The sequence below is a fragment of the Acinetobacter sp. A22 genome, from assembly GCF_030913345.1.
In the GTDB taxonomy this organism is placed as follows: domain Bacteria; phylum Pseudomonadota; class Gammaproteobacteria; order Pseudomonadales; family Moraxellaceae; genus Acinetobacter; species Acinetobacter junii.
In genome coordinates this window covers 2,882,554-2,940,224 of record NZ_CP133162.1, presented here as the reverse complement: position 1 = coordinate 2,940,224, position 57,671 = coordinate 2,882,554, and the positions used below count along the sequence as shown (strand labels likewise).

The window sequence follows — 57,671 nt, the reverse complement described above, 5'->3', positions numbered from 1 at the left end:
ATATATTTAGTTTTAATTTTTGACACAAAAAAACCACATTTCTCGTGTTATGGCATAAAGTGTCACTCCTAATATTTATAAATATTTTCTAGGGCATCCCACTCATATAGTTCTGAATCGGGGCAAGTACTTTTGCAGTTTTAGCAGCTCTTCCCATACATCTCACTTTCAAACAAGCAAAAATTGATCAAAATTTGATATAAAAATTTTTAGTGGGGATAAATCGAATTATTTGCTCATTTTTTCGCTTGTTTTTTTCTACGGATTATCTATAATTCTCGCCACGTTGCCGGCATAGCTCAGTTGGTAGAGCAACTGACTTGTAATCAGTAGGTCCACAGTTCGAATCCGTGTGCCGGCACCATTTTCTACTTTTTCTTCCTCATCATTTTCTCAAAATGCAAAAGCTCTGGATTTAACATATCCCACTGATTTGCATGACTCACAAAAATTTCTGCTTGCGGTTGATACAAATTTGGATCATCCAAAGTTCCTGCACGAATCGAAATCATATCTGGTACTATTTCTGGTAACCCAAACATTTGCGAGCCACATGTCGAGCAAAATGCACGTCGAATTGGCTTCCCAGATGCACCAAATGATTCAAAATAATGAAGTTCACCCTGAATATTGAGTTCTGATTGATGAAAAAATGCGATCGGCGCATATGCAGCACCTGTTGCTTTCTGACAATCTCGACAATGACAATTAAATTGATAATGTGGCTCTACACTAGCTTGATAACTGACCGCACCACATAAGCATGATCCTGAATATAAGACTGGCATATTATTTTCACTTTTTGACTGCACTCACCTGAATATACCGCACCAATCCATCATGGTAGAGCTTTGCACACAACTTGGCAGTCATTTCAATCTTAAGTTGAGCAAAATCAAACGGTTTTTTTATGCTGGTTTTATTTTTTATAAAATTTGAAAAACCGTTTAAAACGGGTTCTGAAAAATCTTGAATAATGATGTCATCTAGACCATTTTCTAGCAAGTTTAGAAGCAATTGTGACTCTGTTTGAAGGTTTAAATCATTAACATCCGCAGCCTTTAATAAATAACGGTATTGTTGCTTTTGGAGTTGAGAACAGTTTTGCCAACGGTCAGACCACATTAAATAATGAAAAGCAATTCGTCCTTTTGAATTTAAAACTGATGATGCTGATTGAAGAAATGAATTCAAATCACTGTGATAAGCAGCATCCAAACACAGCACCACATCAAATGAATTTAAAATAACGGGTTGCTGTAAATCTAAAAAGGATTGGCAATAAATTTCAACCTGCGGTAACTCATGTTGAATTCGTTTGACACATTCAGCTTGCAGCTCCACTGCACTGAGTTGACGAACATGATACTGCTCAATCCAATGCAATAAACTTGCACCTTGCCCACATCCGAGATCTAAAACACGATCGGAACCTTTAAGCTGAACTGCCTCAGCGATTTGATCTGCTAACGTTTGACATGCTAAGGGATAATCCTGTAGCTGTTGCCAATATCCTAAATTACTCCAAGCAAGCCTAGATTCATCACCAAGTCGTTTTGCATCTATGGCATATTTATGCCCGATCAGGCTTTCAATCCATGCTTGCTTGAAGCGCTTCATATTTAGTAACCGAGTTCAGGTGCAACTTTAACTTGTGGTTTAAGTCCAACAAATGGAACTGGGGCACCTAAAATTTCTGCAATATGCATCGCAGAAGTCACTGCTGATTCTAAAATTGGCAAGCCATCACATGACCAAGAACCACAATAAAATACCTTGCGATTCTGTTGTAGATGACGTTGTTGAATCTCTTTATTCAAAGCAACAGTTTCTAAATCAACCACTGCTCGTGTCAATTTAACCTTAGAAATAATTTTCTTTGGATCGATGTCAATGACTGGACACCAAGTTTGGAACACTGCATTTTTTCCCACTAAAGATGGTTCAACTGCATTAATCCAAACTGTAAATTGTTGGCGGGTAAATTTACGATCCATCATATAGCTCAATACAGCCCAATCTTTACGACGTGCTGGCATGACGACAGGATCGGTATGAATCACCAAATCACCATCTTCAAATCTGAACTTTTTCAATATGTCGATGTCATTAGCAAATTGAGGCTGCTTTAAGAAATTCTCAATCACAGGTGTCGGCGTTGCAATCACAACACGGTCAAAAGCTTTGCTTTCACCTTGTCCATTGTCGACCAATACTTTATCGCCGTGCTCTTCAACCTTCTGAACGGGCGCACCACTATGAATTTCAATCCCTTCGATTAAACGATTCACCAAAGCAGGTGTTCCACCTTTCATTCGTAGTAGTGCTTCGCCTTCCGTCAATTGACGTACAAATTCAAGTAATGGTTTAGCTGGCCATTCACCAATGGTTTTAGGATGGCATGTACAAATGGTGTACAGCACTGGCATCACCGTACCATGCCAAAATACTTCTTCAATATGATATTGATTCATGAATTCAGCTAAGGTGATGTCTTGATTATCTGATTTGAAAAATTGATTAACAGCAGTTTTGAGTTGCAACATCCCTTTTACGAGACGCCAGCCATATTGCTGAATGCCTTTGCGGTTATTAATAATCGGAAAGTTACCAATTCGACTGCGCGAAGTGGTCAACCATGTGTCTGTTTTGTCTTCAAACAACCAACTACACGCCATAAACGTGCGCACTGGAAACGTTTCTATTCCTAAGTGACTGGCTAAACTTAAGGTATTCTTCCAAAGTTTAGGATTCATCACGCGTAAGGGTGCATCAATAATACCACCATCGAATTCGATACTGTGGCTATCCATACCTCGTCCAGCGAGTGCTTCGAATATGGTTACTTTGTGCCCTGCATCATGTAGGATTCTGGCGGCAGCGAGTCCTGCCATTCCACTGCCAATAATTGCAATATCCAAAATTTTTGTCCCATCAGTTGATGATTTTTCTTGATTATGACTGATAGTTAACCCAAATGCCGTATTAAAAAATACCAGATTCAGCATTTAAGCCATACTTTTGTCGTAATAATGTCTTCATGTATTGTTACATTTAGCACAGCTGATTTTTAATCGTAAGCTTATGAATAAATTAATTTTATTATTAAATGAATAATAAAAATATACAGATCGTTCTTTATTTTTCCATTTTTCACGCTGATCCCCCTTTGCAAGTCACAAAAATGGGGCTATTCTGATTACACAACAATGAAAACTGAGTCACATAATAAACTGCATAATCATAAGTGACATAACATTAAAATAATCAATAGAGGAACCTTATAGCCGAAAGCCCATAGCTTCAAAGGGGTTATGGGCTTTCTTATATGAATCCATGTTTGGTTAAACTTAATTCATTATTCCAAACTTACCACGATTAAAATCATTAATTGCATCAACGATTTCCGCCTTGTTGTTCATTACAAATGGACCATACCCTTCGATTGGTTCATTCAATGGTTGACCAGTTAAGATCAAGAATTTACTGTTCTGAGTTGCTTGAACAGCAAAATTAATCTCTTCACGGCTTAATACGACTAAACTTGGAGAATCAATGGTTTGATTACTCAATACAACCTGACCTGACAACAGCACAAATAATGTGGTGTGTCCTTCAGGTACATAGAATGTATGGCTTTGACCTTCGATCAATTGACCATCCCAAACATTGACTGGACTAAATGTTGTTGCTGCACCTGCAAGGTCTTGGTATTCGCCCGCAATCACACGTAACTCGCTGCCCACATCATCTAATGCGATTTTCTGAATCTTGCTAGATTCAATCGCTTGATACTTTGCAGGTGTCATTTTTGAGTGTGCAGGTAAATTGACCCATAGTTGCACCATTTCAAACAAACCACCTTGCTGAGCAAACTCAGGAGAATGAAACTCTTGATGCAGAATTCCACCGCCAGCAGTCATCCACTGTACATCACCAGTTTTGATCGTACCGCCGCCACCTGCTGAGTCTTTGTGTGTCACTTCACCCTGATAAGCGATTGTTACAGTTTCGAATCCACGGTGTGGATGTGTACCCACGCCATGCTGAGCTGTAGTTGGTTCAAAGCGATAAGGTGCTGCGTAGTCCAACAGTAAAAAAGGACTGATTGTTTGCCCTAAGCGATCATAAGAAAATAAGTTGTACACTGGGAAACCATCACCCACCCAATGCATATGTTTATTTTGATAAATACCTGTAATCGTTTTCATCTTTTTACTCCTAAAGTGTAGAAGTTGCGATCTTGATGATTATTCTACGCCTCACAGAGACAGACTTATAGGCACAGGACAGCAACACATTATTTCATAAATAGGACAAATAACTTGGTCACAGGGTATAAATCAGGATGAGACTTAAATAATCCTATTTATAGTATTGTTTGTCTCATTTTTCAGACTTCTGAACCTAGAAAATTTCCAATAGCATAATTTTAATTTCAAGCTTCAATCGAAGCCTTTATTTCAAAATCAACCTAAAACAACTTGAGGATAAAATCATGAGCAAAGACTATATTCGTTTAGATAAGAATAATGTGGCTGTGTTATTGGTCGATCATCAAACAGGCTTATTGTCATTAGTCCGCGATATCGATCCTGACAAATTTAAAAATAATGTGTTGGCACTTGCAGATGCTGCGAAATATTTTAATTTACCGACAATCCTAACAACAAGTTTTGAAAATGGTCCAAATGGTCCCCTCGTTCCTGAACTTAAAGAAATGTTCCCCGATGCGCCTTATATTGCACGTCCAGGTCAGATTAATGCATGGGACAATGAAGATTTCGTTAAAGCGGTTAAAGCAACTGGCAAAAAACAATTGATTATTGCGGGTGTTGTGACTGAAGTTTGTGTGGCTTTCCCAACACTATCAGCACTTGCTGAAGAATTTGAAGTTTTTGTAATTACCGATGCCTCAGGTACATTTAATGAGTTGACTCGTGATGCAGCATGGGATCGTATGTCTAAAGCGGGTGCTCAATTAATGACATGGTTTGGTATGGCGTGTGAGTTACATCGTGACTGGCGTAATGATATTGAAGGATTGGGAACATTATTCTCAAACCACATTCCAGATTATCGCAATTTGATCAACAGCTATAATCAAAACACTAATCAAAAATAATTGACCTACTCCATCAGTTGAGAATAGTTCATGCTATTCTCAACTGAATAGTTATAGGATTTGATCTGCCTTGATGAACTCATTTGATGATTATTATTATTTCTATCTGGTGGTAAAACATGGTGGGTTTAGTGCTGCAAGTGAAGCGGAAAATATCAGTAAATCAAAGCTCAGCCGTCGTATTATTGACCTAGAAAATAAATTTAATGTCAGCCTCATTCAGCGTACAACTCGACATTTTAAAGTGACCGAATTAGGCCAAGAATTTTATGAAGAGTGCTGTAAAGTCATCACTCAAGTTGAGTGTGCGGAAAATGTCTTACTCAAACAAAAAAGCGAGCCACAAGGCTTAGTTAAAATTAGCTGTCCGCCGTTAATGATGCATTTTCAAATTCGCAAAATCCTCAATCAATTTTTAAAAACCTATCCTAAAGTAGAAATATCACTTGAGCTCACCAGTCGAAGAGTGGATATTTTACATGATGATATTGATCTCGCGATTCGAACCAATTTTGAACCAAATGAAGATTCTAATTTAATTGTTCGAGATGTCATTAAAACTGATCATTGTCTAGTTGCCTCCCCTGAGTTACTCCAAGGTCGCAGCATCAACCATTTTTCTGATCTTAAAGATTATCCAAGCATTAGCTTAGGCACCCAAAAAGCAAATTATATTTGGCATTTTTGCAATACTCGCACAGGGGAAACGATGGATGTTCCCTATCAACCGCGAATCAAAAGTAATGATTTGGCTGGTGTGTATTATGCAGTAGCAGATGGTTTAGGTATCGCTGACCTACCATTCTTAACTGTGGAATCTGACATTCGCAAAGGTAAACTGATTCATTTGATGCCTGAATGGAAATCTAATATTGGGACCTTGCAATTGGTTTATGTATCTCGAAAAGGGCAACGCCTTGTCGTCGAACGCCTGATCGAAACCTTGATTGAACATTTAAGACGTTTGTCTGAGAGCCACAAAGGTTATCTTTCGGCTTAATAAAAAAAACGGTCATGAATGGGCATGACCGTTTTTATCGAACACATTTGAGTGTTCAGTTATCCAAGATTTACTCAGATAAATCCACACAGAGGTATTTCATTTCGAGATATTCCTCAATGCCGAATTTTGAACCTTCACGACCTAAGCCTGATTGTTTAACTCCACCAAATGGCGCAACTTCATTTGAAATTGCTCCTGTGTTAATTCCAACCATGCCATATTCAAGTGCCTCACCAACACGCCATTGACGAGCTGCGCTTTGAGTAAACACATATGCGGCCAAACCAAATTCCGTATCATTTGCCATGGCTACGGCTTCGTCTTCAGTTTTGAAACGGAATAACGGCGCCAGTGGACCAAAGGTCTCTTCTTTAGATACTTTCATATCTTGAGTGACGTTGGTTAGTACCGTTGGTTCAAAGAAAGTGCCACCAAGTGCTGAACGCTGACCACCAATACGTATTGTCGCACCTTTTGCAGTCGCATCAGCAATATGTGACTGGACTTTGGCAATCGCATCTTCATCAATCAATGGACCTTGCGTTGATGTTTCCTGACGACCATCACCGACCTGCAGCTTAGCCACAGCTTCGACTAACCGATCTGCCAAAGCATCGTAGATACCATCTTGTACATAAATTCGATTCGCACATACGCAAGTCTGACCACTATTGCGATATTTACTCGCCATAATGCCCTGAACGGCTTGATCGAGATTGGCATCATCAAACACCAACACAGGTGCATTACCACCCAATTCGAGCGATAACTTCTTAATCGTCGGCGCACATTGCTGCATTAAAATGCGCCCCACTTGGGTTGAACCTGTAAAGCTCAACTTACGTACAATATCGCTCTCGCACAGTGTTTTGCCAACTTCAATCGCATCACCACTGATATTTAATAAGATATCGGCAGGCAAACCTGCTTTGAGAGCTAACACTTCCAGTGCATATGCAGTCAAAGGTGTTTGTTCAGCAGGTTTGACCAACATCGAACAACCCGCCGCAATTGCTGGTGCAGCTTTACGTGTGATCATCGCCGCAGGGAAATTCCACGGCGTTATCGCAGCAGTCACCCCGATAGCTTGTTTAATGACAAGTAAACGTTGATTTGGCAATGTTGGCGTTAACACGTCACCATCAATACGACGAGCTTGCTCAGCAAACCAACGGATGAATGAAGCGGCATAACCAATTTCACCACGAGCTTCAGCCAACGGTTTACCTTGTTCGGCAGTTAAAATCTGTGCAAGATTTTCTTTATGCTCAAGCATCAACTGATACCATGCCAAAAGCACATCGGCACGAACTAAAGCAGTTTGCTTTTTCCATGCAGCTTGGGCTTGGGCTGAACGCTGAATCGCGGCTTCAACACCAGCACGGTCATAACTTTTCACCCATGCCAGTGTTTCACCTGTCGCAGCATCTTTCACTTCGATATCGTTATGAGCCGCAGGTGTAGCTAATGAAATATCGGGGTGCTGTAATAAATACTGCAAATTGTTTTGAATCATGCAGATTGCTCCACTGCTTGTGCACTGTCTGCTGTTAATGCTGCAAAACCTTGTTTTAAAATATCGAGACCTTGACGGAATTGCTCAGCAGGAATGGTTAACGGATATAGGAAACGAATGACATTACCGTATTTACCACAAGTGAGAATCAATAAACCATGTTCCATTGCATAACTTTGTACTGCTTTTGCTTGTTCAGCTGTTTCTAGCTCGGCAGCGACCATTGAACCCAAAGCACGAATTTGTGTAACAACATCGCCTGAAGTTTCTTGAATTTCTTTTAAAACAGTAACCAACTCTGTACCTAGCTCATTGGCACGATCACATAAGTTTTCTTCTTCGATTGCATCAATCACCGCATGAGCAGCAGCAACTGCAATTGGGCTACCTGCATAGGTGCCACCCAAACCGCCTGGGTTTGGTGCATCCATCACTTCTGCACGTCCCACTACACCTGAGATTGGGAAACCACCACCCAAGCTTTTCGCCATCGTGATCAAATCTGCTTTGGTTTCATAATGATTCATGGCAAATAATTTGCCTGTGCGCGCAAAACCAGATTGCACTTCATCAGCGACCAATAAAATACCGTGCTTATCACACAAAGCACGTAAGCGTTTTAAGAATTCGGCAGGTACAACGTTGAAGCCGCCTTCACCTTGCACAGGTTCAAGCACAATTGCCGCGACGTCATGTGGGGCAATATCTTCGCTAAAAATATCTTCAACACTTTCAATCGCTGCTGCAACTGAAATACCTTTTTCTGGCACAGGATAACGCGCATGGAATACACCTGCTGGCATCACACCAAAGTCACGTTTATAAGGTGCTGTTTTACCTGTCATTGCCATAGTCATAAATGAGCGACCATGAAAACCATTACCAAAAGTAATGATGCCGTGACGACCTGTATATGAACGTGCAATCTTAACTGCATTTTCAACTGCTTCTGCGCCTGTAGTGAAAAATGCTGTTTTCGCTGCACCTGCGATCGGCGCACGCTGATTAATGCGTTCAGCTAAAGCAACATAACTTTCATAAGGTGTCACTTGATAAGCCGTATGGGTAAATTTGGTCAATTGCTCTGTGACAGCCGCGATCACTTTCGGATGACGATGGCCTGTATTGAGTACTGCAATACCACCTGCAAAATCGATATATTGCTTGCCTTCCTTGTCCCAAATGGTTGCATTTTCAGCTTTTTCTGCATACCACTGACACATCACACCGACGCCACGAGGCGTTGCTTGCTGTTTGCGTGTATTCAGTGCAGAATGTTGAGTATCCATTTTATTCCCTCATATCTCATCATCAGTTACAGCTTTGGTCGTACATCCTAGGGGTCGATTTTTAGGATGCGATACAATGACTGCCTATAGCTGTAATTTCGCTCGTCTCAAGGCAAGAGACGAGAGCCATTTTTAAACTGTAGGAGAGAGCCAATTGCGTAGTTTACTTGGAGATCATTTGCTGCAAAGGCTCCAACAAGACACGGAGGGAAAACTACATCAACGCCTTTTTCGATGTCTACGTGGTGCAATCATAGAAGGCGTCATTCAACCGATGACGCGCTTACCTGCATCACGTGATTTAGCCAGTGAAATTCATGTCTCTCGAAACACTGTGCTGAGTGCTTATGAGCAGTTACAAGCAGAAGGATATTTAGAAGCACGTACAGGACATGGAACTTGGGTCGCAGAAAAACTCCCTGAAAGTTTCTTAAACACTAAAAATAAAAAGAAAAAACCTGAACTCCCTAATATCCAAAGTTCATATGTACTATCACAACGTGGCTCAAACTTATTGGGCTATGCTGCTGCATCACCACATCAATGGGGAGCTTTTGTACCTGGGGCACCTGATGTCACTGAGTTTCCACATCATATTTTTAGTCGGATTCAAGCACGTTTAAGTCGTGAACCTGATGTGAATCGCCTGATTTATAGCAATGCTGGGGGATGTATTGAACTTCGGAGTGCTTTGGCAGATTACTTAAAAGTCGCCCGCTCCGTGCAATGTGATGCAGATCAAATCATTATCACCGAAGGCATTCATCAAGCGATTGACTTAGTTTCTCGTGCGCTGAGTGACATTGGTGATCGTGTTTGGATTGAAGATCCCGCATATTGGGGAATGCGTAACACACTCAGGATCAATGGCTTGGATATTCAACCTATGCCCGTCGATGCAGAAGGTATTATTCCTGAAAATAATCCAACTCAACCGCCTAAACTGATCTTTGTTACCCCTTCTCATCAATACCCTTTAGGCTCTCATCTCAGTGTAAATCGACGTAAAGAATTGATTCAAATTGCTCGTCAACACAACAGTTGGATCGTAGAAGATGATTATGACAGTGAGTTTAGATTCTCAGGACAACCTTATCCCTCTTTGCAGGGTTTAGAAAATAATACCCCTGTGCTCTACATGGGTACCTTTAGTAAAACCATTTATCCATCACTCAGAATTGGATATCTCGTTGTGCCTAAACCATTGTTCTCATCTTTAAGAATCGTGGCAGCAGAACTATATCGTGGTGGGCATTTGCTTGAACAAAAAGCACTCGCTGAATTTATTCGTGAAGGTCATTATGAAGCGCACATTCGACGTATGCGCCTACTGTATGGCAAACGTCGGGATTATTTGGTCAGTTTGATCAAACGCTATCTAGGTACTGAATTTCTACATGAATATGATGAAGCCGCAGGCTTACATTTGGTTCTCAAATTACCAAATGATTGCGATGATGTCGCGATTACCAGTAAAGCCTTAGAACGAGGTGTGAAAGTTCGTCCTTTGTCGCAATATTACATGCAATCACATGCTCTCGCTGAACGTGGACTGTTGATGGGCTTCGCCTGTGTTAATGAAAAAGATATGGTGATGGCTTTTGGTGTGTTATTGCAATGCTTACGAGAAGTAGGTGTTCCCACGCTCAATTGATGCTGTTTTACGATTATCGCATCTAAAAAAAAGAGCCTCATGATTTGAGGCTCTTTTTACTTTTAAACGAACTTAGACCAATTTTTCTTCATGCACTTGGCTCAGGTGAGATGCTCGACGCTCTTCTCCCCAACGCAATTTTTGCGAGACAAAACCAAAGAACACGATAATGCCAAAGAGCGCTGTGGTGTAAATGACTTCTTTAAAATAAGTTCCCTCTATCAACATCGTGAGAATTGCACCGATAATGGCAAATATCACGAGATAAGTGATATAAGGGAATAACCACATTTTAAATTCAATTTTTGCGCCCTCTGCTTCAAGTTTTTTACGCATACGAAGCTGAGAATAGGCAATGGTTAAATACACATACAGTGTTGCTGCACCTGTAGTTAACATGAAAAAGTCATATACATTCATACTTTCGGTAGCCGTTAAAATCACAGCAATTACCGAGAAAAAACATGACACAATCACCCCAACCCAAGGGCTGCTCTTGCTATTTACAGAACCAAAACTTTTCGGTGCATCACCACGTTTTGATAATGAAAATAGCATACGCGAACACGTATACAATGCTGAGTTAAAACAACTACATACTGAAGTTAACACCACGAAATTCACGATATGACGTGCTTCTGGAATACCGAGTGCCGTTAAAGTCACACTATAAGTTCCCCAAGTTGAGTCTTTTAATAACTCGTTATTATGTGGAATCAAACAAACCGCGACAAACATTGAACCGACGTAAAATAATACAATTCGCCAAACCACTGAATTTGAGGCTTTACGAATTTCTTTCGATGGATTTTCTGATTCAGCCGCTGCAACCGTGACAATTTCAGCTCCAATATAGGCAAACATTACTCCAAGTAATGCCGTAATCACTGACGATGCGCCATTTGGCATAAAACCTTGAGCGGTTAGATTACTGATTCCAGAAGCAGACGCATCACCCCACGGCCATAAATGCATGATCGCTAAGCTACCAATCACCAAAAACACCACGATCGCAACGACTTTGATCAAAGCAAACCAAAACTCAAACTCACCATAGTTTTTGACGTTTTGTAAGTTGACTGCAACTAATCCGCCGATGACCAAGACCATATAAGCCCAAATCGGGATAAAGGGGAACCAACTATTCAGAATTTTACCTGCGACATAGGCTTCCCACCCCATCAACATCGCCAAGGTACACCAATACAACCATCCGATTGAAAAGCCTGCCCACCGACCAATTGCACGGTCAGCATAAGTTGAAAATGAACCGCTGTCTGGGTTTAACACCGCCATTTCACCCAACATACGCATGATGAACCAAACCAGTAAACCACCTAAGGCATAGGTTAGAAAGACCACTGGTCCTGTGTTGTAAATAATACTGCCTGAACCGACAAATAAAGAACCACCGATCACACCTGCAATTGAAATCATCGTGAGGTGGCGTGACTGTAGCTCGTGTTTTAAACCTTGGGAGAGATTGGCTTCAGAACCATTTTGATGTGCTGCCATATCATTTTCCTTAATATATTGAAGGTATTAGTGGCTTTTGGCATCACATACACCATGCCGCAAATACCTCCTAAAAACTGTGTCGTTCAACCTATTCCGTCCAGAATGGAATAAGGATTAAAAACGACGCTTCCGCATGCATACTTTCTATGGCTTTAATTTGTCGTTTCGGCTCTGAAGAAACGAGAGCCATTTTTAGAATAACAGAGAGAGCCAATTGTAAAAATAATGCTCAATCTCGGAGAGTTTTTTAAACAAAATTGAAAGGAAACATCATCAAATTAAAAAATACAACCTAAAATTAATTAAAATAAATCAGTGATTTAATATATCAACCCCTTCTTTAAAATCCTTTCTAAAAATAAAATCTGAATCGAAATATAAATTTGTCTAGACCCTAAACTTCGATTCAGCTCCATTTAAACTTGGCTTCTAGTTTCAATAAATCCCCATAAAAAAACCTCTTTTCAGATCAGGAAAAGAGGTTTTTTATTTCATTTAACCGATTAAAACGGTAAATCATCATCTAAGTCAGCTGGAGCCGCAGCAGGTTGAGGTGTGGCTTTTGGTGTATTAAAACCATTACCTGCTTGCGGACTGCCTGCATAATTGCCCTGATTTCCACCACCAAAACCGCCACCTTGACCATAACCATTTTGGTTGTTGTTATAGCCTGTGTTTTGGTAGCCACCGCCTTGATTATTGTTAAAACGCGGTTGGTTAAAATCATTACCCGCTTGATGCTCACCACCTTGCTGACGAGAATCGAGCATTTGCATTTGGTCACCACGAATTTCGGTGCTGTAACGCTCTTGACCATTTTGGTCTGTCCATTGGCGTGTACGCAATGAACCTTCGATATAAACTTTCGAACCTTTACGTAAGTATTGCTGTGCAATTTCACCTAAACGGTTATGCAATACGATACGATGCCATTCTGTTTGTTCTTTTCGTTCGCCTGTATTTTTATCTGTCCACGATTCACTTGTTGCAATCGAAAATTGGGTCAGTGATCCACCATTTGGAAAGGTTTTTGTCTCAGGATCTTTACCCAAAGTACCGACTAAAATAACTTTATTCACACCACGCATTAGCTTGTCTACGTCCTATCTATTTCTATGTTTTACTTTATAAGAGTTATGCTTAAATGGCTACCTCTTTACCCAACAAGTGCGTTAAATCTTGTCGCGCAGCATCATCTAGATGTTGTTTATCGACCTTAATATAAGCAACTTGTTGCTCAGACATCACCACGACTTCTTCAATACCACGAATTGCCAGTAATTTTGAAGACCATTCATCTGTTTGTTGCGCTTCAGGTAGTCGAAGCACAATTGAAGACAAATATCTTGGTTGAGACAACCCAAAACTAACCAGCAGCCATAGTATAGCAATCCCTGTTAACACACTCCAGCCAAGCGCCGTATTCTGTAACATCAAAAGCTGACCGCCCAATGTCCCACCAAAAAAAGCGCCTAAAAACTGACTACTTGCATTAACACCCATCGCAGTGGCTTTAGACTGAATCGGAGCGACCTTCGATAACCAAGAAGGCAATAAAGCTTCCATAACATTGAAGGCAATAAAGAAAATTCCTAAGCCTGTTAGCAACACATATTTCGATTCATAACCAAAAATGAGAATTAACAAGCCCCCAATAATGCCTGCGATTGCAGATAGAAAAATCCCACGCATCTTACGGTACTTTTCCGCAATGATGATGCTCGGAAATGCAAAAAACAAACTTACCAATAACAACGGCAAGTAAATCAAACCATGTTTTGCTAAAGGAATTTGTGCGTAGTCGATTAATTGCGAAGGGATGTAAATAAACATTGCAGTGAGCAATAAATGCAATGAGAACACTGACACATGCAAGCGATTTAGATCACCCATTTGAATCACTTGTTTTAGTTGTGCCCAATAACCTTGTTGAAAATTTCGATGATGGCGAGTGACTTTCGGCACCAATAACAACATTAAGATCGCGGCTAATCCCATGATGGTCGTGACAAAAAATAAACCTGAGATTCCGACTAAACTCGTCAACCACGGCCCTAAACTAAATGCCACCACAAAAGACAAGCCAATACTCATACCCATGGCTGCCATTGCTTTCGTTCGTTGCTCTTCACGGGTTACATCTGCCAACAAGGCCATCACAACTGCCGAAACAGCACCAGCACCCGCAATCGCACGACCGATGATTACACCATAGATCGTCTCGGAAAACCCTGCTATCGCACCGCCAATCGCAAACAATAGCAGTCCAAGAACAACCAGTGGCTTACGACTAAAACGATCTGCCAACAAGCTAAAAGGAATCTGTAAGATCGCCTGCGTTAAGCCATACACCCCGACAGCTAAACCGATCAAAGCAGGTGTTGCGTATTGATATGATTGCCCTGCAACTGAAAAAACAGGAATAATCATGAACAAGCCCAACATGCGTAAGGCAAAAATGCTACTTAAGGCAAAGGTTGAACGACGTTCTAAAGCATTCATCATTGACTAGACACTAAAACTGGCTCAAAGGATTATAAGCTATTCCTTTTAAAGCGTTGAAAAAATAACAATCGAATAAATAAAAAAGGGACGTTACCGTCCCTTTAAAAGATCTTAAGTGATCAAACTGAAACTAATCTTAAGAGCTTAGCTTCTGTCGTTTACTGTATTGGATCGAGGCAATTACCGCCCAAACAATAAATGCGACACCGATCAAACCAGTCACCACTTCAGGTACATGTAAACCTGTACCACTAGCAATCATAATGAATGCCAATGCACCAATAGCATAATGCGCACCATGTTCAAGGAAGATGTAAGCATCTAAAGTGCCTTTCTCAACCAGATAGATGGTCATCGAACGGACGAAGATCGCACCAATCGCAAGACCCAACATAATGATCACAACATCACTGGTAATCGCAAATGCGCCAATAACACCATCAAAACTGAACGATGCATCTAGGACTTCAAGATATAAGAAACCACCAAAACCTGCTTTGACAACACCTGATGCAGCCCCATTGGCATCATGCATTACGGCATTACCGTGTTCATCAATTTCAGGTTCACCACCCAATAAATGACTGAGAACTTGGACACCGATATAAACCACAATCCCCCAGATTCCAGCCATCGTCACTACCAGACGTTTGCTTTCCTCAACATTCGCCGCCATGATTAACATCGCAACCAAAGCAATGAAAACAGACATCGCAGGAACACTTGCAAGATGTGAGAGTTTAGATTCGATCCAACGGAACCAATGAGTTTCCTTTTCATCATCGAAGAAGAAATTCAAGAACACCATCAATAAGAAAGTACCACCAAAGGCTGCAATTTCTGCATGATGTTCCATCAAACGAGCTGAATAAGACTTCGGATCGTTAAGTGCCAATTTCACGACTTCCATCATGCCCATATCTGCTGTGACAGCGACAATCACGACAGGGAAAACCAAGCGCATACCAAATACGGCAATTAAAATACCCACCGTTAAGAAAATCATTTTCCAGAAATGATCCCAATTACGGAGTACTGATGCGTTGACCACGGCGTTATCAAAAGAGAGAGAGACTTCCATCACTGCCAAAATTGCAGTAATAGTTAATGCTTTCAGCATTGTTGCAATACCTGCTTCTGGACCATGCGTATAGCCCCAGTAAGCAGATAGTGCTAAACACACTACTGTAAAGAAAATTGAGAAACGAAAATGCTTCATGAGCAACCTTTTATTCGAAATCGTTTGGGTAGAAAAATGTGACTATTGTAGGCGAGTTTTGACCGAAAGACAGAAAAGATTGTTGGACTTATTTTGAGATCAAATACGATCAAAGCTAAGTTCTGATATAGTTTGAATAAAATCTTAGAATTATTGTTTTTACAGGTTCAATTTATGACTTTTTCTCAGGATGTCTGGCAGCGCAACATCGACCTTTATCAAAAAATCCTCGCACTTCCATTCAACCAAGAACTTGCAGCAGGAACATTGGACCCTCAAGTCTTTTGTCATTATGTGATTCAAGATGCACATTATCTATTGGCTTATGGTCGTGCGCTCGCAGTTGCTGCTGCTAAAGCTTATGAAGCGGATGATGTGATTCAATTTTCTGAAGCTGCAAAAATTGCAATCATCGTTGAACGTAGTCTACATAGTGATTTCATGCAAGAGTTTTCCATCAGCAAAACTGAGTTTGAAAATACCCCGCTCACCCTTGCCTGTCATCACTACACATCTTTTCTAACGGCTACAGCTTGGTCAGAAAGTTATCCTGTGATTTTAGCGGCATTGCTTCCATGTTTTTGGATTTATGCAGAAGTAGGGAAATCAATTATTCACCAATCCGCTGACAATAACCGTTACCAAGCATGGATTGATACCTATGCAGGTGAAGAATTTAATACAGCGGTAAGTAATGTGATTGCAACGATTGATAAAGTAGCAGCGCGTTGCGATGAAGATACTTTAGCGAAAATGCACGCAGCATATACGATGGGTGCAAAACTGGAGTGGTTATTTTGGGATAGCGCTTATCAGCAACGCCAATGGTTAGGGCTAGATCACGCTTAATCCTATAAATAATTAAACACGACATTCTCTTAGACATAAAAAAGCCCCATAAAGGGGCTTAGTCGTATATCGTATCGTCCGATATACTGTATGAGGCTCATCTCAAACTGGCTGCATTAAAACACAAATCAGATCGAGTGAATACCTTTATTACTTAAAAAAGTTAACGGCAATTAAGGCGATCAATGCGGGTACAGATTGGATATAAATAATTTTTTTGCTCGCCGTCAAACCACCATAAATACCTGCAATCAATACACAACCTAAAAAGAAATTCGCCAAAGCCACAGCATAGGTTTCAGGTGCAATTAACGACCAGAATAAGCCTGCTGCAAGAAAACCATTATAAAGACCTTGGTTTTGCGCTAAAACTTTGGTGAGCTGGGCTTTTTCAGGAGTATTCGTAAATGCTTTTAAACCTGCTGGTTTATCCCATAAAAACATTTCCAATACTAAGATATAAACATGCAAGACAGCAATTAGTCCTACGAGCAGTTGTCCGATCATCTCATTTTCCTTTTTATTGTATGACTCAATATCAGTAGACCAGCCTCACGACTGGTCATGCAATTTTCAAAATTAAGCTTTTAACAACACTTTACCCTGACGTGCTCCCTGAGTCGCTTTCAGTGCAGCAGTTTTAATGTCATCAAAACTGAAAACGCCTTCTACAGGTAGAACCAGTTTTTTCTGGGTCGCAAGTGTAAGTAGCTCAACAAATAATGCCTTTTTACGCTCTGCTGGCATTTCTTTATTGACTACACTTGCCCAAAAGCCTTTCACTGTAGCCTGTTTGAAAATCAAATCACCCGATGAAATCTGCATGGTTTCACCCGTCATGCTGCCAAATGAAACTAATAAGCTATTTTCACTCAGTAGATTCAGCATTTCACCACTCGCCGCTCCACCAATTGAATCCACGCCTGCAATTAATGGCTGATCAGCATGAATGGTTTTCACTTGTTGCTTCCAATCCGCCTGATCAGTCGCAACTACATGTTGAATACCTAAAGCCTGCATTTCAGCAATCGCATCGGTACGACGCACGAGATTAATCACTTGCAAACCACGCGCTTGAGCAATCATGGCAACGGTTTTACCCACAGCACCATTCGCTGTGTTCTGAATCAGCCATTGACCTGCTTGAACATTTACAAAGTCCAATAACATCAATGCACTAATCGGCATACCAATCAATTGAGCTGCTGTTTCATCATCAATCGCATCATTTAAAGGAATGATGCTTTGCGCAGGAGCAATAAAATATTCTGCCCAACTGCCATGTACGCCAGCAACTGCAACCCGTTGCCCTAATTTACTTTCATCGACACCTTCACCTACAGCATCGACGATACCGACCGCTTCACTACCACCAATTGCAGGTAAAGTTGGCTTATAGCCATAACTCCCTCTCACCGTCCATACATCATGATTATGGATTGGAGACATAATGGTCTTGATACGCACTTCACCTGCTTTAGGCTCTGGTTGAGGCATATCCGCTACTTCTAAAACATCTACGGGTTCGCCAAATTGATGATGAATAATACTTTGCATGATTTATTCCTGTATCGGTTGTAACAGCTGTTTCGTGGTATCCAAAGCTAGATGCAATGGTGCTTTGTCTTGTGCCAATTTGGTCATCAATGCTGCACCAAACCAAAGCTGATACATCACTTGAGCTGTTTTAAATGGGTCAAGATGTGTTGGAATCGAACCTTGCTGCTGCCCTTCTTGTAATAGCAGCGCTATGCGTTGCGTGAGTCGATGCACACCTAAATTCAAAATTTGTCGCATGTCTTCTGATAAATCAGAGACTTCAGCCGCGAGTTTCACAATTAAGCAGTTTTCTGCCCAACTGCCGTAAATTGGATCGTCAATCCACGCCTGCCACAACGCCATCAAACGTGCATAAGCACTTTGTTCAGTGTGCTGCCACAGCTGCTCGACACGTACTTTATAGTCAGCCATGTACTGTTCTAATAAAGCACAACCAAAGGCCTCTTTAGACGCAAAATAGTGATAGAACGAACCTTTGGGTACGTCACAGGCTTTCAAAATTTCTTGTAAGCCAACCCCAACAAAACCTTTATGCAATACCAATTCAAAACTGGTATCCAAGATGTGTTTTCGGGTTGCTTCACTTTTCATTGATCGTTTCATGTTCACACTATAAATAAATATTAGACCAGTCGTCTAGTAAAGTTATGTATTTTTATTTAGCAACAGCTTTACAGTAGTAAAATGAGAAAAGGAATGATAAAAATACAACTCGGTTTGAGACTGATCATGTTTGAAAAAGTGGTCTGACCGTCACAATTTGTCGTTTTAAATATTTTTATACCACTTGAACAATTTTAAGGCGCTATCATATAAGACCTGTTAAACAGCACGATGCTGCTCTGCAATTATTTTAAATTGATTGGTACTGAACTTTCTCTCAAGACATTCAAATTAAATAATTGATGATGCACCCCATCAATGTTCAACGTCTTTTGATCTTCTATTGCATATTATTGAGATGTTTTCATGAGCCAAAGTCATATCCGTATTCGAGGCGCACGTACCCATAATTTAAAGAATGTGTCACTCGATATTCCACGTGACAAATTTGTGGTGATCACAGGGCTTTCAGGTTCAGGGAAATCATCGTTGGCATTTGATACCTTATATGCTGAGGGTCAGCGCCGTTATGTTGAATCACTTTCGGCTTATGCACGACAATTCCTTTCGCAAATGGAAAAACCTGAAGTTGATTCAATCGAAGGTTTATCCCCTGCGATCGCGATCGAGCAAAAATCAACGAGCCATAACCCGCGTTCAACTGTCGGAACAATTACCGAAATTTATGACTATTTACGACTGCTCTATGCGCGTGTGGGTACACCCTATTGTCCAGAACATGACTTACCGATGGTCGCACAAACCGTTTCGGAAATGGTCGATGCAGTAAAATCGCTTGAAGAAGGTACGGCACTGATGTTGCTCGCACCTGTGGTCCGTGAGCGCAAAGGCGAATACAGTAACTTATTTGAACAATTACAAAGCCAAGGCTTTGTGCGTGCGCGTGTCGATGGCGAAATTATTGATATTGATACCCCACCTGAATTAGACAAAAAGAAAAAACATACCATCGAAGTCGTCGTCGACCGTTTCAAAGTCCGCGATGATCTTGGCAATCGAATTGCTGAATCCTTTGAAACTGCGTTACGTTTAGGTGGTGATATTGCAATTTTATCGTGGATGAATGGCGAACACCCTGAACGTGTCTTTTCAGCGAAACACTCTTGTCCTGAATGTGACCGTGCGGTTGCTGAACTCGAGCCTCGTTTGTTCTCATTTAACAATCCTTTTGGTGCTTGCCCTGTCTGCGATGGTTTAGGGACGCGTAGTCATTTCAGCGCCGACAAACTTATTCCAAACCCAGAAGTATCGATCAGCCAAGGTGCAATTCGTGGTTGGGACAGACAGCGTCCGTATTACTATACGATGCTTCAAAAAGTCGCAGATCATTTTGATATTCCACTCGATACCCCGTGGAATCAACTGGATAAAGAGACACAAAAGAAATTCTTACAAGGCACAGGCAAAGAAAAAATCGACCTCAGTTATATTGATGAACGTGGTCGTAAACATAATCGTGTGCAACCTTTTGAAGGAATCTTGCCACATTTGGAACGTCGTTATCGTGAAACGGAATCGAATTATGTCCGTGATGACTTAGCCCAATACTTATCTAATGCCGCTTGTGACGCCTGTGGTGGTTCTCGTCTCAATGAAATCTCGCGTCATGTTCGTGTTAAAGACAAAACCATTGCTGAAATCACCAAGATGTCGATTGGTGATGCCGAAAGTTATTATCAAGACCTCAATCTTGAGGGGGCTAAAGGCGAAATCGCCGATAAAATTTTTAAAGAAATTCGTGAGCGTTTACACTTTTTGGTGAGTGTTGGACTCAATTATTTGAGCTTAGCACGTTCGGCTGAAACCCTTTCAGGGGGTGAGGCACAACGTATTCGTCTCGCTTCGCAAATCGGTGCAGGCTTGATGGGTGTGATGTATGTGCTTGATGAACCATCGATTGGTCTACACCAACGTGATAATGATCGCTTATTACAAACGCTCATTCGTTTACGTGATTTGGGCAACACCGTGCTAGTTGTTGAGCATGATGAAGATGCGATTCGTGCTGCGGACCATATCATTGATATCGGACCAGGTGCAGGGATTCACGGTGGTGCGATCATTGCTGAAGGAACTTATGACGAATTGGCGAACCATGCCGATTCGCTTACAGGTCAATATCTTTCAGGCAAATTAAAGATCGCAGTGCCAAAACAACGTACCCAATCACCACGTCCTGATGAAGTGATTAAGCTTTCAGGCGCAAGCGGACATAATCTTAGAAATGTCGATTTAACCATTCCTTTAGGCATTATGACCTGTGTCACGGGGGTTTCAGGTTCAGGAAAGTCAACCTTAATTAACCGCACTTTATTACCTTTAGCAGCCACTCAACTTAATGGTGCAACCACTCTTACCGCAGAAAAGTTTGATTCAATTGATGGTTTACAACACTTGGATAAAGTGGTCGATATTGACCAAAGTCCAATTGGTCGTACACCACGTTCGAACCCTGCTACCTACACGGGGTTATTTACCCCAATTCGTGAATTATTTGCGCAAACCCCTGAAGCCAAAGCACGTGGTTATAGCGCAGGTCGTTTCTCATTTAACGTAAAAGGCGGGCGCTGTGAGGCATGTGAAGGCGATGGCATGATCAAGGTCGCGATGCATTTCCTGCCTGATATGTATGTGCCTTGTGATGCCTGTCATGGCAAGCGTTATAATCGTGAAACACTGGAAGTAGGCTATAAAGGTAAGAATATTTCTGATGTCTTAGAAATGACGGTAGAAGATGCAGCCGAATTCTTTAGTGCAATTCCTGTGATTCATCGTCGTCTAGAAACCCTCACTCAAGTGGGACTTGGTTATATCCGTTTGGGACAGGCAGCAACAACCCTTTCAGGTGGTGAAGCTCAACGCGTGAAATTAGCGCGTGAGTTAGCAAAACGTGATACGGGTAAAACCTTATATATCCTAGATGAGCCAACCACTGGTTTACATTTCCATGATATTGCCAAGTTACTCGATATCTTGCATGAGCTACGTAATAAGGGTAATACCATCGTTGTGATTGAGCATAATTTAGATGTGATCAAAACTGCCGATTGGGTGATTGATCTAGGCCCTGAAGGTGGTTCTGGTGGTGGTCAAATTATCGCTGAAGGCACGCCTGAGCAAGTTGCTGAAGTTGAGATTTCACACACAGGTAAGTTTTTAAAATCGATGTTGAAGTGATATAAAAGGGCTCATATGAGCCCTTTTTTAATCTTTCAGTCTTAAAATTAAATAATCCATATATCTTTGATGAAACTCTGACTCTTGCCCTTTTTCTTTATAAACATCGATAATCATTTGTTTAATTTTTGAATTTAGTTCTGGCTTCATTGACTGTTTAAGCATTTGTGTAACAACTTGACTGGTATTCATATCATGAAAGCGATTATCATAAGGTATTAATTCAAATAGCACTTCTTTCCAGTCATTTCTTGTTGCTCCTTCCAAGGCAATAACATGCTCTGAACTCCAGCTCTGGACATAAATATATCGATATATCACCTCAACTAAACTAGGTAAACCCTCAAATTTATTTTGTTCCTCATATTCTGATAAAAAATCTTGAAATATTTTTTTCACCTCACCAAGGCTACTCATATTATTAAAAAACTTTTTATTCTCTTTTAATTTTAGCTTCATCCATTCCATTACTTGTTTTTCAAGTAAATTTGCTTTTTGAACATCCCCCAATTGTTCCAAAATTTTTAACGCAAAGCTTAAATTATGTAAACTCTCCAAAGCGATAACCTGTTGTGAAGCAAAATATAACTTTTCTGTGAAGTTATCATCGATCTTTAGCCCCCAGAAGTGATCAAACAATTCATGGAAACTATCTTTTTTTTGATTATTTTTATCTAAAATCAAATCAGACTGAGCAAGCTCTTTTAACTTATCGAAATCAATTCCATCAACTTGTTCAAACCATTTTTTAAACTCATAAAACCATAAATCATCTTGAGTAAAATTATAGCTAATCTTCTTCAATGCTTCATATTTCTGTTGTTTTATTTCACTCCAATCTTCTCGATCTTTATTAGAATAGTATCGACAATCACTCCAACTATACTCAAAATTTGTAAAATCTTGAATTAAATAGCCTTGAAGAACTCTTACTAAAATAATTTCTTTTGTCGACAGTGCAATATCGGCACCTAATTCTTTTCTAAATTGCTGATATAGCTTAAGTACCTTTTGGAAAAAGCGGAAATTATGGATCTCTAATGCCTCAGCAAATTCGATCATTAGTTCAACAAGTGGTTCATCAATTCCTACATCTATAGAGTTTGCACGTATCAAATGCTCAACGGAATTAATAACTATCGTTTCATCAACTAACTTTTCTTTATAGTCCGCATACTTTTTCTTATTGTCACCTTCAGCTTTATCTTCATCTAAAATCAAAATGATCTGACAATTCTTTTCTAATTTTAAGTAATTAGCTAACCCCATAACATCTTTTATGTCTAATTTATTAGACATGCGTTCGAAGTCATCAAAACAGATGATCGCATCTTTGACCTGATTAAACATGAGGCTATCAAAAATTTTAGTGGAAGCGCTTAAACCGAATTGTGAAACTCTGGTATCTTTTAAAATCGATGGCAAGCCTCGAATCCATCGAGGAATATCTAACGTTGAATGATTATTCTCAATATTGCTATAAATATGCGTTTTTAAATCACTCAGTGACTCAAGACCAAATAAAGAGATATAGACATACTTCTTTTTAAAATTATATCCATCTATACATCTTTTCCAGAAAAACGTTTTTCCCACACCCCAAGGTCCAGTAATCGCAATTGCGGTACCAATTTTCACATTTTTTATATTATGTTCTAATATTCCTTTTAATCTTTCTTCTTTCTCTAATATGTCCATCAGATCCTAATGCTTTAAATATAAAATTTTATAATAATTCAATAATTGAGCGAATCAAGTCTCAACTATATTCTTCCCCTTAGCCTTCGCTCTTAACATCGATTGATCCGCATTTTCTAGCAGTTCAAGCCAGCTTTCTGCTCCGACAGCAACTCCAATACTTACCGATACTTGGATGGATTCACCTAAACTCGAAACCTCTATAGACTGACTGGCGATTTCAGTACGAATACTTTCCGCAATATACTTAGCTGCATCTAACTGAATATTTTCAATGACCACTAAAAACTCATCACCACCATAACGCACAATCAGATCAGATGCCCTTACGTTATGCTTCAATTGATCCGCGATCATTGTAATCACCTGATCACCCACAATATGACCATACTGATCATTGACCAACTTAAAGTTATCAATATCAATTACGATCACACCTGTTTTAGAAAACGCATTTGGACGACTTTCCAAAACCCGAATGTATTCATCCAAAGCTAAGCGATTCGCTACACCAGTCAGCACATCTGAGTTCGCGATTTTCTTCAACTGAGACTCCATCATGTCTCGTTGTTTTAACATCGCTTTTAAACGATCGATCGCTTCGAATAATGAAGCAAATTCCTGTTTTGATGCTTTCGTATTCAGGTCTTCAAAGGATGTGTTAGATAAGCGTAAGATCATTTGCCGAGCCCTAATTAAAGGCATAAATACCTTTCGCTTGGTATAAATCATAATAAATAGAGCTGTCAGCAATGAAAGACTAGTCATACACAATGTAAAAATCAGTTGTTGTTTTGCTTTTCTATTCTGTTCATACGCTACTTGGATACTGCTATCCAAAATATAATTTTGTAGATCCATCACCGTAATAAATTTATCTACAATTTGCTCGGTGAGTTGCGTTCCTGTAAGTGAATAAGTTTGTTTCTTTGCACTCTCATCTAATAATCTTGAGATCAGTGGTAATCCCTGATCTAGAAACTCCGTTTTTACACGTCGATGTAAACGATAATATTCTGTAGTTTTGGTTTGTTCAGGCTGAATCGTATCAACCAAAGACCATAGATATCTTGCTTGATGTTGAGTTTGTAATGATCGAGCACGATTAATATCTGATATCGTTTCCTTAAACGTCACAGGTGCCATGATATTAGATGCTACGCGACCCGCTTGATCACGCATATCCGTTAAAACAACAATAGAAATAAAGTAATTTGACATCTTACTGTCTTTACTTTTTGCTTCTAGCACCAAAGCACTCAGATATTCACGTGTCTTATCCCATGCAGCGAACATGGATACTATCGCATGATCTAATTCTGCTGCATTACGTTGTTTTGGAGGAATCAGAGCATAGTCATCAACGACTTTTCGTGACTGTGCTAATTGAGTTTTTAAATCAGAATTTAAAGCCGTCGCGATAGAGTTAAAACCTGCTTGATGAAGTGTTGTAATCGCCTCATCAATTTGCTGATCGACAACCAGTCTAAATTCTTTCAACTCCTTTTGATGTTGCTGAAGCTCATCAGGCGTACTCGACATGAGCTTATTGGCAGGCGCTCGCTCTCTTGAAATCTTATTGGCTGTTTTTACTAAGGCCCGCAAACTTGTGATTTCTGATAATACTTGTTGAGTTTTTATATAATCTTGATAACTATGAATTATTAATGGAATAGAAATGTATAAGATCGAAAAAATAATCAAGACCATGCAAGAAAATAGACGAAGGCTAATCTGCTCTGAACGTAATTTAACACGTTTCAAACTACGTTCCATGAAGACATCCTGCTCTTTTCAAAAACTCATCCTATTTGATTTCTTGAGAATATTAATCTTACCTTAATTTTTAATTTGCGCTGATATGATTCCAATTAATTTTGAGACTTTTATAATCAAAGAATAATATGCAAATTTTTTAAATTTCATTTTATTAAAAAAACACTTTAAAATAATTAAACTAGTTTAGTTTTAACAATACTCTAGTGTATTTACAAGTATTTAAAAAAAATGAATAGTCTCTTTATCATTCGACACAGCAGAAAATTTCAAGCTATTGATTTAATTAAAAAAACAAATAATCGAAAAAACAAATTCTGAAGATAAATATTATCAATTTCCCTAATTAAGTAAAAAGAGACACAATCAATTTAGATAAGAAATTATGCAATTTGATACAAATTCCTCAAGGATGTTTCTCCCAATGATCAAACATCCTTCTTCTCATACCCAACCCACCTCATAGGGTTGGGTCTTTTTTATTATTAATTTACTAAAAAACCATCAAAACCAAAAACTAAAGCAGAATATAAACACCACCTAAAAATAATATATATCCCAGATGATCTGATTATTAGCCATATGATATATGTGATTCATTATCAATATAAATTTATGCCAAATGCAATCGAAGTACTTTCAACATCTTGAATATCGGTCATTGAGATATTGCTATTTTAATATTATTTTTAAAAACTAACTGCATGTGGTTTTTTTTAATATTGTCATACTTTGTCTTACAACTTGATGTCTGAAGCTGATCAAACAGTCGAGCGAACAGCTATTTCATAGATTTATAAATAATTTTTTATTTGAACAACTTATAAATCAAATTTCCTACACTAAAAAATTGATAAAAAAAGCTCAGCCTTGGGGAAAGCCGAGCTAGTAAAATCAGATGCTTTTAAACATCGAATACTCAAGAAAATGTTATGAGATAGAATGCTAAACAAATATCTCTTGGGCGCAATTATGTGAACTAAGTCTCCAAATGTAAAGTCGATTAAATAGATCAGGATTCTTTTTTTGATCGTTTTTTGGAATTAAAAAACAACACTGTTCAATTAAATAGCAAACCTTGCCCCGAACTACTGTTAAAAAATATGATTTATCATTCCAATTTGTAAAAAAAATAGATTTTGAACACACTTTTTCCAGCCAATTATGACAGTTTTAAGAAACCAATAATTGATAAATTAGATTAATACAATCGTATTTATCAATCAAAATAGTAAATTATGAACCCCAAATAATATGTGCTTTTATTCACTATTTTGAATCTATCTATTTGTAAGATATAAACTTCAATATCGGTTGACAGCACCACACACAGTTGTATGTATTTTGATCACAACCTGAGTGCATTATGATCGTTTATCGGGTTCTCAGATTTATTACATTGACATCATATTTTGTTACAATACAATGACTCAACTTTCTTCATTACTGTTAAAGCTGGAAATTATTATGAAAAAACTCGGTTTAGCCACTGCTTTAGTATTAGCCATGACCGGTGCTCACGCTTACCAATTCGAAATACAAGGTCAGTCTGAAGCTCTAGATTCTAACGATGAAAACAGAGATTTTAATAATTACACTGTTGGCGGACAAGCAACTTACTACTTCAAAAATGTAGATGCTTCTAAAGGTCCTTTAGCTGAAGCAGCTTTTGTTAACCAAGCTTCTAACGTATCTCTTGGTTATAACTTTGCTAATCTTGACGAAGTTAAATCTCAAAACGTAGGTGTTAAAGCTGAAGCTTATGTACCAACTCCATATACACCAGCGTATGCAAGCTTAAGCTATAGCGCGACTGACAATGACGGTAAATATGGTCTTAATGATGACCGTGGTCAGCGTTGGGCTGTTGAATTTGGTTCGGTAATCGCTCCTAACTTCCTTGTTGCTGTAGGTTATACCAACGTTGTTGAACAAACATCTTTGGATACTTTCAAAATCTTAAATAGTGGTTTTGCTAAAGCAGTTGGTGAAACAGCGACTATCGCTGATGACCAAGATGCAATCACTGCTCGTACTAAATACGTTGGTGCGATCGATGGTACTCCAATGTCAATCGGTTTTGAAACTGGTCTCGTTTATGGTGAAGACACTGCATACGAGTTAAAAACTGATTTGTACTTAAACTCTCAACTTAGCGCTGGTGTTTCTTACGCTGAATCTAGCTTTGCTGGTTCACCAGACTCAGCTTGGGGCGTGAACGTAAATTACTTCATCACTCCAGCGATCGCTGTTGGTGCAAGCTACTTAAATGCTAATGGTGTTAATGCAGCTGATATGCAAACTGTAGGCTTAAACGCTAAAGTACGCTTCTAATGCAGTCATAGATGTTCTAATTAAGCATCTATGCATAAAAAACCCAGTTCATATGAACTGGGTTTTTTATTGTCTTTAAACATTTGAATAACCGAATGAGTTATTCAACTTGTTAATTACATCTTTTTATCTTCGATATTTAATGCACTAATCGCAAGTACTGCCTGCGTACGGTTTTGTACGCCTAATTTGCGGAAAATTGCTGTCACATGCGCTTTAATTGTCGCTTCTGATACATCTAGCTCATAAGCAATTTGTTTATTTAACAAGCCTTCAGCAACCATCATCAACACACGGAACTGTTGTGGTGTGAGTGATTGTAAACGTTCTGCCAAAGCCGTTTCATCGGCAGCTCGAGGATCAAAACCTGAATGTGTCGGTAGATTTGGAGGTAACCAAATCTCACCTTCCAAAACGTGTTTAATGGCTTCACCAATATGACTTGGATGAGATGATTTTGGAATATAACCCATCGCACCATGTGCAATCGCACGCTGAATGATGGAGGTTTCTTCATGAGCAGAAACAACAATGATAGGAATTGCAGGATATTGCGCTCTCACATATACCAACGCAGAAAAACCAGAGGCACCTGGTAGATTTAAATCCAACAAAACTAAATCTGGCTCTGCACCATGTTCTAAGCGTTCATAAAATTCATCAACATCCGCAGTTTCCTGAATTTGTGCCTGCGGAATGCTATAACGAACCGCTTGAATCAAAGCGTGTCTAAATAACGGATGGTCGTCTACAATTAAAATATTCATAAGCGCTTTACGCAATCTGCAAGTACGTCACTGTACGGTGTTTATTCAAATCTAATCTATCTTAGCCTATTTTTGAAATAAACTGTTGTAAGAGCATCAAAACTTATTTATTTCGCAAATATGAAAAATAAATCAGATAATGATATAACTCACACAACCTAGATCATTCCCAAACTACTATACCGAAATAGCGAATAGAAACAGAGCATTAAATTCATTTAATTTGCTTCAAAACGTGATTTTTCAACTTATATTTAAAACAGATAAGCTTGCAGCATTTCCTTATTTTACAGTCGACACAAGCTATAGATAAATAAATAGCAATTCCTTATTGCTGATTTAGGCGTTTATCCATGTCACATCAAAATAACCTTTCTACTCCCTTAAATATTGTTGCGGTCTCAGGTGGCTTAAATAGCCCATCAAAAACAGAAAGCTTGGTACAAGCAATTTTGGATGAACTTGCGGAGGCAACTCTGATCCATGTGCATTTTATTAAACTCAGTGAGATTGGTCCTTTATTAGGAGGTGCCATCTATCGAAATCAGTTACCACAACGTGTCCAAGATGATTTAGCTGCAGTTGAAGCTGCTGATGCATTGATCGTGGGAACACCTGTTTACCGTGCTTCATTTACAGGGTTGTTTAAACACTTTTTTGATTTCGTAGAGCAAACTGCTTTAGTTGATGTACCTGTTTTGCTGGCTGCATCAGGAGGCAGCGACCGCCATGCTTTGGTACTAGAACATCAATTACGCCCGTTATTTAGCTTTTTCCAAGCACAAACCTTACCTATCGGGGTTTATGCAACTGATCGTGACTTTACCCCAGAATATACTGTTAAAAGTGAACAATTGGCGGATCGAGTCACCTTAGCTGTAGCACGAGCCCTGCCTATTTTGGAATGGGCACCCGCCAAAGGCAAACGTGCCGAAGTTATCAAAGCAAAAACTGAACAGGCCAATCAGAATCTCGGCATTAATAAACAAATTGAACAAGCCGAAGTTCTCCCTTCAGCCGCTGTCCCAGATTTGGATGCTGCGGAATCACGTTTACATCAGAAATCTAATAAAAATTTAACTCAGGTTGCATAAGCGACCTGAGGGAGGAAAATCTATGTCCTTGCAATCATCAGAAATTAAGTTTGCATATTGGGTTCCAAATGTAAGTGGTGGCTTAGTGGTCAGTAAAATTGAACAACGTACTGACTGGAGTTATGACTACAACATTCGTTTGGCGCAAACAGCAGAAAAAAATGGTTTCGAATATGCACTCACTCAAATCCGTTTTACTGCGGGCTATGGTGCAGAAAATCAGCATGAATCGGTGAGCTTTAGTCACGCTTTGTTGGCAAAAACAGAGAAGCTCAAAGTGATTGCGGCGATTTTGCCAGGGCCGTGGAAACCAGCACTTGCAGCAAAGCAATTGGCAACGATGGATTATTTAACTCAAGGTCGTATTGCCATTAATGTGGTCAGTGGATGGTTCCGTGGAGAATTTGATGCAATCGGTGAACCTTGGCCTGAGCATGATGAACGATATATCCGTTCTGAAGAGTTTATTCGTACCCTTAAAGGCATTTGGACTACAGATAATTATAGTTTTGAAGGTAAATATTACCAATTTCAAAACTATACGCTAAAACCAAAGCCAGCACAAACCCTATATCGAAGTCTTTCAAGGTGGTAGTTCACGCGCCGCACGAGACATGGCAGCTCGTGTTTCTGATTGGTATTTTACCAATGGGAATAGCGTTGCAGAGATTAAGAAACAGATTGATGATGTCCGTGCCAAAGCAAAACTCGAAAATCGCCATGTGAAAATCGGAGTGAATGCATTTATTATTGCACGTGATACGGAGCAAGAAGCTCAAGCCGTGCTGAATGAAATCATCGCTAAGGCAAATGTCGAAGCAGTCAATGCATTTGGTGATGCAACGCGTGAAGCAGGTGCAGCAGCACCAGAACAAGAAGGAAATTGGGCTAAATCAACCTTTGATGATCTCGTGCAATACAACGATGGTTTTAAAACTAACTTGATCGGTACACCACAGCAGATAGCTGAACGAATCGTGGATTTAAAAAGCGTAGGCGTTGATCTCATCCTGTCTGGCTTTCTGCATTTCATTGAAGAGGTTGAGTATTTCGGTGAAAACGTTCTACCTTTGGTTCGACAAATCGAACAGCAGCAATTACAACACTTGCAAGTACCTGCCAAATCAGCTTGACACACTGTGATATAAGAAGAAAAAGAAAGAGTAAAAAAACCTTTTCCTCAAGACTCGGCTTGGGGATTTTTATTTTAGTGAAGCTCTATTTCTCGCATCACAGTTTCAACTGAATAGCGACTCCACTGCGATAATTTCTCTATAAACTGATTTAATTGGGATGGATTAAAATGACTCACAATCATATAGCAGCCATTTCCTAAGGTTTTAAAACATTCATCTATCTGCGGATATTGCTTGACCAGTTGCTCAATCTCTGTAAAAGCCTGTTGCTCATTTAAGAACAGTTGAATGAATTGTTTATATTCATAACCTATCGTGATGGTGTAATTCTTAATAATACCCGCATCCATCAGTTGTGCGATTCGAGCACCTACAGCTTGCCCTGTACGATGCACGTGTTGCCCGATCTGCTTATGAGTCAGACGTGAATCGTGTTTGAGTAACGCAATAATTTTTAAATCAATTGGATCAAGTTCAATATTCATTTTTCATTACGAAAGAAAATAGGATTCAAAGCTTTCATCAGACTATAGCTGATTTTTCATCATCTCCCTAAGCTTGTTTTATCTCCTATTGGGACATTTAAAATGAAACAAGCACTCCTCATTATCGACGTTCAAAATGATTATTTTAAAGATGGCAAAATGGAATTAGTGAATCCAGAGCATGCTTTAGAAAAAATTAATCAATTAGAACATTACTTTAATCAAAACAATTTACCGATTATTTATGTTCAACATATCAACCCTGCATCTGCGGGCTTTTTCCTTGAAAATACGCTGGGTGTTGAATTACATCCTAAACTCTTACTTAGCAACTCATCACTCGTTGTGCAAAAGCATTTTCCGAATAGTTTCTTGGAAACAAATCTTCAATCAGTGCTTCAAAAGCTTCAGATCGAACAACTGGTGATTACAGGCATGATGACGCATATGTGTATAGATTCAGGTACACGTGCCGCATGCGAGCTTGGCTATCAACCCATATTAATTGCCGATGCTACAGCAACTCGTGATCTAGAATATAAAGACTCCATCGTCAAAGCATCGGATGTACAGTCAGCGTTTTTATCAGCTCTAAATGTTTTTGCGAAAGTACAAAATACCTCTGATTTCCTGAACAATCAGTAAGCGCGAAAATAAAAAAGAGCGTTCAGATGAACGCTCTTTCCAGATATTTTAAATTCAACGATTTGGATAAACCGTTGCAATCAGGTTTTCCACCACTGCTGGCTCAGCCAATGTTGAAGTATCTCCTAAACTATCTAACTCATTAGCCGCGATCTTACGCAAGATACGACGCATGATCTTACCTGAACGTGTTTTGGGTAAAGCAGGTGCCCAATGCAAAGCATCTGGTGTCGCCACAGGACCAAGTACTTTACGTACCCAATCCACGAGCTCTTTACGAAGTTCTTCAGATTCTGCAACATCAGCCTGCAAAGTGACAAAAGTACAAATTCCTTGTCCTTTAATATCATGTGGCATACCAACGACCGCCGCTTCAGCGACTGCCTCATGTGCAACTAGCGCACTTTCAATTTCTGCTGTTCCCAAACGGTGTCCTGAAACATTCAGCACATCATCTACACGTCCAGTAATCCAGTAATAGCCATCAGCATCACGGCGTGCACCATCTCCTGTGAAATAGCAGTTTTTAAAAGTTGAAAAATAAGCTTCGATAAAACGCTGCGGGTCACCCCAAATCGTACGCATTTGACCTGGCCAAGAATCTTTAATCACAAGATTCCCTTCTACTGCACCCTCTAACTCGTTGCCTTCACCATCAACTAAAGCAGGTTGCACACCAAACAATGGACGTGTTGCAGAACCTGGTTTGAGTGCAGTTGCACCTGGTAATGGTGAAATTAGAATACCGCCTGTTTCAGTTTGCCACCATGTATCAACAATTGGGCAACGGCCTTCACCGACCACTTCGTGATACCAGTTCCATGCTTCAGGGTTAATTGGTTCACCCACCGAACCAAGCAAACGTAAACTGCTGCGATCACTTTCACGGACATAGGCATCACCTTCACGCATCATCGCGCGAATCGCAGTTGGTGCAGTATACAAAATGGTAACGTTATGCTTATCAATTACATGCCCGATACGTGCCCATGTTGGGTATTGAGGAATCCCTTCAAACATCACTGTGGTGGTTGCATTGCTTAATGGACCATACAACAAATAGCTATGTCCTGTAATCCAACCCACATCAGCAGTACACCAGTACACATCATCTTCTTTTAGATCAAAGACTTCTCTAAATGTGGTGTTCACATAAACTAAATAACCACCCGTGGTATGTAATACCCCTTTTGGTTTGCCTGTAGAACCCGAGGTATAGAGAATGAATAGAGGATCTTCCGCTTTCATCGGTTCAGGTGGGCAATGCTCATCCACTTCCATGATGGCAAGGTGGTACCAAACGTCACGATCATCATTGAATTGAATTGGGTTTCCAGTACGATGAACCACGATTACATGTTCAACACTTTCTGTCCCTTTGATTTGCAAAGCAGCATCTACATTCTCTTTCAAAGGAATAAGCTTGCCACCGCGCATGCCAGCATCCGCAGTAATCACTAATTTTGCTTGGCTATCTTCAATACGACTCGCCAATGAGTCGGGTGAGAAACCACCAAACACTACACAATGGACTGCCCCAATACGTGCACAAGCCAACATCGCAATTGCTGCTTCAGGCACCATTGGCATATATAAAACGACACGATCCCCCTTCACAATGCCCTGCTTTTTCAATACATTTGCGAAGCGGCATACTTCGTCATGTAATTCAGCAAAAGAAATAATTTTATGACGTGATGGATGATCACCTTCCCAAATAATGGCAGGCTTTAACGGGTTAGTTTTTAGATGACGATCCAAACAGTTTGCGGAGACGTTCAACTCCCCATCTGCAAACCATTCGATCTTGAAATTGTCCTGTTGAAAACTAGTATTTTTCACTTGTGTAAAAGGCTTGATCCAATCGACCTTTTTCGCTTCTTCAGCCCAGAATGCATCTGGCTGCTCGATAGAGTACTGATAACGTTTGAAATAGTCTGTTTCCGAGATTCTTGCCGTTTCTTTAAATTTCTCTGGCACTAGGTAGATTTCTTTCATAGCTCACTTCCTTGGTTTTTTATTTCATACCTTAGATATACTCATCTAGCATTGGTATGTTTTGTTTTCTCTTGCAGTATGGTCACCATTAACAAGAGCAAACAATTCGGCTTTGGTCGTAGGACTGTTATTGTTTTACAACCAATTTTATTTCAAAAATTTACTCAAAATAATTTAAAATTTAACAGCTTGTCTATGCTTTTTCTTTTTAAAATAAGTGAATATTTTGATCATTATGCATAGATTTAAAGATTAAATAATCAAAAAAATAGGTATCTGTAATGTTTGACTCTTCATCCACTGGTCGTAATGCTTTAGTAAAAGATAATCCACTGTCACCTAAAGGACGTTTTAATCGTCTGAGTTATTTGGGTTGGTATGGGTTACTGACCATCGTTTATCTCGCTACCTTCATTTGTATTATTGTCTTTGCAGGTCAATTGAGCATCAACAGTGTCAATGTAAATGATCCTATCATGCCTGCATTTTCAGGCATTGCGGTACTCGCACTAGTGATCTCATGGTTTCTCGCTTTTTATTTTCAAATCGTTTTTCTTATTCGACGTTTACATGATTTGAATAAAACAGGTTGGCTAAGCTTGCTATTACTGGTGCCATTTATCCAATTAGTTTTCACTCTCTATGTATTACTTGCAGCAGGAACACCTCACCGCAACGATTATGGGGATGTTCGCCCATCAAGAACTTGGGAAAAATTACTCGCTTTGATTATGATTCTCCTCAGTCTATTTATGATTTTCGGCATGTTTGTTTTTGCTTATTATTTCGCAAGTCCTGATTTTTGGGATGCACCGACACAGATGATTCAAAACACAACCGAATATTTCTAAATCGACATCAATCGCTACTGTTAACGAATTTTTCATGCGTGCTGACGATAAATTTATTATGATTGCGTTCCTCATCACACCCAACTTTGCGAAATAGAGATTTTCTTGTGGCAAATGAACAACCGACATTGACTGATGTCGCAAAAGATACTGGCGAATTGATTCACCAAGCAGGTGCCAAAACAACGCAAACTGTATTGGCACACACTGAAAAGTATCAAGATGCATATACGACCATCGATAAGATCATGGACAGTTTCTGGGAACGCGTTCCTTATATTTGTATTGCCTTGGTCGTTTTTATCATTTTCTGGTTACTGACCAAACTATTTAAATTGTTTATTCGTAAAACCTTGGAAAATCGAACTTACACGCGTCAAAATTTGGTGTTGGTATTAAACCGTGTCGGAAGTACCTTTATTATTTTCTTTGGTTTCCTAATCGCACTTGTGATCGCAATTCCAGGTTTTACACCGAGTCAATTGATTGGTGCTCTTGGAATTGGTTCGGTAGCAATTGGTTTTGCCTTTAAAGATATTTTCCAAAACTTACTGTCAGGAATCTTAATCTTGCTCAGTGAGCCTTTCCGTATCGGTGACGATATCGTAGTCAATGGTTTGGAAGGAAATGTTGAAGATATCCAAATTCGTGCAACATTTTTACGCTCTCCCGATGGTCGTCGCATCGTAATTCCAAACGCGACGGTATATACCAGCGCTGTTATTGTGAACAGTGCGTATCAACGTCGCCGCTGCGAGTTTGTTGTAGGAATTGGGTATGAAGATGACATGCAAAAGGCTAAGAAAATTATTCTGGATATCCTGAATAATAATATGACTGTACTCAGTCAGCCTGCTTTTTCTGTAAATGTCACTGCTTTGGCGGATTTCTCAATTAATTTAACCGTGCGTTGGTGGGTCAACACCACCGAGACATCGACCTCTGCATCGATCAGTGAAATTCAAGAATTGGTTGTTACGGCTTTTGATGAGAAAGGGATTTCGATTCCTTACCCTGTGCAAGAAGTCAAAGTCTATCGCGGTGATCAATCAGATAACACCGAAAATTTAGACAAACAAACGACCTAAGATATTCGACACCGCTGTTTCAGTTCGCAAAATTCGGTTGCCTAGACTCATTGCTTGGCAACCATTTTTTTTGAGTAACTCAATTTCGTACGGTATAAACCCACCTTCTGGCCCTACAATTAAATTACAGCCATGAGCTATCGCATGGGGCATCGGTTGTTCTGCATAAGGATGTGCGACATAAGCAGGTCTTTGCTCTGAGATCAAAGTTGGTAAGACATCTTCAACAAAAGGTTTAAACCGCTTGTAGAGTTGAATTTCAGGAACAATCGTATCGCCAGCCTGCTCTAAGCCGAGTGTCACATAATCATCGAGTTGTTGCAGAAAAGGACTTTGCCAATAACTTTTATCAACCCGATAGCTATGAATCAAACTTATGCGTTCCACACCCAGCGTCACCGCATCCATAATAATCCGTCGCAACACTTTGGGGCGAGGTAAGGCCAAGATCAAATGCACAGGGAGTTTATTCGGCACACTTTCTGTTTGAATGGGTCTTAGCATAATCTGCTGTGCTGTAATACTCTGCACCTCAGTGAGATAACGCTGACCATCACGAACGCCTACCTTTAAAGTATCTCCAGCCCTTAATTGAAGATGTTGATTCAAGTGCTTGATTTGACGTTGATCCTCGATTGACCAAATATCCCTTGAGCAATCTTGGTTCGCGTCCAGTAAAACGATATTCATGAAGCAGTTCGTTGCGCTAAATAATGGTCAATTAATTGAATATGTTTTTGTAATGAGCCTTTATTGCGTTGCAACACCAATTCAGCTTGATGAATCAATTGCTGGCTTTGCTCTAGATGATTTAGGCAACTCATCAGATTTTGTATAACTAGTTCAGCATTTTCAGCAACAAGCATCCCTTGTTCCGTCACAAGCTCATCGACAATCGTTTGAAAATTAAAATAGCGAGGGCCAATCACAGTGGGCACATCTAAAACCATTGGTTCTAAAATATTGTGCCCACCGCCTGGTTCATTGAGTGAACCACCAACAAAACATGCCTGACTTAATGCATACCATAACCACATCTCACCCATACTATCTGCAAGATATACCTGTGTATCCGCTGTAATCTCTTGTTTAAGACTACGCCGCTGCGTATTTAAATTCAGGGTTTGGCAGATCTTATGTACCTCATCAAAACGCTCTGGATGACGTGGTACAACGATACACAACAAATGAGGGTTTGAATTTAAATGTGGCTGTAACTGTTTAAGTAACTGTTCTTCTTCAGGTGCATGTGTGCTGGCTAAAGTAATTATTTGGCGTTTCTCTAACTGCCATTGCTGTTTTAACTGTTCAGCTTGCTCAATAAAGGAGGTTGGAGCACTAATATCAAATTTAATATTTCCAACAACCTGACTTTTGGCTTTCTCTAAGCCTAAATCCACATAGCGTTGCTGTGTCGCTTGATCTTGCGCCAACATCCACGTTAATTGTTGCAACATGACTTGGGTAAGTCGACTCACCTTGGCATAACCTTTGGCGGATTTTTCGGAAAGACGTGCATTAAGCAAAATACATGGAATCTGTTGCTGTTTCGCTTGGGCAATTAAATTTGGCCAAATCTCAGTTTCAACTAAAGCGAGTAGCTTCGGCTGATACAAATCAAAAAATTGCTTGAGTAATGGTTTTTGATCAACAGGCAAATATACAGCTTGAAATAACGCTAAGTAGGGTGCTTTAAGAAAAAGTGATTTGGCACGGGCTTGTCCCGTTTTTGTGGTATTGGTCACTAAGACAGGATGACCTAATTTTAAATAATGCTCGATAAGAGGTTGTGCAGCATTGGTTTCACCTACAGAAACCACATGGAACCAGATCGTATGCAGGTTTTTTGGCGTTTGAAATGGTCCAAAACGCTCAAGGCATTCTTGTTGAAAGAGCTCTTCGCTTTCAGCACGTTGTTTTATTTTCCAGCGGTATAAAGGCTTGAGACAAGCCAATAAAATGTTATACCAAAATGGTGTTTGTTGTGCTGCGATTTCCTGCGCCATCCTAGACCATATATTTCGATTTGATTTCAGCACATTATGCGGAATTTCAAAAAAAAACTCATGCCATTTTGGTAAATGACATGAGTAATTCTAAAAACAACTTAAGCTTCGAGTTGTTCAAAAACAGGATAATCCGTATAACCTTTGGCACTCGGACCATACAAGGTATCGAATTGAACCTGATTAAGCGGTAGATCATTTTCCAAACGCTCGAATAAATCAGGATTTGCGATATATGCTAAACCAAATGCAACTGCATCCGCTTGTTCAGTCGCTAAAATACGCTTGGCTGAATCTGGCGTTAATTTTTCGTTGGCAATCCAAGCACCTTTGAATTTAGGACGCAACTTTGGTTGTAAACTATCTTCAGCTTCATACTCGCGAGTAAAGATAAACGCAACATTACGCTGATCTAATTGCTCAACGACATAACCAAAAGTTGCTAATGGATTATCATCACCCATATCATGAGAATCAGCACGTGGCGCTAAATGTACACCGACACGACCTGCACCCCATACTTCAATAAATGCATCCACGACTTGCAACAACAAACGTGCACGGTTTTCAATTGAACCACCGTATTCATCTTCGCGAGTATTGGTTTTACTTTGCAAGAATTGATCGATTAGATATCCATTGGCAGCATGCAGCTCAACACCATCAAAACCTGCAGCCTTTGCAAGTTCAGCAGCGTGTTTATACTCAGCTACAATTTCTTGAATTTCTTCGTGCGATAAAGCTCTAGGTGTCACAAATGGGCGTTTCGGACGAAGTAAACTCACTTCCCCTGCTGGCTGGATTGCACTTGGTGCGACAGGTGTATCACCCTCTAATAAGTCTGGATGTGAAATACGTCCTACATGCCATAACTGAACAACAATTTTTGAACCTTGCGCATGCACGGCTTTTACAATTTTGTTCCAAGCTTGCGCTTGTTCTTGTGACCATAAACCTGGGGTATTGGCATAACCTACCGCTTTCGGGCTAATCACAGTCGCTTCAGTAATAATCAGACCAGCATTAGCACGTTGTTGGTAATATTCAACCATCAGATCATTTGGGATACGTTGTTCACCGCTACGTGCTCTTGTTAACGGTGCTAAAACCAAACGGTTCTTGATTGTAAAGTCACCGACTTGCAATGCAGAATTTAACTCAGCCATAATCGCCTCAACTTACACTTGTTACTTTAAAGTGTTTGTTTTAAATGTTCGATGTATTGCTGAATCAAAGCTTCATTACGCGTAAAATATGACCATTGCCCATATTTCTCAACCTTAATCAAACCTGCTTGCTGTAATACAGACAGATGATTTGACATGGTTGATTGAGCAACCTTTCCTAAACGTTCGATGTGTCCTGCACATACGCCGCGTTCGAAACTGCCACCACATTCTTGTACAGGTAAAAATTGCTCAGGCTCTTTCAGCCATTGCAAAATCTGTCGACGCAACGGATTGGCTAAGGCTTTGCTTATAACATCAATATCCATAGACTCACCACGTTTCTCAACAGGCAAAGCTTTGTTCAGCATCTCAACCCAGTATATCGAATTTTATAAATATTAATATCTATTTTTTCCGATATTAATATCATATTTTTTCGATCAAGGGTTGAGAGCTGAACGAGATTGCCATTTTTATTGGATAAAACTTACAGACCTTGTTTTAAACTCGCTTCAATAAACTTGTCTAAATCCCCATCAAGCACAGCTTTTGTATTGGAGTTTTCGACACCTGTACGCAAGTCTTTAATACGTGAGTCATCAAGTACATAAGAGCGAATCTGACTTCCCCAGCCAATATCCGATTTAGAATCTTCGAGCGCCTGAGCTGCTTCGTTGCGCTTGCTCATTTCTAACTCATAGAGTTTGGCACGTAGTTGTTTCCACGCATGGTCACGGTTGGCATGTTGTGAACGTTGGTTCTGACATGCAACCACAATACCTGTTGGCGCGTGAGTCAGACGAACAGCTGAGTCAGTTTTGTTAATATGCTGACCACCAGCACCTGATGCACGATAGGTATCCGTACGGACATCTGATGGATTGATATCAATTTCGATATTGTCATCAATCTCTGGTGAAACGAATACGGCAGAGAATGAAGTGTGACGGTTATTATTACTATCGAATGGAGATTTACGAACTAAACGGTGTACACCACTTTCTGTACGTAACCACCCATAAGCAAATTCACCATCAACTCGAATCGTCGCTGATTTAATACCCGCCACGTCACCATCAGAAACTTCCATCAGTTCTGCTTTGAAACCATGACGCTCGATCCAACGCATATACATACGTAATAACATCGAAGCCCAGTCTTGTGCCTCCGTACCGCCCGAACCAGATTGGATTTCAAGGAAGCATGGGTTTGGATCCATCGGATTACTAAACATACGACGGAATTCGAGGTTCCCAAGAGCTTGTTCAGCGCTATCTAATTCTGCTTGCACATCTTCAAGTAAGCTTTCATCATCGGCTTCAACAGCCAGATCAAGCATCGCTTTTGCATCATCTAACTGTTCTGCAAGACGATCAAATACACCCAAAGTATTTTCTAAACTGCCCTTTTCTTTTGCAATTGCTTGCGCACGACTTTGGTCATTCCAAATCGCAGGGTCTTCTAATTCTCTTAAAACTTCTTCTAAACGCTCTGCTTTTAGATCGTAGTCAAAGATACCCCCGTAGTGTTTGGCTACGATCAGATAAATCTTTCAATTGGATTAAATACGGATTGATTTCCACGCGTCTGTTCTCACAAATTTTCACCTAACCTAATATTTTAACATAAGTGCTTTATGCGACACAGCCATAACCTTTTAAAGTGTTTTTCTTATAGATTTACTATTTACTTATCAGAAATATTGAAACAAAGTAATCGTACTTTGAAACATCTAGCGACAAGATTGTTGCTTAAATACACGAAAATTACCTAAACACACAATCTCTCCTAAGTTTTAATAAATCAAAACATTATTAAATACTAGTTATAAATCAATATTTTATATTGCAAATTTTACAAAAAAATTACATTCGTACAGTTTGATTACTTTCCTTTGATTGACCCGCTAAAGTTTTTAACTAGACTGAGAGTTGTAACAAAACATGTAATTAACATTCAATTGGTTCATTATCTCAAAGGGGAGTAGCCATGAAAAAATTAGCAATTGCATCAGCACTTTTATCTGCTTTGGCAGTAACAGGTACTGCACATGCGTATCAAGCTGAAGTAGGTGGTTCATATACTTATACAGATTGGGATCAGTTCGATAGTACACATAGTTTTGGTGTAGATGGGACTTATTACTTTAATCCAGTCCAAACACGTAATGCACCTCTTGCTGAAGCAGCGTTCTTGAACCGCTCTAGTAATGTAAATGCAAAAGTGAATTATGCCGACAATGACGGTGTGAAGAACTCGCAATACGGTGTTGGTGTTGAATACTTCGTTCCGAACAGTGACTTTTACTTAAGCGGTAATTTAGGTCGTGACGAACTTGAAGTAGACAACCTGCCAATCGATCAAAAAGTAACAACTTATAGTGCTGAGGTAGGTTATTTACCAGCACCAGGTTTATTACTTGCACTTGGTGTTAAAGGATACGATGAGAAAGATGGTGAAGATGGCGCTGACCCAACAGTTCGTGCTAAATACGTCACTCAGGTTGGAGCGAATGATGTCAACCTGGAAGCTTATGGTGCATTTGGTGATTTAGATGAGTACGGTGTTAAAGGTGACTTCTATCTCGACAAAACCTTAAGTGTCGGTGCAGATTACTACAACAATGACCTCACAAAACGTGATGAATGGGGTATTTCTGCGAAGAAATTCCTAAATCAACAAGTAAGTTTAGAAGGTCGTGTTGGTTTTGGTGATGACTACAATACCTATGGTATCCGTGGTGCATATCGCTTCTAAATAAGAAAGTGACTAAACATCACTTCATACGAAAAGACAAAAGCCCTGCTCTTTAAGATCAGGGCTTTTTTTAATTTCTTAGATAAAAGTACATAGAAAAAGAATTAAGTCTCAAACCAATGGGTCGAAAAAAATATCAATAAAATTTTACTGTCCATTTAAGCATTATTGACGTGTTTTCAAATATCACTACACTACATCGCGCAATAACTTATTAATAGCATGTATTATTTTAACAAGGGGTCAGGTTTTTTATGAAAAAATTAAGTCTTATTACTGCACTATTAACATCTTGCATCGGTTTAAATGCAAATGCATACCAAACTCAGCTCATGGGTGCTTATGAATATACATATATTAAAGACAGCGAAATGGATAGCCATCGCGTTAACACCGCAAGTTTAAACGGTAAATATTATTTTAACCCAGTTCAAACACGTAATGCTCCTCTAGCGGAAGCGGCATTCTTAGATAAAACATCAAACATTGGCTTAGGTTATACCTATGCAGAAGAATCAGGTATTTATTCTTTTGTGAATTTTGGCGGAATACCGCAAATAAACGCAGATTTCAAACAAGAGTTCAACTCTATCGGTCTTAATGGTGAATTTTATATTCCCAACACGCAATTCTATATCTCAGGAAGTCTGCATAGAACCGACATAGAAGCGATTGCAAAGAGCTATAATGAGTCTTACAAATTTGCGAGTGATGATGGCAATGGTTATTCGGCTGAAGTAGGCTTTCTTCCAACACATGGGATGCTACTTGCCGTAGGTGTCGCAGATTTATCGAAAAGTTTTGATCTTATTCAAGCTGCTCAATATGGCTTTATCACAACTTATTCAAATGCAGTCGCTATCACAGGCGAAGAAGATGAAGACACCGCGATTACGCTTCGTGCTAAGTATGTTTCACCTATTGCAGGTTATTACACCAATTTTGAAGCTCAGAGCTATATAGGTGATGAGACAACATATCGTTTAGCTGCTGATCTCTATCTAGACCCAACACTCAGTGTCGGAATTGCATTCGCAGATTCAACCGCTGAAGATGCAGATACCATTTTCAGCATTCGTGCGCAAAAATTCTTTACCCCAACATTTGCTGTGGGTATTGGTTATACAGGGATCGACGGCGCGAACTCGTATGGAATTAACGGCACATTCCGCTACTAATCTTTCTAAAAACCGCTCAAATTTGAGCGGTTTTTTATTGTTTTAAATGCACAACCTGTAATTGTAGACTGACATTTCCATTAAAAACATTACGCTCCAAGGTATAGACCAAATCAACAAAACCCTGCATTGGATTAAACTCAAAACGGTCAACCGCATTAAATGCAATTGCATCAATCGACTGTGTACCAAGTGAAAGTTTTAACTTGAGATGCTGATCTTTCAACCAGCGATAATCAATGACTTTGAATGTTCCTTGAAATTGTGGAAATGGAAACTTTTGTCCCCATGGGCCCATTTGTTCAATCCAATCCACTGTAGATAGATCTAAAGCGTTCTCAGGCAATTCACCATCTGTCCAAATCGTTGCATGAAACAATTCAGCATCCATTTCAGCAATTGTCTGAATAAATAGCTGTTTGAACTCATTAAAATGTGCTTTTTTGAGCGTCAAACCCGCTGCAGCTGCATGCCCACCAAAATGGGTCACAAGATGCGGATATTGCTCTGCGACATGTTCAATCATATCGCGGATATGAATCCCATCAATAGAACGTGCAGATCCCTTAATATGAATACCATCTTCATCGGGAGCAAAAACTAAACTCGGACGATGAAACTGCTCCTTTAAACGTCCAGCGACAATCCCAATTACACCTTGATGCCACTGTTCGTCATACATCACAATAGCGGGCGGAATTTGATCTGTTTCAAGTTGAACGTTTTGCAAAGCAATTAATGCTTGTTGCTTCATTTCAGTTTCAACTTGGCGTCGCTCAACATTTAACTGATTGAGTTGCTGTGCCAGTGGATAAGCTGTTGCCATATCCTCCGCGAGTAAGCATTCGATCCCAATTCTCATACTTTCCATACGACCAGCAGCATTGATTCTCGGTCCTAAGACGAAACCTAAATCTTGTGCTCGCAAAGTTGAAGCCTCTCGACCTGCGACGTCAAGTAGCGCGAGAATACCTGCCCGACATTGGTTTTGCTGAATACGTTTTAGACCTGCATCAATCAAAATACGATTGTTGTAATCCAAACTTGCAACATCCGCATAAGTACCTAAAGCAACCAAATCCAAGTATTGAGACACTTTGCTAGTACTTTTATTTTGCTGACTACGGTGACTTGCCAATTTTGCTAAGACATAGAAAGCAACACCAACTCCCGCCAGTGACTTACTCGAAAAGTCACAATCCAACTGATTAGGATTAACCACAGCTTCCGCACTAGGTGTTGGTTTAGTGGTCAGGTGATGATCTGTAATGATCACCTGCATTCCAAGTGCTTGAGCGACCTCAACACCTGCATGGCTCGAAATTCCATTATCAACGGTAATCAATAAATCTGGGCGATAAGTCTGGGCTGCTAACTCTGCAATCTTAGGTGTTAAACCATAACCATATTTAAATCGATCAGGAACAAGATACTCAACTCTTGCTCCCATCTCTCGAAGTACGAGAACCATCAAAGCCGTACTGGTTGCACCATCAGCATCATAATCTCCCACAATTACGATTTGTAATTGACGATCAATTGCTTGATCAATGATTTCTACAGCTCGATCCAAATCTTTTAGATTGGGTGCAAGCAGATGTTTAAGCTTCAGTTCTAGTTCTTGCTCTGAGGCAACACCACGTCGTGCCAAAATCTCGGCAATAAACGTTGGCACGCCCTGAAACTGTTCAGGGCGTGTGAGTAATGGTCTTTCTAAAATTTGAATTTTTGTCATTTATGGCATCAATCGTTGAACAACCCAAACCTGATCTGTTCTTTCATAACTCAAACGATCATGTAAACGATTTGGTCGACCTTGCCAAAACTCATAATAATCTGCTTCTAAACGATAACCGCCCCAAAATACAGGTTTAGCAAGCTCCTCTTGATCGCCCACTTGCTGCTGCAAGTCCTCAAAACGAGACTGTAATGCTTCACGATCAGCAATCACACCACTTTGAGGTGTACTGATATGTGCTGCAATCTGACTGTCACGTGGGCGTTTATGGTAATAGTCGGTTGATTCCTGTTCAGAAATCTTAGTCACCTTTCCACTAATCCGCACTTGTCGTTCCAAACTCGGCCAATAAAACAATAACTCAGCGTATGGATTTTCCGCGAGATCCAAACCTTTTTGACTATCGTAATTGGTGTAGAAATCGTAACCGTTTTCAGTCGCTCCACGGAGTAAAACCGTACGAACATGTGGTCGACCTAGTCGATTAGCTGTTGCTAACGACATTGCATACGGCTCATGCAAATTTGCAGCTAAGGCATGATTAAACCAGTTTAGAAATTGAAGATGAGGATCATGACTGATTTGAGACTCATGCAACTCACCTTGCTCATAGCTTAAACGTAGTTCACTCAAATCTTTAATAACATCGTTCATTCTTGTCACCTTTTAAGCAGCTTGTGCTTGAGCTCGGACCGCTTCTGCTAAGTGATTTGCCAAGGCTTCAACTTCTTCCAATTGATCACCTTCCACCATGACACGAATCACAGGCTCAGTACCTGATTTACGAATCAAAATACGTCCACGACCTTCAAGTTGTTTTTCGGCTTTATCAAATTCAGCAACTAAGGCTGGGATAGAATATGGGTCGAGCATTTGCTGCAAACGAACATTCACCAACACTTGAGGGAATAAAATAAAATCTTCAACCAATTCATGCAAAGCTTTACTTTGCTCTACCATGACTGTGAGCACTTGCAATGCAGCAATAATGGCATCACCTGTCGTGCTCTTATCAAGGGTCAAGATATGACCAGATGGTTCACCACCAATCACCCAATTATTTTCTTCAAGTGCCTGTAATACATAACGGTCACCGACTTTAGCTCGTACAAAATTGACATTTGCTTTTGCTAAAGCCAACTCAAGTGCCATATTACTCATCACTGTACCCACAATACCCGCAGGTTTATGACTTGCTTGAGTCGCCAGAATATACAGAATATGGTCACCATCAACCAATTGACCATGTTTATCTACCATCACGACACGATCTGCATCACCATCAAAAGCAATACCTAGATCTGCTTGTTGCTCTACAACGGCTTTCTGCAATAATTCAGGATGCGTTGAGCCACAGTTTTCATTGATGTTTAAACCATCTGGCTCATTAAATAATGGAATCACCTTCGCACCCAACTCACGGAATACAGAAGGTCCAACGCTGTAGGCTGCACCATTTGCACAATCGACAACAATTTTTAAATTTCGTAAGTCGAAATGATATGGGAAAGTTGATTTACAGAACTCGATATAACGACCATTGGCATCTTTGACACGAACGCTTTTACCCAAATTAGCCGTATCTTCAATGATCAAATCTTTTTCTAATTCTTGATTGATTTCTTCTTGCAAAGAATCTGGTAGCTTTTTGCCTTCACTTGAAAAGAATTTAATTCCATTATCAAAATAAGGATTATGCGAAGCAGAAATCACAATACCTGCATGTGCATGCAAAGCACGTGTTAAATGCGCTATAGCAGGCGTTGGTAATGGCCCCAACAAATGCACATACACACCTGCTGCGTTTAAACCTGCTTGGAGAGCTGCTTCTAGAATATAACCTGATAAACGCGTATCTTTACCCATAACCACAATTGGTTTGTTTTTAGGACTATTTCTTTTTAATACTTTTCCTGCTGCAAATCCTAATTTTAATGCAAATTCAGGGGTAATCGGCATTTGTCCAAATTTGCCACGAATTCCATCAGTTCCAAAATAGCTCATTCTTTACTCGCTTTCTTATCTTTATATGACGTATCGTCATATCATTTTTCATCTGTTTTACTTTACACCAAAACAAAAAAACCGTCAGTGGACTGACGGTTTTTTTATTGCCAAAATTACTAAAGATCAACCTACACGATAGTTTGGTGCTTCTTTAGTAATCGTCACATCATGAACATGTGATTCAGACATACCTGCTGAAGTAATTTTCACAAATTTTGCATTTTGACGAAGATCTTCAATCACAGATGAACCTGTATACCCCATAGAAGAACGTAAACCACCCATCATTTGATGGATGATATTGCCCATTGGACCTTTATATGGAACACGACCTTCGATGCCTTCTGGGACCAACTTTTCAGCACCCGCTTTAGAGTCTTGGAAATAACGGTCAGCAGAACCTGTTGCTCCCGCCATTGCACCCAATGAACCCATACCACGATACGCTTTATAGTAACGACCTTGGAAGAATTCAACTTCACCTGGCGCTTCTTCAGTACCAGCAAGGAGTGAACCGACCATGATCGTGCTCGCACCTGCGCCAATCGCTTTCGCCATATCGCCAGAGAAACGAATACCACCATCCGCAATTAACGGAATTTGGTCTTTCAATGCACTTGCAACACTGTCAATTGCAGAGATCTGCGGCATACCAATACCAGCAACAATACGTGTTGTACAGATCGAACCTGGACCAATACCAACTTTAACAGCATCAGCACCCGCATCAAGTAACGCCAATGCAGCATCACCTGTTGCAATGTTTCCACCAATTACTTGAACTTGCGGATAGTTGGCTTTTACCCAACGTACACGTTCAATTACACCCGCTGAATGACCATGTGCCGTATCGACGACGATCACATCAACACCCGCATCAACTAAGGCTTCAACACGGCTAGGTGTTTCAGCACCTGTACCAACTGCTGCACCAACGCGTAAACGACCAAGGTCATCTTTACAACTGTTTGGATAGCTTTCCGCTTTACGGAAGTCAGTCACCGTAATTAAGCCTTTGAGTTCATTGTTTTCACCAACAACTAAGACTTTTTCAATACGGTGCTTTTGTAGCAAAGCTTGAATATTTTCTTTCGACTCACCTTCACGAACAGTCACTAGACGGTCTTGACCCGTCATAATATTGCTCACTGGTTGTTCAAGATTGGTTTCAAAACGAGTATCACGACCTGTGACAATACCCACAACTTTGCCATCTTTTACAACAGGTACACCGCTAATATTATTGGCTTGAGTAATTGCAATAAGTTCACGAACTGTCGTTTCAGGAGTTACTGTGATTGGATCTTTCACCATTCCAGCTTCGAATTTTTTTACACGGCGTACTTCCGCAGCTTGTGCGGCAATATCCATGTTTTTATGCAAAATACCGATACCGCCATTTTGCGCCATCGCAATCGCCATACGTGATTCAGTCACGGTATCCATTGCAGCAGAAACAAGAGGGATATTAAGTTGAATTCCGCGAGTTAAACGTGTCTTTAAGGAGACATCTTTTGGGAGAACAGTTGAGTAGGCAGGAAGTAATAAGACATCATCGAAGGTTAACGCTTCTTGAACGATGGTCAGCATAACAATCTCACTGGTAAATTCCGTGAGCTATTATAAACAAATTTCAGGGTGATTTTCATTTTCTATGATGAAAATTATTTGAGAAAAGCTGTTGATCGATATATCAACTGCTTCAAAAACTCAATTTAAGCTATCACAATCAACAGACTTGATCATAATCTTCATTATTTTCTGAGTCTTGTTGTTCAATATCTATCAACGGGATCAGACTGTATTTCAGCCTTGCTTTATTGCATTGTTCATCCGCAATTTTCACTTCTTTACAAGTTGTGCTTCGAGCATGATATATCGAACAACTCACACGCTTTCCAACCTCACCTTCAAGAGCAATGCATTTAGGCTGTGATTGGTTGGTTCCCTTCATACAAGAATAAATAGCAGTCAGTGGCTCGACCATTGTTTCAGGGATATATTCAGCTTCAGCCCAATAAAATGAAACTCGATAATTCGCGCAGCATGCACCACAAGTCATACATGCATCTGGCGTTGCAATTTGAGACAACATTTTTTTAAAATTCTCGTTATCAAAACCAATTCCTTTGCAACGAGAATCCTAAAAAAAGTCATTCTGAAAAACAATATTGCCTATAAATTTTTTATGCAATCATGCGTCGATTTTGCTAAATCACCTACATCCCAATTAGGTTGTTGGGCAGCTAAATACGTATTCGCTCATCAGATCAACACCGCATTCAAGTGTTTCAATCCAATCAAGAAATTGATTGATCATTTCTTTACCGACAAATGCCGTGCCATGCTGTGGAACGATCATATCAATATCCATTTGACGAACCATATTGACCCATAAACGTATCACTTTATTGGAACACATATAGCGTTGGTGAAAGCCTTTCATTTTTTTAATATGCGCCTCAAAGTCGACTATCGGCAGACTGGCATCTTCAACAATTGATGCGCCCATATCACCTGAGAAAAGAATCTTTGCAGTTGGGTCATAAAACTGAAAATTCCCGACGGAATGTAAGAAATGCGCAGGAACTGCAATAATCGCCGACTCTCCCAAAGGAATAACTTGACCTGTATCAGGGAGTTCAATCAAACGTTCTTCCCAATTGCCTTTCATTCGATCACTCATAAAAGCAGAATTGAGATGGGGTAAGAAACGTGCCCATAGCTTAGATGCAACGACTTTAGCATCGGTATAGACCAACCAACGTGGCATCGAAGTGATAATGTCAGGATCTTGATGCGAAGCCATCACATAATCTAGATTCTTCAATTTGGTATAGCGATTAAGTTCCATTGTGAGCGGGACATAAGTCAAATCACCACCTGGATCTAAGACAGCTGCACGATCATGATCAATAATTAAAAACTGGTTGGCTTGAATTCCCTCACCTTTTACCAAACTGGTAAAACTAATACATTTATGCTTACCATTATCGAATAATATCTGTGATGTTGTCCTTTCAAAGCTCATAGCAACCCCATAAAAATCTTTAAATATGAATTATTTTAATTCCATAATAAAATAATGGGATTAAGTTCATGTTTCAATCGAATGTTGGATATTTATCGTAATTTTTAAAAAAATTCTTTTTCGATATATTTATTGGATTTAACACGCCTAAGCTATAAAATATAATAATTCTCATTAGCATCTTTATTGATCTGCCCTTTCTTGGAAATTTCTATGCTCTTTACGCGCCCCACTTTACTTGCAACCTTTATTTTGAGCCATATAACAAGCGCTGCTTATGCAACTGAAGATCAAAGCAATATCCTTCCAACAATTTCCATCAAAGCTCAACAAGATAAAAACAATGATTATGTGGCGACACAAGCAACATCCACTTTGAAATCAAATGCGCCATTATTTAAAACCGCACAGTCTGTTACGGTGATTACCCAAGAACAATTACAACAAAAACAAGCTCAAACTTTGGCTGAAGCCCTAAATGGTGTTGCAGGGGTCGTCTCAGGGCAACTCGGAAGACGGGGTTGGGATGATTTTATTATTCGTGGGCAAACTTCGTCTGATCAGGTCTTTATTGATGGGTTACGTCAAGGTCAAAGTACCTTTGTTGCTACTGAAATTTCAGGTATGGATCAAGTTCAAGTTTTAAAAGGGCCTGCATCGGTTAACTTTGGTTTAGTTCAACCTGGTGGCATGGTGAACATGGTCACCAAACGCCCACAAGCCGAGAGCTTTTACCGCAGCGCTATCACCTACGGCTCTCATCAACTCAAGCAAGCAACATTCGATATCAACTACAGTCCGAATGAAAGTGAGAAAGGTGCTTTTCGCTTAAATGGTCGCATCTCTGATCAAAATGATCCGACTGACTTTGTTTATTTTAAAAACTACTATATCTCACCTTCTTATAATTTTGATTTAGGCGATAAAACCGATTTATCAGTGATTGCCAGCTATCAACATCGTGAATATCTACGACAACAAGGTTTACCAGTCTTAGGTACATTATTAAATAATCCAAATGGCGCATTGAATTCCAAACTATTGATTAGTGAACCATCACATGGCGCTTATGAGGCCGATGTCTATCGTGTAGGTTATAATTTCGTGCATCGTTTTGAAAATGATTGGCAATTTAAACAAAATTTTGCAGTGCAAAAAACAGAAATGCTTGGACCCGCAGTATTTGCTGCAACAGGTAAAAACTTTTGGGCAAAAAATGAAGAAGGTAAAATTGATTACACCACGATCCAACGACAAGGGCGTTATCAAGATGTCGATAACTTAAATTTTTCTATCGATAATCAACTGCAAAAAACATTAAATTTCGGCAATACCTCACATGAAATCACAGTGGGAGTTGATGCCATGCAAGAAAAAAGTGATTACATCAATAACCGTTGTACAGTGGGTAATTTGAATCTCTATCAACCTGAATACAATACCAAGGTGACTTGCCCAGATATACCGACCAACCATGATATCAATCGTCTCAGATATACAGGTTTATATCTTCGTGATCGAATCGAATTGAATGATCAGCTGGTTTTGAATCTCGCAGGGCGACATGACTGGACTGAAACAACCACTCAAAATCTAGTTAAAAATACCGAAACAACCCAATCTGAGAATGCATTTACAGGTAATGCCTCTTTGCTTTACAGCATCAATGAAATCGCCGCACCTTATGTGAGTTATGCAACCTCATTCTTACCTGTAAGTGGTACAGATTTCCATGACAATGCCTTTAAACCCGAGAAAGGCAAGCAAATTGAAGTAGGTCTAAAACTACAAAGTCCAGATCAACGCATTCAAGGCAGTATCGCTTGGTTTGATTTACGTCGCCAAAATGTTTCCGTGACTGATCCAATCAACACAGGTTTTAAAGTACAACGTGGCGAACAGCTGACACGTGGAATCGAAACAGAGCTTGCAGCGCATTTATTTGATCAACTCAAAATTACAGCAGCCTATACCTACACGCCGGATGCAGAAATAAGTAAAGATACTCAAGCTGAGAATATCGGATTGACGATAGATAATGTTCCAGAGCACAGTTATAGCTTGTCTACACGCTATCGTTTTAAACCCAATTCAAATTTAGGTTGGTATGTAGGCGCAGGCGTTCGCGGTGAAAGCAAAAAAAGTATCAATGGTTTAACGGTCGATCTTCCAAGCTATACCTTGTTTGATACTGAGGCAGGTTATGATGCCGAACACTGGGGTGCTCAACTGGCAATCCGCAATATGTTTGATAAAGATTATTATGCTGGTGCGCTCAACGAGAACTTGGTTACTTTAGGCAATCCACGCCAAATTAATTTTACAGTGAAGTTTAATTATTAATTTTCTTTCGACATAAAAAATGCACCTGTTCAACAACAGGTGCATGTTTGAATAAGATTAAGCAAAATAATAATGCTGAACTAAAGTTGAAATACCTACCACCAAGAAAATCGCTGCACCAATTTTATGGATCAAAGAGATTGGTAATTTATCAGCCAACTTATTACCAATAAATACTGCTGGAGCATTTGCAAGCATCATCCCAACAGTAGTACCACACATGACCCAAAATACGCTGTCAAAACGTGCAGCTAAGGCAACAGTTGCAATTTGGGTTTTATCACCGATTTCGGCCAAGAAAAATAGAATAAAGGTCGCGCCAAATACACCAAATCTCTGCCATTTATTGATGCTTTCTGTTTCATCACCAAGTTCATCAGGGATCAACATCCAGATCGCCATCCCGATAAAACCAAGTGCTAGTATCCAAATCAAAATTTCAGGACTGAGAACAGTCGTAATCCATTGACCAAAAACAGCAGAAATACCGTGGTTAATCGTGGTTGCTAATAAAATTGCGATGAGGATTGGAACAGGTTTTCGGAAACGTGCTGCTAACAATAAAGCGAGCAATTGCGTCTTATCACCCATTTCAGCAAGGGCAACGATCGAAGTAGAGATGAGAAATTCATACATAATTGAATGCTCTGGCTAGCAATATATACCGATGATCTACCCCTCCTGCTAGCCAAAATCAATTAGATTGATGCAGAGTGATAAATCAAAGGTCTTGCCAACAAAAGCACAGCTAAATAGCTGTTCTTGGTTCTTTGCTATGATGACCATGTTCTGTTGAACAATTATGTTGATCATCACCTCTTTACTTTGCGTAAAGAGCGGCTACTCCCCAATGAAGTATTCTTATTCTATCAAAGAACTTTATTGTTTTGAATCTTTAAGTCCAAAATTTTTGATAACTCCACATTAACAATCGAACCAGACCTAATAGCAGAGCTAAATAAACACTTATACCAACAAAACTAAAACCACCCCAACCACTGCTCGTATTTAAATTTTGTGCCTGATATTCCATCGCCATCACAATGGTTGCGACTAATAGTTCAATCCCCATCACAATATAAAGCACCCACTCTGATGGAAAATGCAGAAAACTCACCCATAATCCCATAAGCACAGAAACTACCAGCAATAATGGCAACATGACTCTATAAATCGCAAACATTTCTCCACCTCAAATTCAGTGCTTGATTCCCTCATTGCTCATTTTCAAATTGATAGCAAATAAAGTAACGTTTTTCTATATTCAATAAAAAGAAAACCCCGCCTGAGCGAGGTATTCTTAAATCAATTATTCGTTAGAGCAATAAGCTACGAATATCTTTTAATAGCTTGGTCAATTTATTGGTAAAGCGTGCCGCATCAGCCCCATTAATAACTCGATGATCATATGACAACGATAATGGCAACATTAAGCGTGGATCAAAATCTTTACCATTCCATACAGGTTGCATGGTTGCTGGAGAGATACCCAAAATTGCGACTTGAGGCCAGTTCACTAAAGGCGTAAATGCAGTTCCACCGATACTACCTAAACTCGTAATGGTAAAGTTGGCACCTTGCAAATCTTTCGGTGATAACTTACGATCACGGGCTTTTTGACTTAGCTCAGCCAATTCCATCGCGATTTGCTTAATGGATTTTTGGTCAGGATTACGTAGCACAGGAACTGTTAAACCATCAGGTGTAGCGACTGCGATACCCATATGAATTTCGTTACGCAACAACACTGACTTTTGATCATCTGCCAAATGACCCGCGAAATAAGGTTCTTCTTTTAACAAGTGAGCAACCGCTTTCGCGATGAACGCTAAAATAGTTAAACTAATTCCTTGTTTTTTGAACCCATCTTTCAGTTCGCCACGCCATGCTTCAAGCTCTGTAATATCAGCCAAGTCAAACTGCGTTACTTGTGGGATGAAGTTATTCAATGACAATTGCGGAACAGAGACCTGTTGCAAACGTGTCATTGCTTTTACTTCGCCACCACCGAAGGCAGTGAAATCAGGTAATGATGGCAAGCCTGAAGCGACAGGTGCAGCCTGTGTACTAGGAGCAGCTTGTGGTGCAGTTAAACGCGTTTTTACATAAGCAAAAACATCGTCTTTCATCACACGACCGTGTTCGCCAGAGGCTTTCACTTGACCAAGGACTACTCCGAGTTCACGCGCCAATTTACGTACCGCTGGACCCGCATAAACTTTGGCATTGTCAGCTTCTTGCTCTTTGGTCAGCTTCTCAGCTTGCGCTGGCGCACTCGTTGCTGCTGTCGCTACCGCCTGTGGTTTTGTTGGTGCAGCTTCAGTAGCAGTTGGTTGCTTTGCAGCTGGTTGAGTTTTTGGTGCTACTTGAGCAGCGGCCTGACCACTCACCTCTATCGTTGCCAAAGCCATGCCTTGACAAACTTCTTGATTGGCTGACACATGGATTGCTCTCACAATCCCCGCAACCGAGCTTGGAACTTCAACAGATGCCTTATCTGACTCAACCACGCATAAGCTTTGTTGAGCTTCAACGCGATCACCAACATTGACCAAAATTTCTGAAACAAGTGCTTTTTCTACACCTAGATCAGGTACTTCAATTTCAACATTACCTGTTGAGCTATTAGTTGCAGCTGAGGCTTCTGTAGTTGCTACTGTTTGAGCTGGAGCTACTTGCGGTTCAGATGGTACTACAGCACTCGCGGTCTTGACCTGAATCAATACCACTCCTTCCTTAATGCTGTCGCCCTCTTTGATTTGAATCGCTTCAACTACGCCTGCAACTGAACTCGGAACTTCGACCGTTGCCTTATCTGACTCAACAACCACAATACTTTGTTCAACTTCAATTTCATCGCCAACTTTTACAAGAACTTCGGCAACCAAAGCTTTTTCAACACCAATATCTGGAACTTTTACATCCACAACTTGCGTCGAAGTCGCAGATTGGTTAACGACAGGTGCAGATGGAGTTTCAATCTGTTCAGATTGAGTTTCTACCTTCGGAGTTTCAACTTGAGCTGTTTCAACAACACGACTTTCAGTTGCTTGAGATTCTGCTTCCAGCTCAACTAAAGCAACACCTTCAGTAACTTCATCACCTTGTTTAACCAAAATACTTTTCACGATACCTGCGGCAGTACTTGGAACTTCTACCGTCGCTTTATCAGACTCTAGAACTAAAAGACTATCTTCTACAGCGACTCGATCACCTATTTTTACCAAGATTTCGGCGACCAAAGCTTTATCAACGCCAATATCAGGTGCTTGGATTTGCATGATTAGTTCCCCTCACCTGTTTGGTTTTCGTGATATTCAGCCACAGCTTGCACTTGCGGGTGCGCCTGTGGTGCCCATGCAACTGGACGATCTGTATCTAACTCAAATGATGAGATTGCGTCTTTTACTAAACGGTTTTCCACCTCACCTTCGTCGGCTAATTTTTTCAAAGTCGCAACTACGATATGTGCCGCATCAACTCCGAAATAGCTACGCAAATTAGCACGAGTATCTGAGCGACCATAACCATCTGTCCCCAAAGTGACATATGGACGATTGTCTGGTAAATATGCTCGGATTTGCTCACTATAAACGCGCATGTGATCCGTAGCTGAAACTACAATACCGTCAGTATCACGTAATTGCTGAGATACCCAAGATTCTTTTGCTGTCTCAGTCAATGGATGTAAACGATTATATTCGTCACATGCCATACCATCACGTGCCAGCTCGTTGAAACTCGTCACACTCCAGACATTTGAATGAATCTGATATTCATCACGAAGTATTTTTGCTGCTTTGATCACTTCACGTAAAATGACACCTGAGCCTAATAATTGAACCGTTGCTTGCTCATCTTTCTGCAACAAATACATACCACGCTTAATACCTTCTTCTGCACCTTCAGGCATTTCAGGATGTTCGTAGTTTTCGTTCATCACTGTTAAATAATAGAACACACGCTCTTGATCTTGATACATGCGTTTCAAGCCGTCATGCACAATCACCGCAAGTTCATAACCAAAACAAGGATCATAAGAAACACAGTTTGGAATCGTACCTGCCAAGATATGAGAATGACCATCTTGGTGTTGTAGACCTTCACCATTTAAAGTGGTACGTCCAGCAGTTGCACCTAACAAGAAGCCTTGCGCTTGTGCATCACCTGCCGCCCATGCAATATCCCCAATACGTTGGAAACCAAACATTGAGTAATACATGTACATCGGAATCATTGGTAAGTTATTGGTTGAATAACTAGTCCCTAACGCAGCCCAAGCACTCATTGCACCAGCTTCGTTAATCCCTTCTTGCAACATATGACCATCTTTCGCTTCACGATAATTCATGAGCTGCTCATTGTCTTCAGGGGTATATTTTTGTCCGTGTGCGGCATAAATCCCGAGTTGGCGGAACATACCTTCCAAGCCGAATGTACGAGCCTCATCTGGAACGATTGGCACAACATGATCTTTGATAGCTTTTTCTTTTAACAAAGCTGAGATCAAACGTACCATCAACATCGTCGTTGATTGCTCTTTTCCGCCACTACCTTTTAATACGGCATCAAAAACTGACAGTTCAGGTATTGGCAAAGAAGTACTTTCCTTCCGACGTGCAGGTAGGTAACCACCTAACGCTTCACGACGTGCTTTCATGTACTTCATTTCTGGAGAGTTTTCACTTGGACGGTAGAATGGAAGCTCTTCTAACTTATCATCTGTAAATGGCAAGTTAAAACGGTCACGTACATATTTCAAAGAGTCGATCTGCATTTTTTTGATTTGGTGAGTTTTGTTCACCGCTTCAATTTCTTCAGACAAACCATAACCTTTAACCGTTTTTGCAAGAATAACGGTTGGTTGACCTTTGGCTTTCATTGCTTCTGCGTAGGCAGCAAAAACTTTGTATGGGTCATGACCACCACGGTTCAGATTATCGATATCTTCATCGCTTAAATCTTTTACCAGTTCCGCAGCTTCTGGGTACTTGCCAAAGAATTTCTCACGCGTATACGCACCACCTTTCACTTGATAGCGTTGGTACTCACCATCAACTGTTTCTTCCATGACCGCTTTTAAAGCGCCTGAAGTATCTTGAGCAAGTAGTGGATCCCAATGACGACCCCAAACTACTTTAATGACACGCCAGCCTGCACCACGGAATAAAGATTCTAATTCTTGAATAATTTTCCCGTTACCACGTACAGGACCATCGAGGCGCTGTAAATTACAATTCACGACCCAAATCAGGTTATCAAGCTTTTCACGTCCCGCAAGTGAAATTGCACCAGTACTTTCTGGCTCATCCATCTCACCATCGCCAAGATATGCCCAGACTTTACGATTCTCTTCTTTAATCAAACCACGATTCATCAAGTACTTTTGAATATGAGCTTGATAAATTGACATGATTGGACCAAGACCCATCGATACGGTAGGGAATTGCCAATAATCAGGCATCAAATATGGATGAGGGTAACTTGGGAGACCATTACCACCCACTTCACGACGGAAATTATTAAGTTGC

At 40.0% G+C, this 57,671-nt stretch carries 46 protein-coding genes, 1 tRNA gene, 1 pseudogene and 1 riboswitch (1 of these 49 running past the window's edge); of the genes and pseudogenes, 15 read left to right on the top strand and 33 right to left on the bottom strand.

Annotated elements, in window-relative coordinates; translation table 11 throughout:
• Positions 1–288 precede the first annotated feature (288 nt).
• A tRNA-Thr gene (locus tag Q9Q86_RS14245) sits at positions 289–364 on the top strand.
• A gap of 4 nt (positions 365–368) precedes the next feature.
• On the opposite strand, the gene Q9Q86_RS14240 is transcribed toward Q9Q86_RS14245, so the two are convergent.
• The 4 genes from Q9Q86_RS14240 to Q9Q86_RS14225 all read right to left on the bottom strand — a co-directional run bounded on the left by Q9Q86_RS14240 (position 369) and on the right by Q9Q86_RS14225 (position 4,211).
• Positions 369–788, bottom strand: a complete 420-nt coding sequence (locus tag Q9Q86_RS14240) for a GFA family protein (RefSeq protein ID WP_112986121.1) — start codon at positions 786–788, stop codon at positions 369–371.
• A 7-nt stretch (positions 789–795) separates the two neighbouring features.
• Positions 796–1,620: a cyclopropane-fatty-acyl-phospholipid synthase family protein gene (locus tag Q9Q86_RS14235; protein ID WP_112986119.1), complete on the bottom strand. Its 825-nt coding sequence runs from the start codon at positions 1,618–1,620 to the stop codon at positions 796–798.
• Positions 1,621–1,622: 2 nt separating this feature from the next.
• On the bottom strand, positions 1,623–2,921 hold the full coding sequence (locus tag Q9Q86_RS14230) for an FAD-dependent oxidoreductase (protein WP_112986120.1): 1,299 nt from the start codon (positions 2,919–2,921) through the stop codon (positions 1,623–1,625).
• 429 nt (positions 2,922–3,350) lie between these two features.
• On the bottom strand, positions 3,351–4,211 hold the full coding sequence (locus Q9Q86_RS14225; RefSeq protein ID WP_112986118.1) for a pirin family protein: 861 nt from the start codon (positions 4,209–4,211) through the stop codon (positions 3,351–3,353).
• A gap of 287 nt (positions 4,212–4,498) precedes the next feature.
• On the opposite strand from Q9Q86_RS14225, the gene ycaC reads away from it, so the two are divergent.
• Both ycaC and Q9Q86_RS14215 read left to right on the top strand, forming a co-directional pair.
• Positions 4,499–5,125 carry an isochorismate family cysteine hydrolase YcaC gene (ycaC, locus tag Q9Q86_RS14220; RefSeq protein ID WP_112986117.1) on the top strand — a complete coding sequence of 209 codons (627 nt, stop codon included), beginning with the start codon at positions 4,499–4,501 and terminating at the stop codon, positions 5,123–5,125.
• A gap of 73 nt (positions 5,126–5,198) precedes the next feature.
• A complete protein-coding gene (locus Q9Q86_RS14215; protein ID WP_112986116.1) occupies positions 5,199–6,125 on the top strand; it encodes a LysR substrate-binding domain-containing protein in 927 nt (308 codons plus the stop codon).
• Positions 6,126–6,195: 70 nt separating this feature from the next.
• Here the strand turns inward: Q9Q86_RS14215 and Q9Q86_RS14210 are convergent, their stop codons facing one another.
• Together Q9Q86_RS14210 and gabT are read right to left on the bottom strand one after the other, a co-directional pair.
• Entirely contained in the window at positions 6,196–7,644 is a 1,449-nt protein-coding gene (locus tag Q9Q86_RS14210) for an NAD-dependent succinate-semialdehyde dehydrogenase (protein WP_112986115.1), read from the bottom strand.
• Positions 7,641–8,933, bottom strand: a complete 1,293-nt coding sequence (gene gabT / locus Q9Q86_RS14205; RefSeq protein ID WP_004964859.1) for a 4-aminobutyrate--2-oxoglutarate transaminase — start codon at positions 8,931–8,933, stop codon at positions 7,641–7,643. The genes Q9Q86_RS14210 and gabT overlap by 4 nt, the downstream gene beginning before the upstream one ends.
• 154 nt (positions 8,934–9,087) lie before the next feature.
• Between gabT and Q9Q86_RS14200 the strand changes: the two genes are divergently transcribed.
• Positions 9,088–10,587 carry a PLP-dependent aminotransferase family protein gene (locus Q9Q86_RS14200; RefSeq protein WP_112986114.1) on the top strand — a complete coding sequence of 500 codons (1,500 nt, stop codon included), beginning with the start codon at positions 9,088–9,090 and terminating at the stop codon, positions 10,585–10,587.
• A 72-nt stretch (positions 10,588–10,659) separates the two neighbouring features.
• Here Q9Q86_RS14200 and Q9Q86_RS14195 read toward each other — a convergent pair whose 3' ends face one another.
• The 4 genes from Q9Q86_RS14195 to Q9Q86_RS14180 all read right to left on the bottom strand — a co-directional run bounded on the left by Q9Q86_RS14195 (position 10,660) and on the right by Q9Q86_RS14180 (position 15,829).
• Positions 10,660–12,102, bottom strand: coding sequence for an amino acid permease (locus Q9Q86_RS14195; RefSeq protein WP_112986113.1), 1,443 nt, complete (start codon positions 12,100–12,102; stop codon positions 10,660–10,662).
• Between the two features lie 506 nt (positions 12,103–12,608).
• Entirely contained in the window at positions 12,609–13,193 is a 585-nt protein-coding gene (gene ssb / locus Q9Q86_RS14190) for a single-stranded DNA-binding protein (RefSeq protein WP_112986112.1), read from the bottom strand.
• A 52-nt stretch (positions 13,194–13,245) separates the two neighbouring features.
• On the bottom strand, positions 13,246–14,610 hold the full coding sequence (locus Q9Q86_RS14185; protein WP_005403380.1) for an MFS transporter: 1,365 nt from the start codon (positions 14,608–14,610) through the stop codon (positions 13,246–13,248).
• A gap of 136 nt (positions 14,611–14,746) precedes the next feature.
• Complete coding sequence (locus Q9Q86_RS14180; protein ID WP_112986111.1) at positions 14,747–15,829, bottom strand: DUF475 domain-containing protein; 1,083 nt, start codon at positions 15,827–15,829, stop codon at positions 14,747–14,749.
• Positions 15,830–16,003: 174 nt separating this feature from the next.
• Here Q9Q86_RS14180 and tenA point away from each other — a divergent pair, with 174 nt between their 5' ends.
• Positions 16,004–16,678 carry a thiaminase II gene (tenA, locus tag Q9Q86_RS14175; RefSeq protein ID WP_004951380.1) on the top strand — a complete coding sequence of 225 codons (675 nt, stop codon included), beginning with the start codon at positions 16,004–16,006 and terminating at the stop codon, positions 16,676–16,678.
• Between the two features lie 150 nt (positions 16,679–16,828).
• Here tenA and Q9Q86_RS14170 read toward each other — a convergent pair whose 3' ends face one another.
• From Q9Q86_RS14170 to Q9Q86_RS14160, 3 genes are all read right to left on the bottom strand, one after another.
• Positions 16,829–17,185, bottom strand: coding sequence for a DUF1304 domain-containing protein (locus tag Q9Q86_RS14170; protein ID WP_005403381.1), 357 nt, complete (start codon positions 17,183–17,185; stop codon positions 16,829–16,831).
• A gap of 72 nt (positions 17,186–17,257) precedes the next feature.
• Positions 17,258–18,235 (bottom strand): zinc-binding dehydrogenase, encoded by a 978-nt coding sequence (locus Q9Q86_RS14165; protein WP_112986110.1) that lies wholly within the window; start codon positions 18,233–18,235, stop codon positions 17,258–17,260.
• Positions 18,236–18,238: 3 nt separating this feature from the next.
• On the bottom strand, positions 18,239–18,841 hold the full coding sequence (locus Q9Q86_RS14160; RefSeq protein WP_112986109.1) for a TetR/AcrR family transcriptional regulator: 603 nt from the start codon (positions 18,839–18,841) through the stop codon (positions 18,239–18,241).
• 366 nt (positions 18,842–19,207) lie between these two features.
• On the opposite strand from Q9Q86_RS14160, the gene uvrA reads away from it, so the two are divergent.
• Positions 19,208–22,039, top strand: a complete 2,832-nt coding sequence (uvrA, locus tag Q9Q86_RS14155) for an excinuclease ABC subunit UvrA (RefSeq protein WP_112986108.1) — start codon at positions 19,208–19,210, stop codon at positions 22,037–22,039.
• A gap of 27 nt (positions 22,040–22,066) precedes the next feature.
• Here the strand turns inward: uvrA and Q9Q86_RS14150 are convergent, their stop codons facing one another.
• Together Q9Q86_RS14150 and Q9Q86_RS14145 are read right to left on the bottom strand one after the other, a co-directional pair.
• The gene (locus tag Q9Q86_RS14150) at positions 22,067–23,737 is read right to left on the bottom strand and encodes a P-loop NTPase fold protein (RefSeq protein WP_112986107.1); all 1,671 of its coding nucleotides are present in this window, start codon (positions 23,735–23,737) and stop codon (positions 22,067–22,069) included.
• Between the two features lie 54 nt (positions 23,738–23,791).
• Positions 23,792–25,513, bottom strand: coding sequence for a GGDEF domain-containing protein (locus Q9Q86_RS14145; RefSeq protein ID WP_112986106.1), 1,722 nt, complete (start codon positions 25,511–25,513; stop codon positions 23,792–23,794).
• A 1,467-nt stretch (positions 25,514–26,980) separates the two neighbouring features.
• On the opposite strand from Q9Q86_RS14145, the gene omp33-36 reads away from it, so the two are divergent.
• On the top strand, positions 26,981–27,847 hold the full coding sequence (gene omp33-36 / locus Q9Q86_RS14140) for a porin Omp33-36 (RefSeq protein WP_004964892.1): 867 nt from the start codon (positions 26,981–26,983) through the stop codon (positions 27,845–27,847).
• Positions 27,848–27,963: 116 nt separating this feature from the next.
• On the opposite strand, the gene Q9Q86_RS14135 is transcribed toward omp33-36, so the two are convergent.
• Positions 27,964–28,614 carry a response regulator transcription factor gene (locus tag Q9Q86_RS14135; protein WP_004909861.1) on the bottom strand — a complete coding sequence of 217 codons (651 nt, stop codon included), beginning with the start codon at positions 28,612–28,614 and terminating at the stop codon, positions 27,964–27,966.
• Positions 28,615–28,967: 353 nt separating this feature from the next.
• Between Q9Q86_RS14135 and msuE the strand changes: the two genes are divergently transcribed.
• On the top strand, positions 28,968–29,708 hold the full coding sequence (msuE, locus tag Q9Q86_RS14130) for an FMN reductase (protein WP_112986105.1): 741 nt from the start codon (positions 28,968–28,970) through the stop codon (positions 29,706–29,708).
• Positions 29,709–29,730: 22 nt separating this feature from the next.
• Positions 29,731–30,841, top strand: a pseudogene (sfnG, locus tag Q9Q86_RS14125) (dimethylsulfone monooxygenase SfnG).
• 74 nt (positions 30,842–30,915) lie between these two features.
• Here the strand turns inward: sfnG and Q9Q86_RS14120 are convergent.
• Entirely contained in the window at positions 30,916–31,329 is a 414-nt protein-coding gene (locus Q9Q86_RS14120) for an Lrp/AsnC family transcriptional regulator (RefSeq protein ID WP_004909867.1), read from the bottom strand.
• Between the two features lie 102 nt (positions 31,330–31,431).
• On the opposite strand from Q9Q86_RS14120, the gene Q9Q86_RS14115 reads away from it, so the two are divergent.
• Positions 31,432–31,974: a cysteine hydrolase family protein gene (locus Q9Q86_RS14115; RefSeq protein WP_112986104.1), complete on the top strand. Its 543-nt coding sequence runs from the start codon at positions 31,432–31,434 to the stop codon at positions 31,972–31,974.
• 54 nt (positions 31,975–32,028) lie between these two features.
• Here the strand turns inward: Q9Q86_RS14115 and acs are convergent, their stop codons facing one another.
• On the bottom strand, positions 32,029–33,972 hold the full coding sequence (gene acs, locus Q9Q86_RS14110; protein WP_112986103.1) for an acetate--CoA ligase: 1,944 nt from the start codon (positions 33,970–33,972) through the stop codon (positions 32,029–32,031).
• 281 nt (positions 33,973–34,253) lie between these two features.
• On the opposite strand from acs, the gene Q9Q86_RS14105 reads away from it, so the two are divergent.
• Positions 34,254–34,823 carry a DUF805 domain-containing protein gene (locus tag Q9Q86_RS14105; protein ID WP_112986102.1) on the top strand — a complete coding sequence of 190 codons (570 nt, stop codon included), beginning with the start codon at positions 34,254–34,256 and terminating at the stop codon, positions 34,821–34,823.
• Positions 34,824–34,930: 107 nt separating this feature from the next.
• Complete coding sequence (locus Q9Q86_RS14100; protein ID WP_004909876.1) at positions 34,931–35,911, top strand: mechanosensitive ion channel family protein; 981 nt, start codon at positions 34,931–34,933, stop codon at positions 35,909–35,911.
• Here the strand turns inward: Q9Q86_RS14100 and Q9Q86_RS14095 are convergent.
• From Q9Q86_RS14095 to prfB, 5 genes are all read right to left on the bottom strand, one after another.
• The gene (locus tag Q9Q86_RS14095) at positions 35,891–36,601 is read right to left on the bottom strand and encodes a 16S rRNA (uracil(1498)-N(3))-methyltransferase (RefSeq protein ID WP_112986101.1); all 711 of its coding nucleotides are present in this window, start codon (positions 36,599–36,601) and stop codon (positions 35,891–35,893) included. The genes Q9Q86_RS14100 and Q9Q86_RS14095 overlap by 21 nt on opposite strands.
• Positions 36,598–37,917, bottom strand: coding sequence for a 3-deoxy-D-manno-octulosonic acid transferase (locus Q9Q86_RS14090; RefSeq protein WP_112986100.1), 1,320 nt, complete (start codon positions 37,915–37,917; stop codon positions 36,598–36,600). Before Q9Q86_RS14090 ends, Q9Q86_RS14095 begins: the two co-directional genes overlap by 4 nt.
• 101 nt (positions 37,918–38,018) lie before the next feature.
• Positions 38,019–39,083, bottom strand: coding sequence for an alkene reductase (locus Q9Q86_RS14085; RefSeq protein ID WP_112986099.1), 1,065 nt, complete (start codon positions 39,081–39,083; stop codon positions 38,019–38,021).
• 26 nt (positions 39,084–39,109) lie between these two features.
• Positions 39,110–39,412, bottom strand: a complete 303-nt coding sequence (locus Q9Q86_RS14080; protein WP_005403396.1) for a helix-turn-helix transcriptional regulator — start codon at positions 39,410–39,412, stop codon at positions 39,110–39,112.
• A gap of 161 nt (positions 39,413–39,573) precedes the next feature.
• Positions 39,574–40,669 (bottom strand): peptide chain release factor 2 gene (prfB, locus tag Q9Q86_RS14075; RefSeq protein ID WP_099947891.1). Its coding sequence is split into 2 segments (ribosomal slippage): positions 39,574–40,596 and positions 40,598–40,669, totalling 1,095 coding nucleotides; the frame shifts between segments, so codons are not numbered across the junction.
• 406 nt (positions 40,670–41,075) lie between these two features.
• Here prfB and Q9Q86_RS14070 point away from each other — a divergent pair.
• Together Q9Q86_RS14070 and Q9Q86_RS14065 are read left to right on the top strand one after the other, a co-directional pair.
• The gene (locus Q9Q86_RS14070; protein WP_004909885.1) at positions 41,076–41,843 is read left to right on the top strand and encodes a putative porin; all 768 of its coding nucleotides are present in this window, start codon (positions 41,076–41,078) and stop codon (positions 41,841–41,843) included.
• Between the two features lie 254 nt (positions 41,844–42,097).
• Complete coding sequence (locus Q9Q86_RS14065) at positions 42,098–43,021, top strand: putative porin (RefSeq protein ID WP_112986098.1); 924 nt, start codon at positions 42,098–42,100, stop codon at positions 43,019–43,021.
• Between the two features lie 34 nt (positions 43,022–43,055).
• Here Q9Q86_RS14065 and recJ read toward each other — a convergent pair whose 3' ends face one another.
• The 6 genes from recJ to Q9Q86_RS14035 all read right to left on the bottom strand — a co-directional run bounded on the left by recJ (position 43,056) and on the right by Q9Q86_RS14035 (position 49,797).
• On the bottom strand, positions 43,056–44,756 hold the full coding sequence (gene recJ / locus Q9Q86_RS14060; protein WP_112986097.1) for a single-stranded-DNA-specific exonuclease RecJ: 1,701 nt from the start codon (positions 44,754–44,756) through the stop codon (positions 43,056–43,058).
• Complete coding sequence (pdxH, locus tag Q9Q86_RS14055) at positions 44,757–45,413, bottom strand: pyridoxamine 5'-phosphate oxidase (RefSeq protein WP_004909891.1); 657 nt, start codon at positions 45,411–45,413, stop codon at positions 44,757–44,759.
• Between the two features lie 12 nt (positions 45,414–45,425).
• Positions 45,426–46,763, bottom strand: coding sequence for a phosphoglucosamine mutase (gene glmM, locus Q9Q86_RS14050; protein WP_112986096.1), 1,338 nt, complete (start codon positions 46,761–46,763; stop codon positions 45,426–45,428).
• A gap of 126 nt (positions 46,764–46,889) precedes the next feature.
• Positions 46,890–48,356 carry an IMP dehydrogenase gene (gene guaB, locus Q9Q86_RS14045; protein ID WP_112986095.1) on the bottom strand — a complete coding sequence of 489 codons (1,467 nt, stop codon included), beginning with the start codon at positions 48,354–48,356 and terminating at the stop codon, positions 46,890–46,892.
• Between the two features lie 139 nt (positions 48,357–48,495).
• Positions 48,496–48,861, bottom strand: a complete 366-nt coding sequence (locus Q9Q86_RS14040; RefSeq protein ID WP_112986094.1) for a YkgJ family cysteine cluster protein — start codon at positions 48,859–48,861, stop codon at positions 48,496–48,498.
• 135 nt (positions 48,862–48,996) lie between these two features.
• On the bottom strand, positions 48,997–49,797 hold the full coding sequence (locus Q9Q86_RS14035) for an MBL fold metallo-hydrolase (RefSeq protein ID WP_112986093.1): 801 nt from the start codon (positions 49,795–49,797) through the stop codon (positions 48,997–48,999).
• A 213-nt stretch (positions 49,798–50,010) separates the two neighbouring features.
• Between Q9Q86_RS14035 and Q9Q86_RS14030 the strand changes: the two genes are divergently transcribed.
• Positions 50,011–52,140, top strand: a complete 2,130-nt coding sequence (locus Q9Q86_RS14030; RefSeq protein ID WP_112986092.1) for a TonB-dependent siderophore receptor — start codon at positions 50,011–50,013, stop codon at positions 52,138–52,140.
• A gap of 57 nt (positions 52,141–52,197) precedes the next feature.
• Here Q9Q86_RS14030 and Q9Q86_RS14025 read toward each other — a convergent pair whose 3' ends face one another.
• From Q9Q86_RS14025 to aceE, 4 genes are all read right to left on the bottom strand, one after another.
• On the bottom strand, positions 52,198–52,776 hold the full coding sequence (locus Q9Q86_RS14025) for a TMEM165/GDT1 family protein (protein WP_004951316.1): 579 nt from the start codon (positions 52,774–52,776) through the stop codon (positions 52,198–52,200).
• An 84-nt stretch (positions 52,777–52,860) separates the two neighbouring features.
• A riboswitch (yybP-ykoY riboswitch) is annotated at positions 52,861–53,001 on the bottom strand.
• A gap of 34 nt (positions 53,002–53,035) precedes the next feature.
• Entirely contained in the window at positions 53,036–53,323 is a 288-nt protein-coding gene (locus Q9Q86_RS14020; RefSeq protein WP_004951312.1) for a hypothetical protein, read from the bottom strand.
• A 133-nt stretch (positions 53,324–53,456) separates the two neighbouring features.
• A complete protein-coding gene (locus Q9Q86_RS14015; RefSeq protein WP_112986091.1) occupies positions 53,457–55,421 on the bottom strand; it encodes a 2-oxo acid dehydrogenase subunit E2 in 1,965 nt (654 codons plus the stop codon).
• Between the two features lie 2 nt (positions 55,422–55,423).
• Positions 55,424–57,671, bottom strand: partial view of a pyruvate dehydrogenase (acetyl-transferring), homodimeric type gene (gene aceE / locus Q9Q86_RS14010; RefSeq protein WP_004964934.1) — the 3' portion only. Its footprint extends 470 nt past the window's final position; only the last 2,248 of its 2,718 coding nucleotides appear in the window; the start codon falls outside the window, past its right edge; it ends in the stop codon at positions 55,424–55,426.

What these genes read in the sequence shown, in the direction of transcription:
- Q9Q86_RS14240 (WP_112986121.1), bottom strand. Translation starts at nt 788, where the DNA reads ATGCCAGTCTTATATTCAGGATCATGCTTATGTGGTGCGGTCAGTTAT.
- Q9Q86_RS14235 (WP_112986119.1), bottom strand. Translation starts at nt 1,620, where the DNA reads ATGAAGCGCTTCAAGCAAGCATGGATTGAAAGCCTGATCGGGCATAAA.
- Q9Q86_RS14225 (WP_112986118.1), bottom strand. Translation starts at nt 4,211, where the DNA reads ATGAAAACGATTACAGGTATTTATCAAAATAAACATATGCATTGGGTG.
- ycaC (WP_112986117.1), top strand. Translation starts at nt 4,499, where the DNA reads ATGAGCAAAGACTATATTCGTTTAGATAAGAATAATGTGGCTGTGTTA.
- Q9Q86_RS14215 (WP_112986116.1), top strand. Translation starts at nt 5,199, where the DNA reads ATGAACTCATTTGATGATTATTATTATTTCTATCTGGTGGTAAAACAT.
- Q9Q86_RS14210 (WP_112986115.1), bottom strand. Translation starts at nt 7,644, where the DNA reads ATGATTCAAAACAATTTGCAGTATTTATTACAGCACCCCGATATTTCA.
- gabT (WP_004964859.1), bottom strand. Translation starts at nt 8,933, where the DNA reads ATGGATACTCAACATTCTGCACTGAATACACGCAAACAGCAAGCAACG.
- Q9Q86_RS14195 (WP_112986113.1), bottom strand. Translation starts at nt 12,102, where the DNA reads ATGGCAGCACATCAAAATGGTTCTGAAGCCAATCTCTCCCAAGGTTTA.
- ssb (WP_112986112.1), bottom strand. Translation starts at nt 13,193, where the DNA reads ATGCGTGGTGTGAATAAAGTTATTTTAGTCGGTACTTTGGGTAAAGAT.
- Q9Q86_RS14185 (WP_005403380.1), bottom strand. Translation starts at nt 14,610, where the DNA reads ATGATGAATGCTTTAGAACGTCGTTCAACCTTTGCCTTAAGTAGCATT.
- Q9Q86_RS14180 (WP_112986111.1), bottom strand. Translation starts at nt 15,829, where the DNA reads ATGAAGCATTTTCGTTTCTCAATTTTCTTTACAGTAGTGTGTTTAGCA.
- tenA (WP_004951380.1), top strand. Translation starts at nt 16,004, where the DNA reads ATGACTTTTTCTCAGGATGTCTGGCAGCGCAACATCGACCTTTATCAA.
- Q9Q86_RS14170 (WP_005403381.1), bottom strand. Translation starts at nt 17,185, where the DNA reads ATGATCGGACAACTGCTCGTAGGACTAATTGCTGTCTTGCATGTTTAT.
- Q9Q86_RS14165 (WP_112986110.1), bottom strand. Translation starts at nt 18,235, where the DNA reads ATGCAAAGTATTATTCATCATCAATTTGGCGAACCCGTAGATGTTTTA.
- Q9Q86_RS14160 (WP_112986109.1), bottom strand. Translation starts at nt 18,841, where the DNA reads ATGAAACGATCAATGAAAAGTGAAGCAACCCGAAAACACATCTTGGAT.
- uvrA (WP_112986108.1), top strand. Translation starts at nt 19,208, where the DNA reads ATGAGCCAAAGTCATATCCGTATTCGAGGCGCACGTACCCATAATTTA.
- Q9Q86_RS14150 (WP_112986107.1), bottom strand. Translation starts at nt 23,737, where the DNA reads ATGGACATATTAGAGAAAGAAGAAAGATTAAAAGGAATATTAGAACAT.
- Q9Q86_RS14145 (WP_112986106.1), bottom strand. Translation starts at nt 25,513, where the DNA reads ATGGAACGTAGTTTGAAACGTGTTAAATTACGTTCAGAGCAGATTAGC.
- omp33-36 (WP_004964892.1), top strand. Translation starts at nt 26,981, where the DNA reads ATGAAAAAACTCGGTTTAGCCACTGCTTTAGTATTAGCCATGACCGGT.
- Q9Q86_RS14135 (WP_004909861.1), bottom strand. Translation starts at nt 28,614, where the DNA reads ATGAATATTTTAATTGTAGACGACCATCCGTTATTTAGACACGCTTTG.
- msuE (WP_112986105.1), top strand. Translation starts at nt 28,968, where the DNA reads ATGTCACATCAAAATAACCTTTCTACTCCCTTAAATATTGTTGCGGTC.
- Q9Q86_RS14120 (WP_004909867.1), bottom strand. Translation starts at nt 31,329, where the DNA reads ATGAATATTGAACTTGATCCAATTGATTTAAAAATTATTGCGTTACTC.
- Q9Q86_RS14115 (WP_112986104.1), top strand. Translation starts at nt 31,432, where the DNA reads ATGAAACAAGCACTCCTCATTATCGACGTTCAAAATGATTATTTTAAA.
- acs (WP_112986103.1), bottom strand. Translation starts at nt 33,972, where the DNA reads ATGAAAGAAATCTACCTAGTGCCAGAGAAATTTAAAGAAACGGCAAGA.
- Q9Q86_RS14105 (WP_112986102.1), top strand. Translation starts at nt 34,254, where the DNA reads ATGTTTGACTCTTCATCCACTGGTCGTAATGCTTTAGTAAAAGATAAT.
- Q9Q86_RS14095 (WP_112986101.1), bottom strand. Translation starts at nt 36,601, where the DNA reads ATGAATATCGTTTTACTGGACGCGAACCAAGATTGCTCAAGGGATATT.
- Q9Q86_RS14090 (WP_112986100.1), bottom strand. Translation starts at nt 37,917, where the DNA reads ATGGCGCAGGAAATCGCAGCACAACAAACACCATTTTGGTATAACATT.
- Q9Q86_RS14085 (WP_112986099.1), bottom strand. Translation starts at nt 39,083, where the DNA reads ATGGCTGAGTTAAATTCTGCATTGCAAGTCGGTGACTTTACAATCAAG.
- Q9Q86_RS14080 (WP_005403396.1), bottom strand. Translation starts at nt 39,412, where the DNA reads ATGGATATTGATGTTATAAGCAAAGCCTTAGCCAATCCGTTGCGTCGA.
- Q9Q86_RS14070 (WP_004909885.1), top strand. Translation starts at nt 41,076, where the DNA reads ATGAAAAAATTAGCAATTGCATCAGCACTTTTATCTGCTTTGGCAGTA.
- Q9Q86_RS14065 (WP_112986098.1), top strand. Translation starts at nt 42,098, where the DNA reads ATGAAAAAATTAAGTCTTATTACTGCACTATTAACATCTTGCATCGGT.
- recJ (WP_112986097.1), bottom strand. Translation starts at nt 44,756, where the DNA reads ATGACAAAAATTCAAATTTTAGAAAGACCATTACTCACACGCCCTGAA.
- pdxH (WP_004909891.1), bottom strand. Translation starts at nt 45,413, where the DNA reads ATGAACGATGTTATTAAAGATTTGAGTGAACTACGTTTAAGCTATGAG.
- glmM (WP_112986096.1), bottom strand. Translation starts at nt 46,763, where the DNA reads ATGAGCTATTTTGGAACTGATGGAATTCGTGGCAAATTTGGACAAATG.
- guaB (WP_112986095.1), bottom strand. Translation starts at nt 48,356, where the DNA reads ATGCTGACCATCGTTCAAGAAGCGTTAACCTTCGATGATGTCTTATTA.
- Q9Q86_RS14040 (WP_112986094.1), bottom strand. Translation starts at nt 48,861, where the DNA reads ATGTTGTCTCAAATTGCAACGCCAGATGCATGTATGACTTGTGGTGCA.
- Q9Q86_RS14035 (WP_112986093.1), bottom strand. Translation starts at nt 49,797, where the DNA reads ATGAGCTTTGAAAGGACAACATCACAGATATTATTCGATAATGGTAAG.
- Q9Q86_RS14030 (WP_112986092.1), top strand. Translation starts at nt 50,011, where the DNA reads ATGCTCTTTACGCGCCCCACTTTACTTGCAACCTTTATTTTGAGCCAT.
- Q9Q86_RS14025 (WP_004951316.1), bottom strand. Translation starts at nt 52,776, where the DNA reads ATGTATGAATTTCTCATCTCTACTTCGATCGTTGCCCTTGCTGAAATG.
- Q9Q86_RS14020 (WP_004951312.1), bottom strand. Translation starts at nt 53,323, where the DNA reads ATGTTTGCGATTTATAGAGTCATGTTGCCATTATTGCTGGTAGTTTCT.
- Q9Q86_RS14015 (WP_112986091.1), bottom strand. Translation starts at nt 55,421, where the DNA reads ATGCAAATCCAAGCACCTGATATTGGCGTTGATAAAGCTTTGGTCGCC.